At 70.0% G+C, this 55,828-nt stretch carries 54 protein-coding genes and 5 pseudogenes; 39 read left to right on the top strand and 20 right to left on the bottom strand.

Going from position 1 to position 55,828, the window contains the following annotated elements; all coding sequences use genetic code 11:
- Positions 1–51 precede the first annotated feature (51 nt).
- From DIZ27_RS34975 to DIZ27_RS34945, 7 genes and pseudogenes are all read left to right on the top strand, one after another.
- Positions 52–951, top strand: coding sequence for a LysR substrate-binding domain-containing protein (locus DIZ27_RS34975; RefSeq protein ID WP_109382429.1), 900 nt, complete (start codon positions 52–54; stop codon positions 949–951).
- The gene (locus tag DIZ27_RS34970) at positions 948–2,051 is read left to right on the top strand and encodes a mandelate racemase/muconate lactonizing enzyme family protein (protein ID WP_109382428.1); all 1,104 of its coding nucleotides are present in this window, start codon (positions 948–950) and stop codon (positions 2,049–2,051) included. The genes DIZ27_RS34975 and DIZ27_RS34970 overlap by 4 nt, the downstream gene beginning before the upstream one ends.
- A gap of 55 nt (positions 2,052–2,106) precedes the next feature.
- A complete protein-coding gene (gene catA, locus DIZ27_RS34965; protein WP_109382427.1) occupies positions 2,107–2,994 on the top strand; it encodes a catechol 1,2-dioxygenase in 888 nt (295 codons plus the stop codon).
- Between the two features lie 6 nt (positions 2,995–3,000).
- Complete coding sequence (gene catC, locus DIZ27_RS34960; protein ID WP_258308682.1) at positions 3,001–3,297, top strand: muconolactone Delta-isomerase; 297 nt, start codon at positions 3,001–3,003, stop codon at positions 3,295–3,297.
- Positions 3,294–3,680 (top strand): annotated as a pseudogene (locus tag DIZ27_RS34955) (CoA transferase subunit A); the annotation flags it as partial. The gene catC and the pseudogene DIZ27_RS34955, both read left to right, overlap by 4 nt.
- 41 nt (positions 3,681–3,721) lie before the next feature.
- Positions 3,722–4,519, top strand: a complete 798-nt coding sequence (locus DIZ27_RS34950) for an alpha/beta fold hydrolase (protein ID WP_258308681.1) — start codon at positions 3,722–3,724, stop codon at positions 4,517–4,519.
- Entirely contained in the window at positions 4,516–4,719 is a 204-nt protein-coding gene (locus DIZ27_RS34945; protein ID WP_109382426.1) for a hypothetical protein, read from the top strand. Before DIZ27_RS34950 ends, DIZ27_RS34945 begins: the two co-directional genes overlap by 4 nt.
- Before the next feature lie 47 nt (positions 4,720–4,766).
- Here the strand turns inward: DIZ27_RS34945 and DIZ27_RS34940 are convergent, their stop codons facing one another.
- Complete coding sequence (locus tag DIZ27_RS34940; RefSeq protein WP_109382425.1) at positions 4,767–5,777, bottom strand: Lrp/AsnC family transcriptional regulator; 1,011 nt, start codon at positions 5,775–5,777, stop codon at positions 4,767–4,769.
- Between the two features lie 159 nt (positions 5,778–5,936).
- On the opposite strand from DIZ27_RS34940, the gene DIZ27_RS34935 reads away from it, so the two are divergent.
- From DIZ27_RS34935 to DIZ27_RS34925, 3 genes and pseudogenes are all read left to right on the top strand, one after another.
- A complete protein-coding gene (locus DIZ27_RS34935) occupies positions 5,937–7,151 on the top strand; it encodes a M20 family metallopeptidase (RefSeq protein ID WP_109382435.1) in 1,215 nt (404 codons plus the stop codon).
- A gap of 25 nt (positions 7,152–7,176) precedes the next feature.
- Positions 7,177–8,481, top strand: coding sequence for an MFS transporter (locus DIZ27_RS34930; RefSeq protein ID WP_109382424.1), 1,305 nt, complete (start codon positions 7,177–7,179; stop codon positions 8,479–8,481).
- A gap of 92 nt (positions 8,482–8,573) precedes the next feature.
- Positions 8,574–8,756, top strand: a pseudogene (locus DIZ27_RS34925) (transposase); the annotation flags it as partial.
- Positions 8,757–9,550: 794 nt separating this feature from the next.
- On the opposite strand, the pseudogene DIZ27_RS47750 reads toward DIZ27_RS34925, so the two are convergent.
- Together DIZ27_RS47750 and DIZ27_RS34905 are read right to left on the bottom strand one after the other, a co-directional pair.
- A pseudogene (locus tag DIZ27_RS47750) lies at positions 9,551–9,769 on the bottom strand (extradiol ring-cleavage dioxygenase); the annotation flags it as partial.
- A 287-nt stretch (positions 9,770–10,056) separates the two neighbouring features.
- On the bottom strand, positions 10,057–11,691 hold the full coding sequence (locus DIZ27_RS34905; RefSeq protein ID WP_109382423.1) for a bifunctional 3-(3-hydroxy-phenyl)propionate/3-hydroxycinnamic acid hydroxylase: 1,635 nt from the start codon (positions 11,689–11,691) through the stop codon (positions 10,057–10,059).
- Positions 11,692–11,924: 233 nt separating this feature from the next.
- Here DIZ27_RS34905 and DIZ27_RS34895 point away from each other — a divergent pair, with 233 nt between their 5' ends.
- Positions 11,925–12,107 (top strand): hypothetical protein, encoded by a 183-nt coding sequence (locus DIZ27_RS34895; RefSeq protein ID WP_109382422.1) that lies wholly within the window; start codon positions 11,925–11,927, stop codon positions 12,105–12,107.
- On the opposite strand, the gene DIZ27_RS34890 is transcribed toward DIZ27_RS34895, so the two are convergent.
- Entirely contained in the window at positions 12,104–12,454 is a 351-nt protein-coding gene (locus tag DIZ27_RS34890; RefSeq protein WP_109382421.1) for a trypco2 family protein, read from the bottom strand. The two genes, DIZ27_RS34895 and DIZ27_RS34890, sit on opposite strands and share 4 nt — an antisense overlap.
- A 91-nt stretch (positions 12,455–12,545) precedes the next feature.
- On the opposite strand from DIZ27_RS34890, the gene DIZ27_RS34885 reads away from it, so the two are divergent.
- From DIZ27_RS34885 to DIZ27_RS47745, 6 genes and pseudogenes are all read left to right on the top strand, one after another.
- On the top strand, positions 12,546–13,868 hold the full coding sequence (locus DIZ27_RS34885) for a serine protease (protein ID WP_109382420.1): 1,323 nt from the start codon (positions 12,546–12,548) through the stop codon (positions 13,866–13,868).
- 46 nt (positions 13,869–13,914) lie between these two features.
- Positions 13,915–16,221 carry a tetratricopeptide repeat protein gene (locus tag DIZ27_RS34880; RefSeq protein WP_109382434.1) on the top strand — a complete coding sequence of 769 codons (2,307 nt, stop codon included), beginning with the start codon at positions 13,915–13,917 and terminating at the stop codon, positions 16,219–16,221.
- Positions 16,222–16,295: 74 nt separating this feature from the next.
- A complete protein-coding gene (locus DIZ27_RS34875; protein ID WP_109382433.1) occupies positions 16,296–17,684 on the top strand; it encodes a VWA domain-containing protein in 1,389 nt (462 codons plus the stop codon).
- The gene (locus tag DIZ27_RS34870; RefSeq protein ID WP_109382419.1) at positions 17,681–18,703 is read left to right on the top strand and encodes a hypothetical protein; all 1,023 of its coding nucleotides are present in this window, start codon (positions 17,681–17,683) and stop codon (positions 18,701–18,703) included. The genes DIZ27_RS34875 and DIZ27_RS34870 overlap by 4 nt, the downstream gene beginning before the upstream one ends.
- Positions 18,700–19,977, top strand: coding sequence for an ABC transporter substrate-binding protein (locus tag DIZ27_RS34865; RefSeq protein ID WP_109382418.1), 1,278 nt, complete (start codon positions 18,700–18,702; stop codon positions 19,975–19,977). The genes DIZ27_RS34870 and DIZ27_RS34865 overlap by 4 nt, the downstream gene beginning before the upstream one ends.
- Before the next feature lie 228 nt (positions 19,978–20,205).
- A pseudogene (locus DIZ27_RS47745) lies at positions 20,206–20,472 on the top strand (potassium-transporting ATPase subunit KdpA); the annotation flags it as partial.
- Between the two features lie 36 nt (positions 20,473–20,508).
- Here the strand turns inward: DIZ27_RS47745 and DIZ27_RS34855 are convergent.
- From DIZ27_RS34855 to DIZ27_RS34835, 5 genes are all read right to left on the bottom strand, one after another.
- On the bottom strand, positions 20,509–21,150 hold the full coding sequence (locus tag DIZ27_RS34855; RefSeq protein WP_258308680.1) for a TrkA family potassium uptake protein: 642 nt from the start codon (positions 21,148–21,150) through the stop codon (positions 20,509–20,511).
- Positions 21,151–21,220: 70 nt separating this feature from the next.
- Complete coding sequence (locus tag DIZ27_RS34850) at positions 21,221–22,591, bottom strand: potassium transporter TrkG (RefSeq protein WP_309074940.1); 1,371 nt, start codon at positions 22,589–22,591, stop codon at positions 21,221–21,223.
- A gap of 189 nt (positions 22,592–22,780) precedes the next feature.
- A complete protein-coding gene (locus tag DIZ27_RS34845) occupies positions 22,781–23,161 on the bottom strand; it encodes a hypothetical protein (protein ID WP_109382414.1) in 381 nt (126 codons plus the stop codon).
- Between the two features lie 104 nt (positions 23,162–23,265).
- Positions 23,266–23,457 carry a DUF397 domain-containing protein gene (locus DIZ27_RS34840; protein ID WP_109382413.1) on the bottom strand — a complete coding sequence of 64 codons (192 nt, stop codon included), beginning with the start codon at positions 23,455–23,457 and terminating at the stop codon, positions 23,266–23,268.
- Complete coding sequence (locus DIZ27_RS34835; RefSeq protein WP_109382412.1) at positions 23,454–24,341, bottom strand: helix-turn-helix transcriptional regulator; 888 nt, start codon at positions 24,339–24,341, stop codon at positions 23,454–23,456. Before DIZ27_RS34835 ends, DIZ27_RS34840 begins: the two co-directional genes overlap by 4 nt.
- Before the next feature lie 319 nt (positions 24,342–24,660).
- On the opposite strand from DIZ27_RS34835, the gene DIZ27_RS34830 reads away from it, so the two are divergent.
- The 4 genes from DIZ27_RS34830 to DIZ27_RS34815 all read left to right on the top strand — a co-directional run bounded on the left by DIZ27_RS34830 (position 24,661) and on the right by DIZ27_RS34815 (position 27,209).
- Positions 24,661–24,885 carry a DUF397 domain-containing protein gene (locus DIZ27_RS34830; RefSeq protein ID WP_109382411.1) on the top strand — a complete coding sequence of 75 codons (225 nt, stop codon included), beginning with the start codon at positions 24,661–24,663 and terminating at the stop codon, positions 24,883–24,885.
- Positions 24,886–24,970: 85 nt separating this feature from the next.
- Entirely contained in the window at positions 24,971–25,438 is a 468-nt protein-coding gene (locus DIZ27_RS34825; protein ID WP_109382410.1) for a hypothetical protein, read from the top strand.
- A 126-nt stretch (positions 25,439–25,564) separates the two neighbouring features.
- Entirely contained in the window at positions 25,565–26,572 is a 1,008-nt protein-coding gene (locus DIZ27_RS34820) for a hypothetical protein (RefSeq protein ID WP_109382409.1), read from the top strand.
- A 187-nt stretch (positions 26,573–26,759) separates the two neighbouring features.
- On the top strand, positions 26,760–27,209 hold the full coding sequence (locus DIZ27_RS34815; protein ID WP_109382408.1) for an ATP-binding protein: 450 nt from the start codon (positions 26,760–26,762) through the stop codon (positions 27,207–27,209).
- Between the two features lie 34 nt (positions 27,210–27,243).
- Here the strand turns inward: DIZ27_RS34815 and DIZ27_RS34810 are convergent, their stop codons facing one another.
- The 5 genes from DIZ27_RS34810 to DIZ27_RS34790 all read right to left on the bottom strand — a co-directional run bounded on the left by DIZ27_RS34810 (position 27,244) and on the right by DIZ27_RS34790 (position 32,103).
- Positions 27,244–28,563 (bottom strand): hypothetical protein, encoded by a 1,320-nt coding sequence (locus tag DIZ27_RS34810; RefSeq protein WP_109382407.1) that lies wholly within the window; start codon positions 28,561–28,563, stop codon positions 27,244–27,246.
- A gap of 260 nt (positions 28,564–28,823) precedes the next feature.
- Positions 28,824–29,036 carry a hypothetical protein gene (locus DIZ27_RS34805; protein ID WP_109382406.1) on the bottom strand — a complete coding sequence of 71 codons (213 nt, stop codon included), beginning with the start codon at positions 29,034–29,036 and terminating at the stop codon, positions 28,824–28,826.
- Positions 29,037–29,416: 380 nt separating this feature from the next.
- Entirely contained in the window at positions 29,417–29,773 is a 357-nt protein-coding gene (locus DIZ27_RS34800; RefSeq protein ID WP_109382405.1) for a DoxX family protein, read from the bottom strand.
- Between the two features lie 187 nt (positions 29,774–29,960).
- The gene (locus DIZ27_RS34795) at positions 29,961–30,902 is read right to left on the bottom strand and encodes a sigma-70 family RNA polymerase sigma factor (protein WP_109382404.1); all 942 of its coding nucleotides are present in this window, start codon (positions 30,900–30,902) and stop codon (positions 29,961–29,963) included.
- A 10-nt stretch (positions 30,903–30,912) separates the two neighbouring features.
- Positions 30,913–32,103, bottom strand: a complete 1,191-nt coding sequence (locus DIZ27_RS34790) for an NAD(P)/FAD-dependent oxidoreductase (RefSeq protein WP_109382403.1) — start codon at positions 32,101–32,103, stop codon at positions 30,913–30,915.
- Positions 32,104–32,426: 323 nt separating this feature from the next.
- Between DIZ27_RS34790 and DIZ27_RS48940 the strand changes: the two are divergent.
- Positions 32,427–32,609, top strand: a pseudogene (locus DIZ27_RS48940) (ATP-binding protein); the annotation flags it as partial.
- 414 nt (positions 32,610–33,023) lie between these two features.
- Here the strand turns inward: DIZ27_RS48940 and DIZ27_RS34775 are convergent.
- Complete coding sequence (locus tag DIZ27_RS34775) at positions 33,024–33,401, bottom strand: DUF4267 domain-containing protein (RefSeq protein ID WP_109382402.1); 378 nt, start codon at positions 33,399–33,401, stop codon at positions 33,024–33,026.
- Positions 33,402–33,514: 113 nt separating this feature from the next.
- Between DIZ27_RS34775 and DIZ27_RS34770 the strand changes: the two genes are divergently transcribed.
- Entirely contained in the window at positions 33,515–34,096 is a 582-nt protein-coding gene (locus DIZ27_RS34770) for a TetR/AcrR family transcriptional regulator (protein ID WP_109382401.1), read from the top strand.
- An 83-nt stretch (positions 34,097–34,179) separates the two neighbouring features.
- Here the strand turns inward: DIZ27_RS34770 and DIZ27_RS34765 are convergent, their stop codons facing one another.
- Entirely contained in the window at positions 34,180–35,271 is a 1,092-nt protein-coding gene (locus DIZ27_RS34765; protein WP_109382400.1) for an IS630 family transposase, read from the bottom strand.
- 20 nt (positions 35,272–35,291) lie between these two features.
- Here DIZ27_RS34765 and DIZ27_RS34760 point away from each other — a divergent pair, with 20 nt between their 5' ends.
- Positions 35,292–35,942, top strand: a complete 651-nt coding sequence (locus DIZ27_RS34760) for a phosphotransferase (RefSeq protein ID WP_109382399.1) — start codon at positions 35,292–35,294, stop codon at positions 35,940–35,942.
- Positions 35,939–36,394, top strand: coding sequence for a hypothetical protein (locus DIZ27_RS34755; RefSeq protein ID WP_109382398.1), 456 nt, complete (start codon positions 35,939–35,941; stop codon positions 36,392–36,394). The genes DIZ27_RS34760 and DIZ27_RS34755 overlap by 4 nt, the downstream gene beginning before the upstream one ends.
- Position 36,395: 1 nt before the next feature.
- On the opposite strand, the gene DIZ27_RS34750 is transcribed toward DIZ27_RS34755, so the two are convergent.
- The 3 genes from DIZ27_RS34750 to DIZ27_RS34740 are packed head-to-tail and all read right to left on the bottom strand — an operon-like array spanning position 36,396 to position 39,923.
- A complete protein-coding gene (locus DIZ27_RS34750) occupies positions 36,396–37,490 on the bottom strand; it encodes a hypothetical protein (RefSeq protein WP_109382397.1) in 1,095 nt (364 codons plus the stop codon).
- The gene (locus DIZ27_RS34745; RefSeq protein WP_181383833.1) at positions 37,484–38,749 is read right to left on the bottom strand and encodes a phosphotransferase family protein; all 1,266 of its coding nucleotides are present in this window, start codon (positions 38,747–38,749) and stop codon (positions 37,484–37,486) included. Before DIZ27_RS34745 ends, DIZ27_RS34750 begins: the two co-directional genes overlap by 7 nt.
- A 58-nt stretch (positions 38,750–38,807) precedes the next feature.
- Positions 38,808–39,923 carry a hypothetical protein gene (locus DIZ27_RS34740; RefSeq protein ID WP_219933685.1) on the bottom strand — a complete coding sequence of 372 codons (1,116 nt, stop codon included), beginning with the start codon at positions 39,921–39,923 and terminating at the stop codon, positions 38,808–38,810.
- A 1,099-nt stretch (positions 39,924–41,022) separates the two neighbouring features.
- Here DIZ27_RS34740 and DIZ27_RS34735 point away from each other — a divergent pair.
- From DIZ27_RS34735 to DIZ27_RS34675, 13 genes are all read left to right on the top strand, one after another.
- A complete protein-coding gene (locus tag DIZ27_RS34735; RefSeq protein ID WP_109382394.1) occupies positions 41,023–42,450 on the top strand; it encodes an FAD-dependent oxidoreductase in 1,428 nt (475 codons plus the stop codon).
- Between the two features lie 26 nt (positions 42,451–42,476).
- On the top strand, positions 42,477–43,100 hold the full coding sequence (locus DIZ27_RS34730) for a nuclear transport factor 2 family protein (protein ID WP_181383832.1): 624 nt from the start codon (positions 42,477–42,479) through the stop codon (positions 43,098–43,100).
- Between the two features lie 11 nt (positions 43,101–43,111).
- The gene (locus DIZ27_RS34725) at positions 43,112–44,119 is read left to right on the top strand and encodes a thiamine pyrophosphate-dependent dehydrogenase E1 component subunit alpha (protein WP_109382432.1); all 1,008 of its coding nucleotides are present in this window, start codon (positions 43,112–43,114) and stop codon (positions 44,117–44,119) included.
- Positions 44,112–45,089 (top strand): alpha-ketoacid dehydrogenase subunit beta, encoded by a 978-nt coding sequence (locus tag DIZ27_RS34720; protein WP_219933684.1) that lies wholly within the window; start codon positions 44,112–44,114, stop codon positions 45,087–45,089. The genes DIZ27_RS34725 and DIZ27_RS34720 overlap by 8 nt, the downstream gene beginning before the upstream one ends.
- The gene (locus DIZ27_RS34715) at positions 45,083–45,853 is read left to right on the top strand and encodes a tyrosine-protein phosphatase (protein WP_109382392.1); all 771 of its coding nucleotides are present in this window, start codon (positions 45,083–45,085) and stop codon (positions 45,851–45,853) included. Before DIZ27_RS34720 ends, DIZ27_RS34715 begins: the two co-directional genes overlap by 7 nt.
- A 520-nt stretch (positions 45,854–46,373) precedes the next feature.
- The gene (locus tag DIZ27_RS34710) at positions 46,374–47,546 is read left to right on the top strand and encodes a CaiB/BaiF CoA-transferase family protein (protein ID WP_109382391.1); all 1,173 of its coding nucleotides are present in this window, start codon (positions 46,374–46,376) and stop codon (positions 47,544–47,546) included.
- A gap of 39 nt (positions 47,547–47,585) precedes the next feature.
- Positions 47,586–48,455, top strand: a complete 870-nt coding sequence (locus DIZ27_RS34705; protein WP_109382390.1) for a MaoC/PaaZ C-terminal domain-containing protein — start codon at positions 47,586–47,588, stop codon at positions 48,453–48,455.
- A gap of 188 nt (positions 48,456–48,643) precedes the next feature.
- Positions 48,644–48,892 carry a hypothetical protein gene (locus DIZ27_RS34700; RefSeq protein WP_109382389.1) on the top strand — a complete coding sequence of 83 codons (249 nt, stop codon included), beginning with the start codon at positions 48,644–48,646 and terminating at the stop codon, positions 48,890–48,892.
- Between the two features lie 73 nt (positions 48,893–48,965).
- Positions 48,966–50,822, top strand: a complete 1,857-nt coding sequence (locus DIZ27_RS34695) for a 2-oxoacid:acceptor oxidoreductase subunit alpha (RefSeq protein WP_109382388.1) — start codon at positions 48,966–48,968, stop codon at positions 50,820–50,822.
- A complete protein-coding gene (locus tag DIZ27_RS34690; RefSeq protein WP_109382387.1) occupies positions 50,815–51,867 on the top strand; it encodes a thiamine pyrophosphate-dependent enzyme in 1,053 nt (350 codons plus the stop codon). The genes DIZ27_RS34695 and DIZ27_RS34690 overlap by 8 nt, the downstream gene beginning before the upstream one ends.
- A 168-nt stretch (positions 51,868–52,035) precedes the next feature.
- Complete coding sequence (locus DIZ27_RS34685; protein WP_109382386.1) at positions 52,036–52,647, top strand: hypothetical protein; 612 nt, start codon at positions 52,036–52,038, stop codon at positions 52,645–52,647.
- 37 nt (positions 52,648–52,684) lie between these two features.
- A complete protein-coding gene (locus DIZ27_RS34680; protein ID WP_109382385.1) occupies positions 52,685–54,187 on the top strand; it encodes a pyruvate, phosphate dikinase in 1,503 nt (500 codons plus the stop codon).
- A gap of 30 nt (positions 54,188–54,217) precedes the next feature.
- Positions 54,218–54,874, top strand: a complete 657-nt coding sequence (locus DIZ27_RS34675) for a histidine phosphatase family protein (protein ID WP_109382384.1) — start codon at positions 54,218–54,220, stop codon at positions 54,872–54,874.
- Positions 54,875–55,258: 384 nt separating this feature from the next.
- On the opposite strand, the gene DIZ27_RS34670 is transcribed toward DIZ27_RS34675, so the two are convergent.
- Positions 55,259–55,459 (bottom strand): hypothetical protein, encoded by a 201-nt coding sequence (locus DIZ27_RS34670; RefSeq protein ID WP_109382383.1) that lies wholly within the window; start codon positions 55,457–55,459, stop codon positions 55,259–55,261.
- A 224-nt stretch (positions 55,460–55,683) separates the two neighbouring features.
- Here DIZ27_RS34670 and DIZ27_RS34665 point away from each other — a divergent pair.
- Positions 55,684–55,828, top strand: a 145-nt coding sequence (locus DIZ27_RS34665; RefSeq protein ID WP_375232037.1) for a transposase domain-containing protein, incomplete at its 3' end; no start/stop codon positions are given.

The raw sequence follows: 55,828 nt of genomic DNA, 5'->3' as shown, positions 1-55,828 counted from the left end.
CTCTCTACGCTGAAGCGCATTCGAGGGCCCCGAAAGGAAAGGGGCAGCCCGATGGAACTCAGGCACCTTCGGTATTTCGCGGCCGTCGCCGACACACGTCACTTCGGAAAGGCCGCGGAACGCCTGCACATGGCTCAGCCCCCGCTCTCCCAGGCCATCCGCCGCCTGGAGACGGAACTGGGCGTGGACCTGTTCACCCGCACGACCCGGCAGGTCGCCCTGACCGCCGCCGGCGAAGTGTTCCGCACCGATGTGGAGCGCATCCTCAAGGCCGTCGACGAGGCGGTGGTGAGGGTCGGGCGCTTCGCCTCGGGGCTGGAAGGGGTGCTGCGGGTCGGCCTGACGGGCTCCGCCTCGTACCGGCAACTGCCCGCACTCGCCCGGCTGCTCAAGCGCGAGATGCCGCACGTGATGATGGAGGTGCACACCGAGATGCTCACGCCCGCCCAGGAGCTCGGGCTGATCGAGCGGCACCTCGACGTCGGCGTCCTGCGCCCGCCGATCCGTCAGGAGGGCATCACCCACCGCCCGCTGGCCGACGAACGGCTGGTCGTCGCCGTGCCCGAGGAGCACTGGCTCGCCGAGGCCGACACGGTCCGCGTCGAGCAGCTGCGCCACGAGGACTTCATCATGTACGGCGCCACGCTCGGCTCCGTCGTCAACGACGCCGTCGTCCGCAGCTGCCTCGCCTCCGGCTTCTACCCGCACCGCGCCTACGAGGTCACCGAGACCTCGGCCGCCCTGGCACTGGTCGCCGCCGGGCTCGGCGTCGCCGTCCTGCCCGACTCGATCCGCTCCGCGCCCCGCGAGGGCGTGGTGGGCAAGGACATCGAGGACGCGCTGTCCGTCCCGTTGGTCCTGGCCTGGCGCGCGGAGGACGACTCGCCGTTGGTGCGGAATCTCCTCGAGGTGCTGGAGCGCCATGACGTATTTATCGAAGGAGTGGCATGAAAATCGCACGGATGGAGGCAATTCCCTTTGCCATTCCTTATGCGAAACCGCTGAGATTCGCCAGCGGTGAGGTGCACACCGCCGACCACGTCCTGGTCCGGGTGCACACCGACGAAGGACTGGTGGGCACCGCGGAGGCGCCGCCCCGCCCGTACACCTACGGCGAGACCCAGGAGTCGATCGTCGCGGTGATCGACAAGATCCTCGCGCCGCAGATCCTGGGACTGACGGCGCTGGAGCGGGAGGCCGTGCACGCCCGGCTGGACCGCACCGTGGGGAATCCCACCGCCAAGGCGGCGATCGACATGGCCCTGTGGGACATCCTCGGCCAGGCCGCCGGGATGCCGGTGTCCGGACTGCTCGGCGGCTACACCGACCGCATGCAGGTGAGTCACATGGTCGGCTTCGCCCCCGCCGACGAGATGGTGGCGGAGGCCGAGCGGATCCGCGACACCTACGGCATCACCACCTTCAAGGTGAAGGTCGGCCGGCAGCCCTACACCGAGGACGTCGCCGCCTGCCGCGCACTGCGCGAGGCCCTCGGCCCGGACGTCGAGCTGTACATCGACGGCAACCGCGGCTGGACGGCGGCCGAGTCCGCCCGCGCCCTGCGGGAGATGGCCGACCTCGGTCTGACCTTCGCCGAGGAACTCTGCCCCGCCGACGACGTGCTCGGCCGCCGCTGGCTGGTCGCGCAGAGCCCGGTCCCCTTCATCGCCGACGAGAGCGCCACCCGCACCGGCGAGGTGACGCGCGAACTCCTCGGCGGCTCCGCCACCGCCATCAGCATCAAGACCGCCCGCACCGGGTTCACCGCCTCCCAGCGAGTGCTGCACGAGTGCGAGGGGCTGGGCGTCGAAGTAGTGATGGGCAATCAGATCGACGGCCAGATCGGCACCTTGTGCTCGGTCGCCTTCGGCGCCGCCCACCGCTCCACCGCACGGCACGCCGGCGAGCTGTCCAACTTCCTCGACATGACCGACGACCTCCTCATCGAGCCGCTGACCATCGAGAACGGCCACCTGCGCATCCGCGAGGGCGCCGGACTCGGCATCGACATCGACCCCGACAAGCTGGCCCGCTACCGCCAGGACCGCTGACCCCTTCCGATCCCTTCCGACGCCTTCTGAGGCCTTCCAGAAAGACGGGACGATCATGACCGACATCATCACCGAGCAGGCCACCGCCGCCGCGTCCGGAGCCGCCGCCACCGAGCAGTTCCGCGCCAAGCAGCGCACGGAGGCCGCGGACGTCGACACCAAGCGCGTCGACACCCTGGTCACCGAACTCCTCACCGCCGCCCATGACATCGTCCGCCGTCACAAGGTCACCTACGCCGAGTACGACGCGCTGAAGTCCTGGCTGATCCAGGTCGGCGAGGACGGCGAGTGGCCGCTCTTCCTCGACGTGTGGCTGGAGCACGTCGTCGAGGAGGTCGCAGGCGAGAACCGGCAGGGCAGCAAGGGCACCATCGAAGGCCCGTACTACATCCCCGACTCGCCCCGACTGCCCGCCGAGGCGACCCTGCCCATGCGCGAGGACGAGGCGGGCACCCCGTTGCTCTTCCAGGGACAGGTGACCGGCGTGGACGGCACGCCGCTGTCCGGCGCCACCGTGGAGATCTGGCACGCCGACGCCGACGGCTACTACTCGCAGTTCGCCCCCAACCTGCCCGAGTGGAACCTGCGCGGCACCGTCATCGCTGACGAGCAGGGCCATTTCAAGATCCACACCGTGGAGCCGGCTCCGTACCAGATCCCGACGGACGGCTCCTGCGGCAGGCTCATCGCCGCCGCGGGCTGGCACGCGTGGCGTCCCGCCCACCTCCACCTGAAGGTGTCGGCACCGGGTCACCAGCTCATCACCACCCAGCTGTACTTCAAGGGCGGCAGCCACGTCTCCGACGACATCGCCTCCGCCGTCAAGCCCGAGCTCATCCTGGACCCGGCCCCGGTTGGGGGTACCTCCCAGGCCCTTAAGGCACTGGGGGAGGACGGCTCCGGCCGGGAGGTCACCTATGACTTCGTGCTCGACAAGGCGTGATGCACGGTGCTGTTCGCGGTACGAATGGACGTCGACATCCCGCGCGACCTCGACCCCGAGGTCCGCGGGGACCTGGTGGCACGTGAGAAGGCGTACTGCCAGGAGCTGCAGAAGTCAGGTGAGTGGATGCACATCTGGCGGTGCGTCGGGCAGTACGCCAACCTCAGCGTCTTCGACGTCGCCGACAACGAGGCGCTGCACCGCATCCTGTGGAACCTGCCCCTCTTTCCCTACATGAAGATCGAGGTCACCCCGCTGGCGCAGCACCCGTCCGACCTGGCAGCCGGTGAGGTCGGGGCGTGAGGAGCAAGGTAGTGGCCACCGCCCTGGAGGCGGTGGCCGACGTGCCGGAGGGCGCGTCGCCGGCAGTGGGCGGTTTCGGGCTCAGCGGTGTGCCGAACGTGCTGATCCGGGCGCTGTACGAGCGCGGGGTGGGCAGGCTGTCGGTGGTCTCCGACAACTGCGGTGCGAGGGAGTCCGGCCTGGCGGTGCTGCTCGCGGCCGGACGGATCGCGCGGGTGACCGGCTCCTACACCGGCGCGAACAGGGAGTTCCCCCGGCAGTACCTGGCCGGCGAGCTGGAGGTGGAGCTGATCCCCCAGGGCACGCTGACCGAGCGGCTGCGCGCCGGCGGCGCCGGCATCCCCGCCTTCTGTACCCCGACCGGCGTGAGCCAAGGCCTCGCCCTCCTCCTCGAACGCTGAGGGATACACCCACAGGAGCCGCCGTGTCCGCCCCTTCCCTATTGCATCACCACGTAGTCGGCCCGGCCGACGCACCACCACTGGTCCTCGGCCCGTCCCTCGGCACCTCCAAGGCGGTCTGGGAACCTCAGTTGTCCTCCTTGAGCCGCCGTTTCCGGGTGCTGCGCTTCGACCTGCCCGGACACGGCGGCTCCAGGGCCGATCTGCTGCGCGATGCCCAGCCCGGCCGTACAACGGTCGAGGACCTCGTGTCGCTCGTTCTCGATCTCGCCGACCACCACGGCTGGGACCGCTTCCACTACGCGGGCATCTCGCTGGGCGGAGCCGTCGGGGCCCACCTCGCGGCCCACCGCCCCGAGCGTGTGGCGTCCCTGGCCCTGATCTGCTCCTCCGCGCACTTCGGGCCGGCAGAACCCTGGTACGAGCGTGCCGACCTGGTACGGCTCAAGGGCACCGCTCCCCTGCGGGAGACCAGCCCGGGGCGCTGGTTCGCCGACGCGTCCTTCGCCGACTCTCCCTTCGGCCGCAGGCTGCTCGGCGCTCTCGCCGAGGCCGACCCGGTCGGCTACGCCGCCTGCTGCGACGCCCTCGCCGCGTACGATCTGCGATCCGACCTGGCCGGGATCACCGCCCCCACACTCGTCGTCGGGGGCGCCCACGACGCGGCCACCCCGGTGGAGCACGCCCAGGAACTGGCCGAGGGTATCCCGAACGCCGTACTGAAGGTCATCGCCTGCGGTCATCTCGCCGTGGAACAGCCGCGGCCCCTGCAGACCGCGCTCACCACCCATCTGCCCGAGGTCCGCCACGCACTCCGGTGACCCGCCGTCCGGAGGGCGTCCTCGGCAACGCCTGCCTCGTCGGCAACGGCTCTCCCTTGCCCGTCCCGCTCATCGCGCGGGTCGCATGCGACGTCGGGGAACGGCTGCTGCGAGCAGCACGCCGCGCCGAGCAGTGGCTGCCGGCGACCTTCCAGGTGGCGGCGGCCGACCGGCCCGCACGACGTGACCTCAGCCGGTAATTGCGTCTACGCCTGCTACCACGGCGTACCCGCCCACCGACACATCGCTACGGTTTCAGAGCACTTGGCGCCACGACCTCACCCGTGCTGCGCCCGTCCGCGTCCAGCAGCCAGCCCATCCGCTTGGCCATGCGCAGCGTCACCGCGCTCTCGACGAGGTTGAGCCAGGGCATCCGGTCGCCCAGCAGCCGCTCGATGCGCAGCACCTCGGTCAGGGAGCGTGTCCACACCGTGAACATCATGTTGGTGTCCCCGGTCGTGGAGACGCACACCCGCAGCTCCGGCAGCGTCCGCAGTGCCGCCACCGTGCGCTCGTGCTCGAGGGCTGGCACGCGTGCCAGCCAGGTGCATGCGATCGGCCAGTGCGACTGGACCTGTGCCACCTCGCAGCGGAAGGCCAGCACCTGTGAGGCGAGCAGCCGTGCCAACTGCCTGCGCACGGTCGCCGGATTGCGTCCCGTGATGCGGGCCAGATCGGCCGCGGTGCGCCGTCCGTCCACCGCGAGCGCCTCGATGAGCGGCCAGGCTCCGGACGGGGGCTCCACGCGCTGCTCGGGGCGGTCGCGGCGGGCCGCCGACTCCAGCGCGGCGACCTGCTTGCGATCGAGCGCGCCCAGCCGCCAGTCGCTGCCTTGCCGATGGACGTCCTTGCCCAGGTAGGTGCGGTAGCCCTGTACGCCGCGCACCTTCGGCAGGTCGTCCAGCACGAACGCCGTCAGTGCCGGCAGGTCCGGCGTCATGACGGTCAGCAGCAGATCGCGGCCGCGGGCGGATTCCTCGACGGTGACGGCGCGTGCGTCCCGGCACAGGGCTCGTACGACGTCTGCGCGCGCGCCCGGGGCGCAGTCCACCTCGACGAACGAGGTCACCACGTCCCGGGTTCCGGCCGGATGCGCGGTCACCCAGGCCAGCCCCTCCTCCCGCAGCCGCCGCCAGCGCGCGGCGAGCGTGGCCGGCTTCGAGCCGAGCACGCGCGCGGCCTCCGCCCAGCTGACGCGTGGCGCGACCTGCAGGGCGTTGATGAGCGCCAGGTCCTCCTCGACGAGGGTGTCCGTCACAGAAACCACCTTCTGAGCCGTTCTGGTGCACGAATCGGCCGATGCACGGCGTGCAGGCAATCACAATCCCCACACTGTCAACCACCTGTCAGCGGTATGACCTGAACCACACCCGGAGGTGCCGTCGAGGTGACCGTGGTACTCGAAGATGCTCAGGCGATGGCCGGCGAACTCACCGAGCTGCGGCACGCCCTGCACGCCGATCCCGAGATCGGCCTGGAGCTGCCCCGCACCCAGGAGAAGGTGCTCGCCGCGCTGGACGGCCTGCCGCTGGAGATCAGCACCGGCAAGCGCACGACCTCGGTCACCGCGGTCCTGCGGGGCACCGCCGCGGCCCCCGACGGTCCCGGTGAGCCGCCCGTGGTGCTGCTGCGCGGCGACATGGACGCGCTGCCCGTGCAGGAGGCCGCCGACGTGCCGTACGCGTCGCGGACCGCGGGTGCCATGCACGCCTGCGGTCATGATCTGCACACCGCGATGCTCGTCGGCGCCGCCCGGCTGCTGTCCCGGCACCGCGACAGGCTCCGCGGCGACGTCGTGCTGATGTTCCAGCCGGGCGAGGAGGGCTGGGACGGAGCCGGCGTCATGCTGGACGAGGGGGTCCTCGAGGCGGCCGGCCGGCCCGTCGACGCCGCGTATGCCCTGCACGTCTTCTCCGGTCTGGTGCCGCGGGGGCGGTTCGTCTCCCGGCCCGGCACGATCATGTCGGCCTCGGACGCCCTCCACGTCACGGTGCGCGGCGCCGGCGGCCACGGCTCGACACCGCACCTGGCCGCCGACCCGGTGCCGGCCGTCAGCGCCATGGTGACGGGGCTGCAGACGATGGTGACCCGCGAATTCGACATCTTCGACCCGGTCGTGGTGACCGTCGGCTCCCTGCACGCGGGCACTCGGCGCAACGTCATCCCCGAGACGGCCGCGTTCGAGGCGACCGTGCGCACCTTCTCGGCGGCCTCCCGCGAACGGGTCATGGAGGCCGCGCCGCGCGTGCTGCGCGGCATCGCCGCCGCCCACGGCGTGGAAGTGGACGTGGAGTACGCGGGGGAGTATCCCCTCACCACCACCGACGCCGACGAGACCGCGCATGTCGCCCGCACCGTCGGCGAGGTCTTCGGCGAGGACCGCTACCGCACCCTGGAGCATCCGCTCGGCGGCTCCGAGGACTTCTCCCGCATCCTCGGCGCGGTGCCCGGAGCCTTCGTCGGCCTCGGCGCCGTCCCCGTCGGCGCCGACCCGGCCCGCGCACCGTTCAACCACTCCCCGTACGCCCGGTACGACGACGCCGTACTCCCCGACGGCGCCGCCCTCTACGCCGAGCTGGCGCTGCGCCGGCTCGGGGAGTTCCCCCGCACGGCCCCGTCGCACCACCGCTGACCGCTCCGCCGAAAGGGAGCCGCACATGACCGACACCGTCACACCTCAGGCGCAAGAGGCGAAGACCCGCGCCGGCCGGCTGAAGACCCTCACCGGCACGGGCCTCGGCAACGCCCTCGAATGGTTCGACTGGAACATCTACGCGATCTTCGCGCCGTATCTCGCGGCGCAGTTCTTCAGCAGCTCCGACCAGCTGTCCGCCGTGCTGTCCACCCTCGCCGTCTTCGCCGTGGGCTTCGCCGCCCGCCCCGTCGGCGGCTTCGTCTTCGGCTGGATCGCCGACCGCAAGGGCCGCCGCTTCGCGATGAGCCTGTCCGTCGGCGGCGCGGCCGCGGGCAGCCTGCTCATCGGCCTCGCACCGACCTACGGCGCGGTGGGCGCCCTCGCGTCGCTGCTGCTGCTTCTCGCCCGGCTCGTGCAGGGTCTGGCACACGGCGGTGAACTGCCCTCGGCGCAGACCTACATCGCCGAGGCCGCCCCGGACCGCCACCGCGGGCTGTGGGCCAGCCTGATCTACGTCTCCGGCACCGTGGGCATCATGGCCGGCACCGCGCTCGGCGCCGTCATGGCAACCGTGCTCAGCTCCAGCCAGATGGGGGCGTGGGGCTGGCGCGTGCCGTTCGTGCTCGGCGGACTCTTCGGCCTGTACGCCCTGGCCATGCGACGTCGGATGCCCGAGACCGAGGCCTTCGAGGAGGAGTCCGGTAAGGACGGCGGCGACCGGGACCGGCCGTCGATGTGGCGGACGCTCGCCGAGCACCGCAAGCAGGCCCTACAGGTCGTCGGCATGACCGTCGGGCTCACCGTCGCCTACTACGCCTGGGCGGTCTCCGCACCGCAGTACGCCATCAGCTCCCACGGCCTCGACCCGGCGGGTGCCCTGTGGGCCGGGCTCGCCGCCAACGTCGTCTTCCTGGTGGCCCTGCCGCTGTGGGGCGCGCTGTCCGACCGCATCGGCCGCAAGCCCGTACTGCTCGTCTGCAGCCTCGGCACGGTCGCGGTCATCTTCCCGCTGAACTCCCTCATCGGGCGCGAGCCCTGGCAGCTCGGCCTCGCCATGGCCATCGCGATGATCTTCATCGCGGCCGGCGCCGCGATCGTCCCGGCCGTGTACGCCGAGCTCTTCCCGACCCGGATCCGCACGATCGGCGTCGCCGTTCCGTACGCGTTGTGCGTCGCCGCGTTCGGGGGCACGGCCCCGTATCTGCAGACCTGGATGGGGGCCGAGCTCGGCGGCGCGTACTTCACCGGCTATACGGCCGTACTGCTGCTGATCTCGTCCGCGGCCATCGTCACCCTCCCGGAGACCCGGAACCGCAGCATGCGCTGACGGCGGGTCGGATCACGGACGGCGACGCGATCCTGCCTGCACAGCGATGCCGACCACTCTCTCCCTCGACGTCACCCAGTTTTCGAAACCCCCGGGTCAGCGCGATGGCCCGGCACCTGGACGAGCAGGTCGCGGCCTTCCGCAACCGGCTCCTGGACGCCGGGCCGGATGCGTTCGTCCGGGTGGACGCACTCACCCAGAAGGTCCGCGAAGGCGGCCGGATCATCAACGTCCACGCCCTGATCGCGGTCGGCGTCAACGCCGACGGCCACCGCGGTCCTGGCCGAACTTCACGACGAGTGGATCGCCTTCCCAGCCGCCACCTGTCCGAGGGAAGCATGGACAGCCTCTGCACCGGCGTACCGCCCACCACCCCGAACGAGCCCGACACCTGATCAGCTGCACCACGACAGGGGGCATGACCCCTCGGTGGCTCAAGGCATACGCCAAGCACCATTCACCCGGTTCCCACACGCTACACAGAGCCGAAAGAGTGACCGCAGGCGGTGGGAGTCTCCTGGGACTTCTCTGGGACTTCCAGCTGTATCAACGGGCACGAATGTGAAACAGCCGAAAGGCCATTCCTGCGGGTCAGCAGACCGCAACCGGCCATCGCCGCAGGTCACGGCGCCACCTAGTCCCTTCCGGGACATCTGAAAGCCTTCAGCAACAACGCCGCCGGATTCCCTCCTGGCTCGCATTTATGCGAGCCAGGAGGGGAATCCGGCGGCGCCTGTGGGACTTCTCCGGGACTTCGGGAGGGGGCCGAGAGGCCATCGGCCTCCGGGGGCCGGGCGGCGGATTGCCCGGCACTTCACGTACAACCGTTGCACCGCGTAGGCGGCCTCGACGTCGCGCTCGGGCAGGAGTGAACGCACCGGCGGACAGGGCACTCCCGTGCGGGCGGCCTCGTCCAGGACGGCGGTCGCCTTCGTCACGGCGTCGAAGGACTCGGGGGCGCTCCCCCGGGCCCACTCGGCGCGGTGGTGCGGCAGTGCGGAGGAGACATGCGGGGTACCTCCGGGAGGGAGTGATGCGTGCGGTTCGTACGGCGGCATACGGTCCGTCGGTCGTCAGCGATGCCGGTACCGCTGAGTGCGGGCACCGTGTTCTCCGGGTGGGTCAGGGAGCGGGCGCCGGCACGGAACCGGGCGGGCTTGTCCACGATGGTCCGGCCGACGGGAAGATGGCCCCAGATGCTGCTGCCCTGGTGGGTGGTGGGTTCCCGGGTCGTCTCGTCGATGACGAGGGGGTTCCGGCCGACTTCCCACTCGAAACCCGAGGGGGTGATGCCGTCGGCCAGGTATCCGAAGGGGGTCGGTGCCGTCGACGCCCTTGGTGCTGCGTCCGTAGCCGGGCAGGTCGGGGACGACGACCCGGTCTCCCTTGGCCGGCTGCGCGATGTTGCGGGCGTAGTCGGAGACGTCTGAGGCTCCGGGGCCGCCGCCGTGCAGCAGCAGGACCGGCGGGCCGTCGCCGGTCTCCGCGGCGAAGATCTTCCTTCCGCCGATGTCGTACGTCGTCTCCTGCATCGTCGGCAGGCCGGTCGGTGTCGTCGTCATGATGCCGGTGTCCTCACCGGGCGGTGGACGCGGTCGGGCGGGAGGTCGTGGACGGCGTGAAGCCGCGGGGCGGCGGCGGGAGCGGGGCGCCCTCGGGAGCCGCCGCGTAGACGTAGGCGTCGGGGCGCAGGGCGAGCGTGGACGCGCCGTGCTCGGTCATCCAGGGCAGCAGGACGCCGTCGCTGTCGACGAGGGTGCCCTCGGCCGGCCGGGAGCCGACGGGTGTGGCGGTCAGGGAAGGGACGCCCGGAAGGTTCCAGGCGGGCTGGGGCGTGGCCGTGCGCGCGTGCAGGAGGAGCCATCGGCCGCCGAGCGCGTCGTCGAGGCGGACGCGGGTGCCGTCGGGGCCGGTGACCCACGGCTGGGGGACCTGGCGGCCGGTCGCCCTGGTGCGGGAAGGGGCCTGCAGGCCGGCGTGGTAGCGGGCGACGGGGATCCAGTTCGAGTCCTGCATCCAGTCACCAAAGCCCGGTATGCGATCCAGGGCGCGCAGAGCGCCGTTGCGGACGCACGCGACCGGCAGGCGGCGTTCGGTGATGATCCGGCCGACGAACACCGCCCGCTTCGTGACCTCCTTGACGTGCGGTTTACGCTCGGCCTCGTAGCTGTCGAGCACCGTCTCGGGCAGTTCGCCGCGCAGGACGGCGTCGAGTTTCCAGCAGAGGTTGGCCACATCGCGCACGCCGGCGGCCATGCCCTGTCCGATCCACGGCGGCATGGCGTGGGCAGCGTCGCCGGCGAGGAAGACCCGGTCCATGCGGAAGCGGGTGGCGAAGCGCACGTGGTGGCTGTAGACGGTGGCGCGCAGGACCTCGACGCTGTCGCGGGAGATGCCGTACCGGGCCACCAGCCGGTACACGGCCTCCTCGGTGGTCAGCTGTTCCTCGTCGTCGCCGGGCAGGATCGGGAACTCCCACCGGTGGTGGCCGAGCGGGGTCGGGCAGTCCACGGCCGGACGGGCCGGGTCGCAGTGGAAGCGCAGCTTGTCGTGGTCCGGCCAGGGCTTGAGCATCTTCGTGTCGATGACCACCCAGCGGTCCTCGTACGTCTTGCCCTCGTAGCCGATGTTCAGCTGGGCTCGGATGAGGCTGGAGCCGCCGTCGGCCGCGATCGCATAGGAAGCGCGCAGCCGGTGGACGGAGTCGTCGGCCGTGCCGACCACCGTCAGGTCCACCCCGTCGGCGTCCTGGCGCAGGCGCAGACACTCGTGACGCAGGAGGACCTTCACGTTCGGATAGCGGTCGACACCGCCGCGCAGGACCTGCTCCAGCGCCGGCTGGTAGATGAACATCTGCGGTGGATGGCCGTGGCCGCGCGGCGTGGGGTGCGCGCTGAGGAAGGGGCGGCCGTGCGCGTCGACGAAGTCGACGGGGCGCTCGGTCAGCATGTCCTGCTTGAGTCGTTCGGCCAGGCCCGCGCGCTGCCAGATCCGCATGACCTCCTCGTCGGTGGAGACGGCCCTGGCGCGCGAGAAGATCTCGGCGTCGCGGTCCACGACGACGGTCCTCAAGCCCATCGCGCCCAGCAGGTTCGCCGCTGTCACCCCCGTGGGCCCGTAGCCGATGACCGCCACGTCGTACGTGTCGCCCCCGGCTCGGATCTCTTCCACCAGGCCCACCTCGCTGTCACCGGGTCGCGACTCACGCATTGATGGAGCGTTCACTCCAGTTGGAATGAGCGCTACGGCAAGCATGGCACCGGATACGGTCAGGGGCCGGTGCGACGGGAGGGAAGACCCCATGACCAGGCCCCGGACGACGCGCAAGAAGCGCGCGAACGGCGTGGAGTCGCGGCAGCGCATCCTCGACGCCGCCCGCTTCGTCTTCAAGCTCGTCCGACCCGGCACCGACTGCAACAGGCCACCAGCCCGCCCCGGGCCCCATGACCAGTCACGCCCCCGAGGCCGGGAACGCCGTCGCGACGGGCCGCGCCGGTCACCAGGGCGGGCTGTTCGCCCTGTGCGTCTCTCCGGCTCCTGGCCGGCGCGTCCGTCCGGCGGAAGCGGTCGGCGCCTCCCCGGCCGGCAAGGAACTCAAGCTCCGGTTCTCCGGCGCGTCACCCTAGCCCCGCAAGAGGGAGCCGTCGTGCGGTCCTGGCCGGTGGGGGGCGGCGGCGTCCTCGCGGCTCACCTCATGGTGACGGCCGTCGGGGCGGGGAAGGGGCTTGAGGGCGACCTCGATGCGGTGCGTGGAGTCATGGCTCACCGAGCCGCCCAGACGTGCCTCGACCACGCCCAGGCGCAGACCCGCCCCGCCCTCACCGGCCCGGTGGAACTGCACCGAGAACTCCAGGCTGACCTGCTCCACGGTGAACCGCCAGTCGCTCTCCGCTCCTTCTGCCTGGGCCCGCGCCAGCTCCGCACGGACCGAGCCGATGGCCTCCGCAAGACCGATCGGTTCCATATCCCTCATGTCAACACACCCCCGTCTTCCGTTGGTTGACCGATCCACTCTGCTCACAAGTCTAGGGACGCACCATGCTTTGCACGTAGTGTGAGGCGGTATGGGGGAACTGCGTGCGGACTGGAGGCTCAGGCTGCGGCGCGAGGACGCGCACGGCCCCATCTGTGGTGCCGGCGTGCTCGTCGACCAGTACACGGCGCTGACCTGCGCACACGTCGTGCGCCATCCGGACGCCGTCATGTGGCTGGAGTTCGCCGAGAACAGCGGGCTCGAGCCGGTCTCCGCACGCGTCCTGCCCGGCGGCTGGCTGCCGGAGGGCGAGAGCGGCGAGGACGTCGCCGTGCTGCGCCTGGACAGCCCTCGCCCGCAGGCGCGTCGCGCCCTGCTGGAACCCAGGCTGTGGGGCGGAATGGAGGTGTACGCGACCGGTTACGCGGCGGGCTTCGACGACGGCATGAGCCTGTGGGGGCGCATCGGCGGTGCCAGCGGTGAGCGGGTGCAGCTCGACGCCGTCACCAAGACGGAGGTGGTGCGCGCCGGCTTCAGCGGCGCAGCCGTGTGCACCCGGCCTCAGGAAGGTCGTCCCACCCGGGTGGTCGGCCTCGTCGTCAGCTGGCGCGGCGACCTGGGCGAACTGCTGCCCGAAGACAACCGGATCTCCTTCTCGTACCTGATCCCCATTGAACGCATCGCCGAACTCTCGCCGGTCATTATGGAATTGAGCAGCCCGCACGCCTGGGACCACGGCTTCGAGGAGCGGTTGGCCCAGTGGTTCGACGACCCGGACGAGGACCCGGTGAAGATCACCGTGGTGCCTCCGGGCAGCGGAAAGGACCGCTCGCTGCGCCATCTGCTGCACCGCGCCCACGTCGTCCATCGCGGCGGCGCCAGCAGGCCGGACCTCATCGACCACGCCTTGGACCAGGTCACCTTCCCGGCCGGCGAGTACCTGACGTACTGGGACTGGCTGCGCGGCGCCAAGCCCCCACCCGCGCAGGCGGCCGACCGTGCCCCCGTCCGGCCGGTCACGGTCCTCGTCGACGGTCTCGACGAGGAGCCCCAGCCCGGTCCCCTGATCGAACTTCTGGCCCGGTTACGGGTGTTCGACTTCCGGCTGCTGCTCGTCTTCCGCCACGAGGGCGGCCCCGGCTGGACCGCGTCCCGCGACCGGCTCCTGCGGCCCGCGCTCCTCCGCCACGCGAACACACTGCTCGACCGTCTGCAGCGCGTGGAGTTCAGCCGGGCGATCCGCCGCGACATCGTCGACAGCGCCTCCCTCGGCTCCGTGACCGAGACGGCCGACCGGCACCGGGCCACACGCCGCCTGATCGACGAGGTGCGGGACCCGCAGCAGCAACTCACCCGGCTGCGCGCACTGCTCAGGACCCTGCGCGCCGACCTGAGCCGCCATGGAGACCGGTGATGCGGTGCTCCGCCCGACCCGGGCAAGGGAGGAGGACCACGCGAAGATGACGATCTGCCCGCACCGGCGCTTCACCGGAGCCCCCTGCGGCGGCACCGTGCTGCCCACCGGCCACTGCGCCGCATGCGGCCGCGCGGAGAACGGCCCCGGGCTGCCCGCCCTTCCCGAGGACCCCCGGGAACGCGGCCCCCGCGAGCTCCTCTCACTCCCCGAGCGAGAGCCACGCCCCGCCGAGGAACGCCTCGTCCGGCCCGAGGCGCCGCTGCGCATCCGCATGGACTGCTCGTCCACCGGCTGCGGCATCACCTTCGCCCCGCCCTACACCGAGGGCCCGGTGCCGATCAAGGGATTCTGCCCGGTCTGCGGCGAGCGCTACTCGTACCAGCCCGAACTCGCCAAGGGCGACATGCTGCGCGACCAGTACAGGATCATGGGACCCATCGCGCACGGCGGGCAGGGCTGGGTCTACCTCGCCGAGGACACCCATCTCGGTGACGTCGTCGCCGTCAAGGGACTGCTCAACCGGTACGAGCACGACGGCGCCCGGCTCGCCGACGTCGAACGCCGCAACCTCGTCGCCATCCGCCACCCCCGCATCGTGCAGATCCGCGACTTCGTCGCCCGGAGCGACGACACCGGCCAGGTCACCGGCGGCTACATCGTCATGGACGACGTCGGTGACGGCACCCTCGCGAAAGTCGTCGAGGACGTCCGGCTCGGTGAATCCGTCCTCGACATCGAGCACGTCGCGGCGTACGGCTGCCAGATCCTCGAAGCCTTCGTCCACCTGCACGCCGACGGCGAACGGGTCTTCGTGTACGGGGACATGAAGCCCTCCAACGTCGTGCACCACAGGGACGGCATCAAGGTCATCGATCTCGGCGGCATGCGCGAACAGGGCCAGAGCCAGCCGCCCGCCCATGTCACGGCCGACTACACGGCACCCGAGACCGAGACGTCGGCCATGCCCACCGTCGCCCACGACCTGCACACCGTCGGCGCCACCTTGCGGGAACTCGCCCGCTGGGCCGTCGCCGAGGTGCCCGGCCTCGGTACCGCCTCCTTCCAGCGGGTCGTCGATCGTGCCGTCCGGCCCTCCCCGTACCGGCGCTTCGTCGACGCCCGTGAGATGGTCGGCCAACTGCGCGGCGCCCTGCGGGAGATCCGCGCGCTGCGCGGCAAGAGCGACCCGCCCGAGCCCTCCGACTACTTCCGGCCGTCCACCCGGTTGCTCGGCGCCCGGCTCGGCACGGTGCCGGACATCGAACACTGGCTGGACCGCCCCCGCCGCGACCGGTACGAGCCGCCCGTGGCGCCGGCCCTCGACCTCGGCGCCCCCACACCCACCGAGATCGCCGCCTGTCTGCCGGTGCCGAGGCCGTATCCGGGCGATCCGCAGACCGCGCGGTTCGAGGTGAGCAGCGGCTACGCCCCGGGCCAGCTCCTCGAGCAGGAGGACGAGAAGCCGCGCTCGGTGGAGATCTGTCTGCACAACGTGCGCGTTCTGCTGGACCGGAACACCGGGGAGGACCTGGAGCGGGCCCAGGAGGAGCTCGACACGGCCGACTCCATTCCCGGGCCGCCCGCCGTGCGCCGGTGGCGGCTGGAGTGGCATCGCGCCCTGCTCGCGCTGCGCAGCGCCGGCCTCGACGACGATCCGCGGCAGGTCGTCGAGGCCAGGAGACACTTCACGCAGGTCCACCTCGAACTGCCCGGCGAGTACGCGCCCAAACTGGCCCTCGCCTACTGCGCGGAGCGGCTCGACGACGACACGTCCGAGCCCACGGCCAAGGAACTGTACGAGGTGGTGTTCGCCCGCAACCCCGCGCACGGCGGCGCCGCCCTCGGCCTGGCCAGGATCGCGCTCCGCGCGCGCGACCGCCGGGCGGCCATCGATGTGCTCGGCCGGGTCCGGCAGGGCACTCTGGACCACACCGTCGCCCGGATCGCCTCCCTGCGCATCCGCGCGGCCCGGCTGCCCGGAGACGGTGATCCGCTGCCCGCGCCCGCCGAGGTCGACGCGGCGCTGGCCGAACTGCGCGGTCTCGAGGGCGGGAGTCCGGGCGCCGGGGAGCCTCGCCTGTCGGAGGACGAGGCGCTGCGCCTGGGCACCGAACTCCACGAATGGAAACTGGACGCGGTGCACAGCCTCAGCGACCGGCCCGGTTCGCCGGGACGGGATGCCGGACGGCTCGACGCCCGCAGTCTGAGACGCCTGAGCACGCCGGAGCGCGAGTCGCGCAAGCAGCTGGAGGCGCACTACCGGCGACTGGCGGCCCGTCACCATGAGCCGGCCACCCATGAACACCTCGTGGATCTCATGCACGCGGTACGGCCCCAGACCGTGTTCTGACCGCACGGCACGACAGAGCGAACCGGCACCCGGTGTGCCGCGGCGACGAAGGCGAAGGAGCGGTGACGTACGACATGAGCAGCCACACCCGGCCACCGCAGCCGGGCATCCGACTGCACGTCGACCTCGGCGGCGACCTGCGCCCGCACCGGAGCGCGAAGATCGAGGCCCGCCTGCGGGTCGACGTGGCCGCCGACGGTGCGCCCACCGACCTGCCCGCGGTCCAACTCGCCGTGATCATCGCGGTGGACGTCGCCGAACGCAACCGGGCAGCCGTCCGGCACGCCCTGCCGTCGGCGCTGCGCGCCCTGCCCGACCGCATCTCCTTCGCCGTGCTCGGCAGCGGTCCCGAGCCGGTCCGCTGCTATCCGCGGGGGGACGACGAGTGGGCCGTCGCCGACCGGGAGGAGAGGCGCCGGGCCGCCTTCGTCACGGGATCGCTCCCGCTGCACCGGGAGGGGCCGCGCCCTGCCGGGTACGCCCCGTGGGTGGCCCGATCGCGTGCCCTGCTCGCCGGCCGGCCGGTGTCCGTACGCCACCTGGTGCTGATCACCGATGGCAGCAGCGCCTTCGGGGAGACCCGTCTGGAAGAGGAACTGGAAGCGTGCGCAGGGCAGTTCACCTGTGATGTGTTCGCCGTGGGCGCGGACTGGGCTCCCGACCCCCTGCTGACCCTCGCCGAACGGCTGCACGGCACGGCCGAGTTCGTGGACGACGGACTCGGCCATGCGGTCACTGCCGCCATCCACCGGCTGCGCCGGGTGCACACCCCCCAACTGCCGATCGAAGTGACCGTGCGGCCCTCCGTGCGCCAGGTATCGCTCAGCGAGAAGGCGCCCCGGCCGCACCGCCTCGGCAGGCTGCCCCAGCCCGGCCGGCCGCACCGCTGGAAATTCCCGACCTACCAGTGGCAGCAGGGCAGACGCGACTACCTGCTCACTCTGGTCGCCGACTCCGACGCCGACCCGCTGGAGACCGAGCTGCAGTTCGCCATGGTCTCCATCGGTGATGTCCACGCGCCCGTCATCGCCCGCTGGCACCTCCCCGAGCAGTCCCCGCCCCACGCCCCGACGGGCACCGACAGCGTGCGTGATCTCAACGCCACCGCCAGGATGCGGAGGGCTCTCCGCCAGGGCCTCACCGCTCTTCAGGAACACCGACCGGACACCGCCGAGGACCACCTGGGCCAGGCCGCCCGGCTGGCGGCGCGATTCGGCACGGACTGGGTGCTGGAGGAGATCCGCACGGTCGCCGACATCGAGGACGCGGCCGCGGGGCTGGTCCGGCCGCGCGCCGTCGACGCCGGCGCCCTCGGCCCGCTGATCCTGCGCGCCGGGTCCCGGCCCGGCGGGCCCCTGGCCGACGCCGTCGGTACGCGGCCGGGCCCGCGCTGCGGCGGCTGCGGCACCCCGGCCGGGAGCGAGGCCCGTTACTGCATCGCATGCGGGGAGAAGCTGCTGTGACGACCGGACGCGCCGCCTCCTGGCACCGGTTCTCCCCCGCCGCTTTCTGGCGCCGGAGGCTGAGCCCCTGGCGGACCCGCCGGCTGCTGGAGGTGCATCTGCTGGTTCTGTTCCTGCTCACGGCCGTGGCGTCGACCGCCCTGTTCCTCTCCTGTCGTCAGGTCCAGCACAGCGCCGAAGCGCTCGCGTCCCGCGAGGCGCCGGCCGTGCAGGGGCTCGCCGCCACCCGGCTCGCGGCCCTGCGGGCCGAGCAGGAGGCCCGCATCCTGGTGGAAATGGACCTCATCGACGTCACGGGCTCGGGCGAGGCCTACCGGTCCCAGCTCTCGGCCGCCGACCAGGGCCTGTCCCGGATCGCCGACCGCACGGACCAGGACCTCGGCACGGTCAAGGGCCTGCTCGCCACCTACAGCGACTCGCTCGGCCTCGGCACGTCCCCTTACCCTGGCCCGTCCCTCATGCGGGAGCAGAAACTCAAGGAAGCGCACTCGCTGCTCACCCGCGATTCGGTGGGACTCGTACCCCGTCTGGACGCACTGCAGCAAGTCCAGCTGAGGCACGCCGAAGCCACAGCCACCATGGGGCAGTGGCAGCGCGGCGGGTGGTGGCTCGCCGAACTCGCCCTGGCCCTGGTGGGGTTGACCCTGCTCTCGGCGTTGTTCGTGCTGCGCGACCGCTGCGGCCGTGACTGGAATCCGTACCTGCTCGCGGCCTTCGTGCTCACCGTACTGCTCGCGGTGGTCCCGCTGACGGCGATGTCCTCCACCCAGGACGACCTCGACGGGGCGATCAAGGATCTGCGGCAGATCACCCACGTGTCCCGGGAAAGCGACACGGAGCCGGCCGACGCACAGCAGGACGTCACGAAGACGTCGGAGGAGGTCCGGGAGAAGACGGCCGATGACGCCTGGACCACCCCGGTGTACCAGGGCACCTTCGTCGGCAGCCTGCTGGCCGTCGTCCTGCCCGCGCTGGGGCTCGGTCTCCGGCTCGACAACGACTACTGGAGGCGACGGTGACCCGGCGGTTCAAGATGCTGATCCTCATCATGGTCATGCTGCTGATCACCGCCGGCGGCATGGTGGTGGTCTGGTCGCAGCACGACGACGAGGAGCCGGTGACCATCCTCGGAACGTGGACGGCCAAGCAGGCGGAGCACTTCGAAGCCCTGCTGCACGGCTTCGGCATCCCCTTCCGCTACCAGGGCACCGCGGCCCAACGGGATGTGCTGCTCTCCAAGGTGCAGTCGGGGGAGCCCCCGGACATCGTGATCATGCCGGGCCTCGGCGAACTCGCCGAATACGCCGATCAGGAGCTCCTCAAACCACTGAACCGGCTCTACGAGCCGCAGGAGTACGGTGCCCCCTGGAAGCCGACCGGCTCGCCCTCCGAACACGTCTACTGGGTCCCGGTCAAGGCGGACCTGAAGAGCATCGTCTGGTACCGCCAGGGTCACAAGCCTGCCCATAAGCCTGCTCAACTGAGGAGTTGGTGCATCGGCATGGGGGACGACGGTGCCTCCGGCTGGCCCGGCACCGACTGGATCGAGGACCTCGTGCTGCAACGCGAGGGCCCGGACGTCTACGAGAAGTGGGCGCTGGGCACGGGCGAGGTGGAGTGGTGGCGGAGTGATCCGGTGCGCACGGCCTGGAAGGCGTGGGCCGAGCTGCTCCAGCAGGACGAGGACGCGGCCGAGGACGCTCTGCTCACCGACCACCGCGGCGCCCCGGACGACAACGGGCTGCTGTTCGCCGACCGGGGCAGGTGCGCCCTGGAGCACCAGGGCTCCTTCGCGCTCTCCTTCTACAAGGACGACGCGGAGCACGCAGACCTGATGGACTCCGCTCCGCTCCTGCCCGGAGGCGGCAGCCGGGTCCGGGCCCACGAGGTGACCGGCGACTTCGCGGCGCTGTTCAGCGACCGCCCCCAGGCCCGTGAACTGATCCGCCGACTGGCCTCCAGGGAGGGTCAGCAGAGGTGGGCCGGCCTTGCGGACGTCTTCTCGGCGAATCGTCGGGTGAAGTTGGAAAAGTCACAGGACGACGCGGTCGAAGGCAAGATCGCACAACGGCTCGGTGAAGGCCCCCGCTGCCTGGACGCCTCGGACGTCATGGCACCCGCCGTGCGGGACGCCTTCTACGAGGCCGTCCTGCTGACCATCGCAAGGGTCGCCACCGGCCAGGACCCCGACATCGAGGGTGTCCTCCACGATGTGCAGAGGATGCAGGACGCTCAGCCCGCCCGAGGCGCCGCCAGCAGAGCGGCTCCGAAGACGGTGTGCAGTAAGCGGTGAGCGATGGGGCGGCGCCTGCCGCAGGTGGCGCGACGGCGGCATCGCCATCGTCGTCGGTGCGACTCACGGCTCACCGGGCCGGTGCAGAGGCGTTCCCAGCCGCGGCGGGGCCGGCGAAGCCGTTGGCGGTGGCCTTGTCGGGGGGCCCGCGGGCGAGTTCGTCTACGGCGATACGGCGGCAGCGCGCCGGTGCCGGCCGAGCGCAGCCCAACGTCAAAACTCCCTGGCGCGCACGGCGGTGCGGGCTCCGGCCTCTACGACATGCTGATCATTGCGGTCATCGTCATGTTCATCGCGGGACTCATGGTCGGCCGCACTTCCGAGTATTCGGGCAAGAAGATCGGCACCCGCGGGATCAAGCCGGCCGCCTGCTACCTCCTCGTCACCCCGGCCACGGTGCTCATCTTCACGGCCGCGACCAAGGCACTGTCGACCCCGGTCAACTCGGTGATCACCTCCGGCGCGCACGGATTCTCCGAGATCCGGTACGCCTGGTGTCTGAGGCCGTAGTGCCTGCGTTGACGGTGCGTCTCACCGGTCCAGCTCCGCGAACATCTCCACCTCCCGGGTCCTGCCCGTGACGATGATGACGTCGCCGGGGTGGACGACCGTCTCGGCGGTGGCGTGAGTGAAGTCGGCGCCGGGGCGTTTGATGCCGACGACGGTGACGCCGTACGTACTGCGCACCCGGCTCTCGCCCAGCGGGATCCCACCGACGACCTTCGGGGCGAGCGTCTTGATCAGCGCGTAATCGCTGTCGAAGGCGATGAAGTCCAGCATCCGGCCGGTGACCAGGTGGGCCACGCGCTCGCCCATGTCGTGCTCGGGCAGGACGATGTGGTGGGCACCGATGCGTTCCAGGATCTGGCCGTGCTGCCGGGTGGTGGCCCGGACCCAGATGGCGGCCACGCCGGCGTCGACGAGGTTGGAGGTGGTCAGGATGCTGGCCTCCAGGTCGGTGCCGATACCGACCACCACGCGGGAGAACCCGCCGACGCCGAGCTGCGCCAGCGCAGCGGGGTCGGTGCAGTCCGCGGCGGCGACCTGGGTCAGCTCTTCGCCGACCTTCTGGACGACGCCGACGTCGGCGTCGATGCCGAGCACGTCCCAGCCACGCCGCATCAGCTCCGCCGCCACGGACTGCCCGAAACGGCCGAGACCGATCACCGCCACTCTGGAATCGCGGGCCGGGCGACGGTCGGCGGAACGCCGATGTCGGTGTGGACGCAGTGACTTGAAGTGGTCAGCCAATGACGGGTCGCTCCTCGGGCAGGGTGTACCGGCGGTCGCGCTGCCGCAGTGCGAGCGCGCTGGCGAGAGTGATCGGGCCGACGCGCCCGACGAACATCATGACGATGAGGGTGAGTTGGCCCGCTGCGGGAAGGCTCCCGGTGATGCCGGTACTCAGGCCGACCGTGCCGAAGGCAGAGACGGCCTCGAACAGGATCGCCAGGACCGCGTCAGCTCTTTCCTTGGTGGCGGCGAGCAGCACCAACGTGCCCGCCATGACGAGACCCACACCCAGCAGCGCCACGGTGAGGGCCTGGCGCAGCGTGGCCGGGGAGAGCCGGCGGCCCATGATGTCCGCGTCGGTGCGCCCGCGGACCTCGGCCAGGATCGCCGCTCCCAGAACCGCGAACGTGGTGACCTTGATGCCGCCCGCGGTACCCGCGCTGCCGCCGCCGATGAACATCAGCACGCAGATGCCCAGGAGGGTGGCCGGTTCCATGGCACCGGTGTCGACGGTGTTGAAGCCGGCGGTACGCGAGCTGGCAGCGGTGAAGAACCCGTCCAGCAGCTTGTCCCCCCATTCCAGGGGTCCGAGGGTCCTCGGGTTGCTCCACTCCAGCGCGCAGGTCAGGACGGTGCCGACGGTGAGCAGGACCGCGGAGGTGAGGAGGGTGAGCCGGGTGTGCAGGGACCAGCGGTGCCGGGTGCCGCCGCGGGCGCCCGGGCGGCTGCGCAGCAGTTCGAACAGTACGGGGAAGCCGAGGGCACCGAGCACACAGGCGACGGCGATCGGCAGGACGATCCAGGGATCGTGCGCATAGCCGACGAGGTTGTCGTCGCGCAGCCCGAACCCGGCGTTGCTGAAGGCGGAGATCCCGTAGAAGATCCCGTGGTAGACGGCGTTTCCGGCCGTCAGGCCATAGCCGATGTGGAAACGGACCGTGAGCACGGCGGCCGTGGCCAGTTCGATGGCCAGCGTGATGCCCGCGACTCCCAGGACCACCCGACGGACGTCACCGACGCTGAGGCTCCTCTCCGCCTGTGTGGCGAGCTGTGTCCGCAGTCGCAGCCGACCGGAGACGAGCAGGGCCAGCAGCGACGCGAGCGTCATGATGCCGAACCCGCCGATCTGGATCAGAGCCAGGACCACGCCCTCGCCGAACGCGCTCCAGTGGCTGCCGGTCCCCACGAGGGGAAACCCGCCGCTGACCGCTCCCGTGGAGGTGAACAGGGCAGTCAGTACGCTGGTCTCCCTGCCGGGCTCGGTGGCGGCCGGCAGCATCAGCAGGGCCGCACCCAGCACGACGGCGAACGCGAAGGCCAGGACGACGCCACGGGCGGGATAGAGGGCCAGCCGGGACCACCGGGCCCAAGTCGTACCCACGGCCACCAGCAACCTCCGATGCCCCTCCGCCACATTTCCTGTCGTGCCCCGTCGCACGAGGAGGCCGGTGAACGCGGCCACCTGCCCACAGCATCCCTCCCAGAGCGGGCGTACGGAACGCGCCACGACGTCGAGAAGGCGTGGGAACCGGCTGATGGCGGTGCGCCGTGTGCGGGTCACCGTGTGGCGTCACGGGTTCCGCGGGCGCCCGTGCGCCGGCGCGGGAACCGGCCGTGCGCGGTTCGGTCCAGGGCGTCGCCGTCGCTCCGGGCCAGGGTCCGGCGGACCCTCGTTTCCGCAGGCGGGCGCCGCTGTGGAAACAGTGGCGGCGTCCGTTCCGGCGTCGGCTCGTTCCAGGAGCCGACGGAACTCCTGCGGCAGGGTTTCCGTGCCGTCGGCGCAGAGACCGGCGACGTGGTCGAGCAGCGCGGTCACAGTGACGAGCGGGCACACCCGGTCCGCCATGACGGTCGCACGCATGGTCCGGATGAAACGCCGCAGCGCGTCGTCGAGGTACGGCGTTCCCCGGGAGTCCCGCACCGCGGCGGCGATGTTCAGGACCCTCTTCATCGGACCGTCAATGAAGAGACGTGTGGTGTGCGGGACCAAGGGCTCCCGAACGCGGCGAGGGCGTGCCGTCCGCTGCTCCAGCGGACGGCACGCCCGCCAATCTCTCAGCGCTCTGACGCGAACCGGACGAACTGCCCCCAGCCTTCGCGGCCGACGGCGAAGGCCGGGCGGGCCACGTCCTTGGAGTCCCGGACGTGGACGGCCTGTTCGGCGATCGCGATCTCCACACAGCTGTCGCCCTGGCTGCCGCTGTAGCTGGACTTGAACCAGGCGAGTTCCGACGTACCGCTGTTCATAGCTCTCCTCGCAGTCGCTCCAGCAGGTCCCGGGATTCTGTCGGGTTCAGGGCCTGCGAGCGCAGTGTGTCATAGCGTTGGCAGAGCAGAATCATCTCTTTCGGGTCGGAGATCAGCCGACCGTTCTGCTGCCCCTCGGAGTACCCGAGCCGTCGCCCCTCCGAGGTCTCCAGGATCTGCAGGGGGCCATCCAGGCACGCGTGCAACCGAGCCTCCACCGGCACCACCTGAAGCGTCACGTTACGCGGGGCGGTGAGTTCAAGGACATGGTCCACCAGCCCGCACATCGCCTCCGCGTCCCCGAACCCCCGCCGGAACACGTGCTCCTCGACGATGAAGCTGAACGGCACCGTCGGCCGCTCCCGCATCATCGCCTGCCGCTCCATACGTGCGGCAAGCTGCACTTCCAACTCCTCGTCGGTCCGCAGCGGAATCGTGCCCTCGAACACCGCCCGCGCATACGCCTCCGACTGCAACAACCCCGGCACCAACCGGCACTCATACGTGCACAGGCTCACCGCCTCCCGCTCCAGCCGAGCCCACCGCCGGAACCACGCCGCCAGCCCCGCCTCCCCCCGCGTCAGATGCCGCGCGGCCTTCCGCAGCGCGCCCGTGTTGCCCAGGGCCTCCTCCGCCCGCTCCACGAACGCCTCGTCCGGCATCCGCCGCCCCAACTCCACCGACTCCACGGTGTGCTTGGAGTACTGGACCCGGGCGCCGAGGTCGACCCGGCTGAGCCCCGCGTGCTCGCGCAGCGCCTGGACGACGGCGCCGAACGTCCGCAGGCTGTCCGACGGATGCGGCTCCCGCTCCCACTCCCCCACCGGAACCACCCGCGCACCGGCGCTCCCGGCCGCCTCCCCCTCAACTCCGACCACGTCCATCCGCCGCCCCTTTCCTCTCCTCCGTACCGCACCGCGACGGCTCCTCACGCCGCCCGCATTCGCCTCCAGCCTGACGGACAATCAGACGTACCGTCCACTCTTCGTGTCCGTACGCTGACTCAGCGTACGGGGTGCCACACTCGTCCCCGCCCCGTCCGCCCGCCACTCTGAGGTCACGGAAAGCGAGGAGAAACCGCCCGTGCCCGCCGGTCACCTGCGGAAACCCCGGGCGACCTGTCTCCCCTCCCGTGAACTCCCGCCCGCCACGGGCGGCGGCGGCCGGTCCTGGCCGCGTTCAGACGAGCTGGAAGGTGCAGAGATGCAGAACGGAACCAACCTGTACGCGCTCGACATCAGCGGGGCCTCGTTCACGAAGGCGTGCGGCGGCCCCTGCACCGAGGGGTGCGTGACCCTGGCCCGGATCGGCGAGGACGCCTGGGCCCTGGGCGACAGCAAGCAGCCGGACGCGCAGCCGCTGCGGTTCACCACGGAGGAACTGGACGCCGCCGGTATCGACCCGGCGCGCTTCGGCCTCGGCGCCTGACCCTCCTTCCCCTCCCCTCCCTGCCGCCGGCCGGACCGGGTCCCTCCCCGCGTCCGGCCGGCGCTTCTCGAAACGGGAACAGCTCGTGCACCACCACGCTTATCTGTGGACCGGCCCGAAGGAACGCTTCGACGACGAGGCCCTGCGGCGGCCCCCGCACCCCGATCCGCCCCCGGCCGGAGGCAGGCCGGAACTGATCGAGCGCTACCGCCAGGTGGCCGCGGAGTTCCGAACGTCGGACCTCCCGCCCCTGGAGACGGCGTACTGGCTCGTCAAGCCCCGCTCACTGGTGCGGGGCACCTGGGACGAGGCGAAGGAGGCGGCGGCCTGGCTCGGTGAGCGGCTGGCCGAGTACACCCCGCGGTTCGCGTCGGAGAGCGACCGGGACACCGCGCGCCTGGCCCGGCTGGTGGACGCCGCCGCCGAACGACTGCGCTCGGGCGCCGACGTGTCGTACGGCCACTACCTCGAACGCCCCTCGTACCTCTCCCTGGCCGTGGTCACGTGCTCCCCCAACCGCGCGGTCCCCGGACTGTCCTGCCCGTGCGCGTAGAGCAGACTCGGCACTCGCCCCCGCCCTGACCGCACGCCTCGGCGCCGACCCCGGAGACTTCCACCAAACGGGTGATCACACCTCAAAAGCCAACGAATGTTCTTGCTTCGCGCATAGTTTCACGTCATGCCCAACGTCAGTCACGACACCCTGCACGGCTTCCTGCCGGGACGTCCGAAAGCGCTGAACCGTGCGCTGGACCTCCTGGACCTCGGAATCCCGCCCGGTGTCACCACCGAGACCCTTGCGACGGACGCATCCAGCGCCCCGAAGATGTTCACCCGGCAGATGGACTCCGTGCTGCGGGTGGTCCGTCCCGACGGGCGCGATCCGTTCATCCTGCTGGTCGAGGCACAGAGCGGCATCGAAACGAAGAAAGAGACCTCGTGGCCGTACTACGTCGCGCACTTGCGTGACCGGTACAAACTCGAGGTCGTCCTGCTGGTCCTGTGCGTGGACACGGCAACAGCAGCATGGGCGGCCAGACCTCTGCGCACCGGCCTGGGGCGCCCCACCCAGATGACAGTGCCTCACGTGCTGGGCCCGGCCAACGTTCCGCGTGTCAGCCGGATCCAGGATGCCTCAGCCGACCTGGACTTCGCCGCCTTCTGTCTGTGGATCCACAGCAACGACCCGGACATCGAGGGCATACTGACGGTAATGGGCGAGGCGTTGGCCCAGGACACGGACCGCGAAGCGCGGGACGACCTGGCGGGACTGATCGAGGACGGCTTGGGCAGCGAACACGCCCGGAAAATCTGGAGGAACCTGATGGAAACCCTCTTCACCCCCAGGCAAGGCACCATCGTGGGCGACGCCCGCCTCGCAGGACAGGAAGAAGGACTCAAGGAAGGACGCGAGGAAGGACGCGTGGCCGGAAAGGCCGAGCAACTACTGCGCCTGATGGAGCGCCGCGGCTTCTCGATGACGGAAGAGACCCGACAGCGCGTCATCACCTGCACGGACATGCCGCTCCTGGATCTCTGGTTCGACCGCGCCATCGACGCCACCACCCTCGACGAGATCTTCGCCAGGCCCTCCGCCACGGACCGCGTCCCCGCCCCCGCCCAGAGCCCGGAGCACACCGCAGTCCCCAGCCAAGAGCCGAGGAACCCCGGGCCCTCGGCCACCTGACACCAAAAGCGCACACCCGGCCGCACCCCACTCCGGGGTGCGGCCCGCTCGGTTCATGGCCCGGTCCCCAACGCCTCGTACATGCCCGTTCCGCAAGCGCACCGACTCCTCTCCGCCGCCGTACGGTCACCCCGCGTACGGGGCGCGGCACTCGCCCCTGCCCGCACCCGAGCGCCAGTCTGACGGCATGAACCACGCGACATCCCCAGTGGGCGCCCCCGTCGGCACCTTCACCCAGCTGCTGTCGTCCACGCGGCGCGGCGCCCGTCTCGCCCGGCTCCTCGCCGTGACCGAACTGCGCTCCCGGGGCGCCTCGCGGGAGCTCACGGAGCGTGCCGAACTCGTCGTCGCGGAACTCGCCGCCAACGCCGTCCTGCACGGCCGCGTGCCCGGCCGCTGCTTCCGGCTGACCCTCGCCCTCGACCCCGCCGCGGACCGTCTGCGCGTCAAAGTCACTGACGCCCGCGGGGACTTGTGGCCGTGGCCGGCCCCGGCGGAGGACGGGCCCGACACGCTCCCCCTCGGCGGGCGCGGCCTGGCGCTCGTCACCGCCCTCGCCGACCACTGGGACTGCGTCCCCCACCCGCCCGGCGGCAAGACCGTCCGGGCGGTGCTGACGACACCGGCCGACGGGTGAGGGCGTCGCCCGAGGAGAACGGAAGCCCGCGCGCCTACGCCTCCGCGGACAAGGCGGGGAACACGACCACCGAGCCGTCCCTTTCGCGGGCGATCTCGATCGCCACATCCGTCGGGCGGCCGTTGACCGCGACGCCGTCGCCCAGCCCACGGATCTGGTACGCCGTGCGCATCAGCCGGTCGACCTCACCGGTCGTCAAGACGGGACGCACACTCTTCGGGCGGGCCAGCTCCAACGCCGACAGGCGCAGCAGGACACCGGCAAGGCCCTTCTCCAGCTCGTCGAGGCGCTGCTCGTCGCTCCTCAGCGCGCGGGTGAAGTTCTCGAACAGGTTGTCGGGCTCGTTCTGGGCCTGCTCGACCGCCTGGAGGACGTTGACACGCCGCTTCAACGCGATGGCCAGGGCCGCCAGTTCGAGGTGGGTGCGGAACGTGCCACCCTGATCGTCCACGCCGGGGAACGACTCGGTCAGCGTGCCGATCTCGACGGGCTCACCGTCGGGAAGCCGGTCGAGCGCGCTCGTCCACCGGGCCAGGCGGATGTCAGCCTTGCTCAGTGCCGTGTCGATGGCGTGCACCGCCGAGTCGAGTCCCAGCGAGACACCGAGCTTGCCCTGGTCGAGCAGGATGGCCGTGGCCTTGTCGATGGCGGGACGGCAGCCGTTGAGCGCGCTGTGCTCGTCGTCGAGCTTGTCCGCCTGAAGCTGCTCCAGCAGTTCCGTGATGTGCGCGATGGCCTCCTGCCGCTTGGCGTCGGCATGCGCGCTCACCCCGACCGCCACGGCCATGAGCACGAGCGGAGCGGCCACGGTGAGCAGCGTGCCCCCGGCGGCCGCGGCACCGGCGGTCGCACCGGCCCCGCCGACCGTGCCCGCCGCTGCCGCTCCTTCGACCCGCACGAACGTCGAGTTGGCGACGATCTTGCCCGTCGTCGAATCCACGATGGGGCCGCGGATACCACCGGCCACCGCCTTCGATGGCATCGAGCGGACGATGCCCTGCCCCAACTGTTTGGCGACCTTCGCCGGAACCACCATGACGTACAGCCCCTCGCCGGCAGCCGTCGTCTTGGCTGCCGCGGCGGAACCGCGCGCCGACTGCGTGATCAGCTGCGACAGGTGCTGTGCCAGCGGACTCGCGGCATCGAGCGAGATGCCCCGGCCGCGGTCGAGCTTGTCCGGCAGCGGATGCACCTCGAGCGTGGCGATCGGCCGGTCGGCCAACGCTGCCAGCACACCGCGCAGTTCGGCCAGACGCTCAGCTGTCATCGGCTTGCCCCCGGCCACCGCGGGCACCTGCACATCACCCGTCGCCAGCGTCCACACCGGAACGGTCGCCTTGCGGTAGTCGATCATCTTCCCCCCTGAGTTTTTCCACGACAGCCTACGGCTGACGTCCGACGAGAACAGTTCATTCTCGTCCTTCCGCATCACAGCACCCGGACGTCACTCGTCACACTTCGGACCGTCCCGGAACCGGGCCGGCTTCCTCGCACTCCCGCAACCCCCGTCGCGCCGCCACCCCATCCGCACCCACCCGTGCACCCCCCTCCAGCCGACGCGTGACACGCACGGCTTCGCCCCCACCCGTCGCGGACGTCGGCACCGCGACCCGCTCACCGCCGGTAACGCCATATCTGCCGCAGAGCGAACTCCGAGGCCGGCTCGGCGGCCCCGAGTCCGCTCAGCACCTGGTCCAGGTAATGAAGGGGCCTGCCCAAGTGGGTGACGACCAGGACGCTCAGCAGCGGGCGGTCGGGAACCCGCGGCTTGTCCACCGCGACCGGCAGCTCCCGGCGCTTGGAGTTCGGCAGGTCATACAGTGGCATTCCGGTACGCACGGTCAGCTCGCTCCACGTGAGCGTGGCACCCTTCGCCGCGACATGCGTGCGCCGAACGGGGCGACCAGGACACCCTGCCTGTTGAGGAAGTCCGGTAGCGGGCAAGTGCCGGATTCCACAGACCGGTTGAGGTTGTTCATGCCGTTGGGGTTTCGGGGCGTCCGACGCACCGGGGGTGGCGAGCCGGCAACGGTGCGGTTGATCTTCTGCACCCGGGAGAAGACCGCCATCTCATCGAACCGGTTCAACGGCTGCGCAGAGAAGTCCCGTTCGCCGTGGTCGGGCTCCTCACCCCGCCGGGCCCCACGGCGAAGGGGCGCCGGGGGGGGAGAAGTCGCACGACAAGATGACGCATGCTCTCCGATCCGTCACCAGGGGCCGTGGTGGAGCAGGCCCAGGACGAGGGCGGCCACCACGGTGGCCAGGAACACTATCCCGCCCACGATGTCGCGGGAGCCCACCCGCAGGTGGGCGATGATCGCGCCGATGAAGTACAGCACGAGGCCGGAGGCGGCGAGGGTTCCCAGAACCGGCACGGCGAGCCCGGCCAGCAGCCCCACGGTGCCCGCTGCCAGTAACGCGCCCAGTACCGGTACGTACTTCCGGGGAATGCCCTTCATGTCCGCCTGGCTCTTGGGGTATTCATGGCCGATCAGGTACGTGACGGCGGCGGCGCCGTTGAAGACCGCGCCGAGGATGCTGACCGTGGCGAAGGCAACGAACACGTTCTCTCCGCTCTGCAGGGACTGTGTTGCCGGGCGCTCCGTTGTAAGAGCCGTTCTCCGGATGACGAACCGGCGGCCCGATAAGTGACATCGCCGGGCGAGAGCCACGCACGCGCCCGGCACGGCATCGCGTCCGCGGCCGTGCCCGCGGTGGTCCGGACGCGCCACCGGATTCCGGTGGCTCCGGTCACCATGCGCTGATGACCGGCGCGTCGGGCTCGTGCTGCTGCCAGGCCTCGTTGAGGCGCCCGAGCCGGTCCGCGGCGGCGATGCCGCGCAGGGACGCGACCTTGCCGTCGCCGACTTCGAACGCCACGGCGCCCACGACCCGGCCGTCGACCACGGCGAGGACGGCCGGGGAGCCGTTGACCAGCGCGATGTGGATCGCGGGCGAGCCGCCGGCCAGCCGCCGCTTCGCCGGTGTGGGCTTGAAGCCGGCCCGCACGAAGGAGGCGACCCGCTCGCGCGTCGTGTACCGCAGCAGCCGCTTGCCCAGTCCGGCACCGTCCGAGACCGCCGTCACGTCGTCGGTGAGCAGCTCCACCAACCGTTCGGTGCGCCCCGACATGGCGGCGGCGAGGAACTCCTCGACGACCCGGCGCGCGGACGCCGGGTCCACCTCGCCGTCGCCGCGGCGGCGCTCGGTGGTGACCCGACGTCGGGCCCGGTGGACATGCTGCTGGCTCGCGGACTCGGTGATGTCGAGGATCTGGGCGATCTCGGCGTGGGGGTACGAGAAGGCCTCACGCAGGACGTAGACGGCCCGCTCGACCGGCGAGAGGCGCTCCATGAGGATCAGTACGGCCAAGGACACCGATTCGCGCTGCTCGAAGGTGTCGGCCGGGCCGAGCATCGGGTCGCCCTCGAGGAGCGGCTCGGGCAGCCAGGCACCGGCCGTTCGCTCGTGGCGCGCCTGCGCCGAGCGGAGCCGGTCGAGGCAGAGATGGGTGACGACCTTGGTCAGCCACGCCTCCGGCACCTCGATGCGTTCGCGGTCCGCGGCCTGCCAGCGCAGGAACGCGTCCTGCACGGCGTCCTCGGCGTCGGCCGCCGAGCCGAGCAGACGGTACGCGAGCGAGGCCAGCCGACCCCGGCTGGCCTCGAACCGATCGATGGCTGCGCTGTCCATGCGGAACAGGCTATGCGGCGGCCCTCACACCGGCCCGGTCCGGTGCGGGGGCCAGGCGGCGCTTGCGCTTCGGCATGCCGAAGGTCGGGTAGGCGATGCTCCACCCGGACCCCTTGAGCACGGCCGCCTTGAACCGCGCGGCGGTCCGGCCGCCCAGGTACCAGGACTTCGACCGGGCGTCCCCGTCCACCATCTGGACGACCGCGTCCCGCCGCCCGAGGCTGATGTGGTTGCCGTAGTACTTCAGCCCGGTGGTCGGAACCTCGCTGCCGGTCAGGCGCGCGATGATCGCGGCGGTCGCCTGCATGTTGGTGAAGCCGGCCGAGGCGCAGGACATCGGCAGCGGCCGGCCGTTCTCGCCGATCGCGTAGGCGCAGTCACCGGCGGCGTACACGTCCGGGTGCGAGACCGAGCGCATGGTGCGGTCGACGACGATCTGGCCGGTCTCGGCGACCTCCAGGCCGGCGGCGGCCGCGATGGGGTGCACGGCGAACCCGGCCGACCACACGGTCACGTCGGCCGGGATGGACCTGCCGTCGGCGGCGATCGCCCGTGTCGGCTCGACGGCTTCGATGCCGGTGTGCTCGTGGACGGTGATGCCGAGCCGGTCGAAGGCCTGGCGCAGGTGGCGGCGGGCCTTCGGGGAGAGCCAGGCGCCCAGCTCGCCGCGGGCGGCGAGCGCGACCGAGAGGTCGGGCCGGGACTCGGCGATCTCGGTGGCGGTCTCGATGCCGGTCAGCCCCTCACCGACGACCAGCACGGTGCCGCCCTCGCCCAGGCCGGCCAGGCGCTCGCGCAGACGCAGCGCCGAGGACCGGCCGGTCACGTCGAAGGCGTACTCGGCCACACCGGGGACACCATGGTCGGCGACGGAGCTGCCGAGGGCGTAGAGAAGCGTGTCGTACGCGAGCTCGCCGTCGCCGTCCTCGCCGGTCACGGCGACGGTCCTGCGCTCGGGGTCGACGCCGGTGACGCGTGCCAGGCGCAGCCGCACCCCGGTGTCCGCGAACACGTCGGCGAGCTTGCGGACCGCGAAGTCCTGGCCGGTCGCGAGCTGGTGGAGCCGCATCCGCTCGACGAAGTCGGGCACGGCGTTGACGACGGTGATCTCGGTGTCGGCGCGGGAGAGCCGGCGGGCCAGGTTTCCGGCGGCGAAGGCCCCGGCGTATCCGGAGCCGAGGACGACGATGCGGTGCTTCATGGCGATGCTCCTGTCTCGTTCGCGTGCCCCTTGAACGAGACGACGCCCCGATTGCTGACAGGAGCCGGGTGTGACGTGGGTCACCAGAAAGAGGTGAGCAGCTGAGCCTCCGACAGGCGCCTGGGCCTGCCCTGGGCAGTCGAAACGGGACGACGGCCGACCACGGCTCGAGACGGCCCGCCATCGGTCGACGTCACACCCGTGCTCACCGCACAACGCGACGGAAGACCCGACGCACCGTCCGCTCTCTGCGCCCGTACGCTGACTCGGTGTACGGGGTGCCGTACTCGTCCCCGCCCGTGCCCGACCGTCACTCTGGCGTCATGAAGCACGCAACGCCCCAAGTCGGCTCCCCCACCGGCACCTTCACGCAACTGCTGTCGTCCACGCGGCGCGGCGCCCGGCTCGCCCGGCTCCTCGCCATGACCGAACTGCGGTCCTGGAGCGCCCCGCCGGACCTCACGGAGCGTGCCGAACTGGTCGTCGCGGAGCCGGCCGCCAACGCCGCCACCCCTGTCTGTCACCGCGTCCGCACATCCCGCTTCGCATCCGAGTTCGGTGGAATCCGGAACCAGCATGCCTCCGGCGACCACACACGGCCATCAACAGGGTTGTTTCCATGGCGAATTGGCGACAGTTGAATACCCGGCCCCACCAGTACCAAGGTCGGATCTGCACTTCCGCCTCGTCGAAGACACCGACCTCGCCATTCTCGTTCGTCTGCGTGACGACGCTGCCCGCCGGATGCTCGCCCAGGGCATCACCGGCCGGTGGCAGCCCGGCCAGCCGGACGAGGACCACTTCCGCAGGACCATGGTGAGCGGTGAGGTCCGGCTCGCCGAAAAACCACACCGGGCACGGAATGAGCCAGCAGGATCGTCAGTGGACGCAAGACCCGGCCCAAGCGGCGTGACAGGCGGTTACGCGACGAGCAGGAGCACGCTGATCGCCAGCATCACCACGGCGGTGGTCCCGTGGATGCCGTAGACGGCCGCCTTGGGCCCGTTGCTGCGCAGCACGATCAGCGCGTCCCCGACGGGTATGCCGGTGGCGGCCAGCATGAACCAGCCCAGCAAGTGGGGTGTCGCTCCAGCCAGCAGGATGAAGATGAAGAGCCCCGAAGCCATGTCGCGCACGGCCTTGACGGACAGCCAGGCCTGGAAGTTCCGGTCCTCGGTCGGCGTGCCGGGGATGCCGAAGCCGGCCGCGGCCTGCGGCGCCCAAAAGGCGCGTGCGCCGACGAAGATGATGCCTGCGCCGATCAGTCCGGCGAGCACGGTGGCGACGTTGGTGAGCATGGGTTGCCTTCCCTCTCGGTGGCAGCGCCCGCAGCGATTCCTAGCGGCGCTAGCAGTGATAGCGACGATAGACCTAGCCTCGGCAGGATGTCTAGCGTTGCTAGAATGTCGTCATGTCCGCCATCAACGAGCGCCGTGAACGTGAACGCGCCCACCGTCATCAGCTGATCATCACAGCCGCGCGCGAACTCGCGGAGGCCGAAGGCTGGGAGGCGGTGACGACACGACGGCTGGCTGAACGCGTCGAGTACAGCCAGCCGGTGCTGTACAGCCACTTCAACGGCAAGGACGCCATCGTGCGCGCCGTCGCCATCGACGGCTTCAGCGAACTCGCCGCCCACCTGCGCCGCGCGCGGCAGGCCGCCCCGGAGCCGGAGCAGGCCCTGCGCGCCGTCTGCCGCGCCTATCTGGAGTTCGCGACCGAGCGGCCTGCCCTGTACCAGGCCATGTTCGTCCTGCCCACCGACGTGAAGTTCGCGAGCGCCGAGACACCGCCCCCGCTACGGGCCGCCTTCGACGAGTTCGTCAGCTGCTTCCGCCCGGACAACGAGCGACGCGAACTGTTCGCCGAAGTCACCTGGAGCGCGTTGCACGGCATGGCCGTCCTGTCCGACAGCGGCCGCATCCCCCCGGACGGCCAGGAGGAACGGCTCGATTTCCTCGTCACTCAGATCGCCGGTCCCCCAACGGGCTGACCACGCGACAAAGGGAAATGGACAGGCCAAGGCCCCGAGCCGAGCCACTGGCTGAGCTTCCCCCGCTGTGCGGGAGTGGCTGACTAGTGTCTTGAGTCTTTGATTCGCTGAAGATATCCGGCGAGGCGTTCGAGGATCTCGTCCGCGGTCTTCACCCAGGCGAACGGCCGCGGATCTTCGTTCCACAGTTTGATCCAGGCGCGGATGTCGCGTTCCAGAGCCTGGACGTTCTTGTGGACGCCGCGGCGTATCTGCCGCTCGGTCAGCAGTCCGAACCACCGCTCGACCTGGTTGAGCCAGGAGGAGTAGGTGGGGGTGAAGTGCATGTGGAAGCGCGGGTGCTCCGCGAGCCAACGCTGTATCGCCGGTGTCTTGTGCGTAGCGTAGTTATCGCAGATCAGGTGTACCTCCAGCCCCTCGGGCACCTCCTTGTCGATGCGGGCGAGGAACTTCTTGAACTCCGTGGCCCGGTGGCGGCGGTGCAGCTGGCCGATCACCTCCCCGGTGGCCACGTTCAACGCGGCGAAGAGKGTGGTGGTGCCGTTGCGVAGGTAGTCGTGGGTGCGGCGCTCGGGCATGCCCGGCATCAYGGGCAGCACCGGTGCCGAGCGGTCCAGCGCCTGGATCTGGGACTTCTCGTCCACGCACARCACCAGGGCGTGCTCGGGCGGGGCGAGGTAGAGGCCCACGATGTCGCGGACCTTGTCGATGAACTGCGGGTCGGTGGACAGCTTGAAGGTGTCGACCATGTGMGGTTTGAGGCCGAAYGTGCGCCAGATGCGCGAGACGGTCGACTGCGACAGGCCGGTGGCCTGGGCCATCGACCGGGTCGACCAGTGGGTGGCGCCGGCCGGGGTGGACTCCAGGGTCTGGACGATCACGTCCTCGACCCGCGCGTCGGTCACGGTGCGCGGCGCGCCGGGACGCGGCTCGTCGACCAGCCCCTCCAGGCGATCGGCTGCGAACCGCTTGCGCCACTTGGCCACCGTGACCGGGTGAACCCCAAGATCCTTGCCGATCCGAGTGTTTGATGCCCCGTCTCCGCAAGCCAGCACGATGCGGCAGCGCAGCGCGAGAGCCTGGGAAGAGGTGCGGCGCCTCGCCCAGCGCTGCAGCGTCTCGCGTTCGTCGTCGGTGAGAACCACCTCGACCGTGGGCCGTCCCATTCGCGCCATGACCCCAGCATACTTATGCAATGAATCAAAGACTCAAGACACTAGACAAGCTGGCCCTGGTCCACGCCGTCGACTGGGAGGCACGGGGCTTCGGTGAGTTGCTGCCGGTGCCGGACTCTCCGGCGGACTGTGCCCTGCACCTGATCGATCAGTGCGTGGAGCAGATCAGCGGCTACGGGGTCGAACCGAGTCCGGTACTCGCCGAGGCCGTGGCATCCCTCCGGGCCCGCGCTCCGCGGGACTGTGACCGAGTGGTGCTGTGCAAGGGCACCAACGGGCTGGGCGAGGAGGTCTGGCGGGACGGCCGTATCGTGGCCATGAGCGACTGGGAGATGGCGGTCCTCGGCGACCCCGCCTACGACTTCGCCCAGTGCCAGGAGCTTGTTCCGGAGATCATCCGTGACGGCCGCCAGGTCTGGGGCATGCCGGAAGCCCTGGCGTACTACGCCGAGCGCACCGGCACGGAGGTCAGTTCTGAGCGGGTCGCCTACTACCGCGAGCTCTACGGTCTGCTGCAGTTCACCTACACCCAGCACGTGGCCGCCATGGTCCGCGGGGTGGACCGGGCGCCGCTACGTTTCGTCTGGACCGCTACCGAGGTCGGCTTCCGCAGCGAGCTCCGCCTCGCTCGGCACTTCGCCGGTGACCTGATGAGGGAGGGGTTCGCATGATAGATCCTGACCACGATGCCGTGCTCGGCTCGGTGATCGGAGCGATCGAGGAAGAGATCGCGCCCGGGTGCGAGGAGTACGCTGCGAGCGTCTGCCGTACCGCCGCACAGATGCTGCGGCATGTCCGCGCCCGTATGCAGGAGGAGATGCCCGCGCTGGCCGTCGGCAACGCGGAACTCCGCGGGATCCTCCGCGGGATCGACACCACGGCCCTGCCTGACGAGATCGGGGCGGCGGTGCGGAGCGCGGTGCGTGCCGAGCCGGCTCCGGTACATCCCGGCCTTGCGGACCTGCGGGACGACGCACGTCGACTTCGTGGTGCGCTGGTCGCGGTCATCGAGCGCGTGCCGGAAGACCACCCGGCACGCGTGGCGGGACGCGAGCACATGGCCGCCCAGCTGCGCCGCGAGTTGAGCTGGCAACAGGACGCCTACACGGGACCGCGGCGGTGATTCAGGCACCCTGCGCGGTCATGTCTCCACTGCGGGGCATGATCGGCAGGTGTGCCCAGCCAGGGGCTCCGTCCACGGTGATCCGCGCGAGTTGCTCCCGGTGCCCCGGGTCGATCTCGACGCCGTCGAGGAACACCCGCCTCGCGTCCGGCAGCTCGTAGACGTCGTACTCGGTGACTTCTCCCCGCCGGGCTCCGAAGCCCAGGCCGTCCGAGAAGCCGCGGTTGTAGCCGCCGCCGCGGCTCGCCCACGGGCGCACGGTGTGCGGTTGCGCCTCGACCCGCACGGACCGGCCGTCGCTCAGGGAGAGGTCGAACTCTGTCCGGGCCCAGGTCCGGGTGCCCTCGACGTAGGTGATCTCATAGGCGAGGTCGACGACTCGCGCGTGTGTGTCGGCTCGGCTGTGGATCGTGCCGTCGAGATACCGGGGCGTCCCGTCCGCGTATTCGCGGCTCTGGAACAGTCCCCAGCCCTCGTCGGTGGAGAAGTTGCACCAAATGGTGAAGCTCGGGGTGCGCCGGAACAGTTCGCGGGGCTCCAGGCCGCCGACATCGACGCGGGTGCCCCAGGAGTGGTCTCGGTCGCCCCACCAGTCGCACACGTCGATCCGCTCGCCATCGACCTCGAGCCAGCCGTTCCAGCGTCCGACCTGGTCGTAGCGATGCTGTTCCTGAATCACGCGCGTGCCCGACATCTCGCGGTGCCTGGCCTCGAGGTGGGGTGTGGCGTCGGTGGTGAACTCCAGCTCCGTGCTCAACGGCCCTCGGCTGTTGCGGAGCACGAGGCGGCGGAACGGTTCCACGACGGTGACCGTGAAAGGGCCGACGCACGCGGTCCGCACGTCGACCGAGCCGGGATCCTCCAGCGGGGCAGCGACGCGCAGGTTGTGCTGGCGGTCGTCGCGCAGCACGTTGAAGAAGGCGTCGCGTGTGCCCATGTTGGGGTAGCGGCCGGTGCCGGCGAAGAAGGCCGTGCGGCCGTCGGGCGACAGTCCGGAGAACCAGTACCGGTCGAAGAACCGGTGGTCACTGGTGGCGACCACGGCGAAGGGGTCCGGGGTCTGGTGGTAGAGGGTCTCGTCCAGCCCGATCAGCATCCGGCAGGTCTCCGATCCGAGGTGGTGTGGGTACCCTGCGGCAGGCCGCGGGCGGCACGCGCAAGGAACCGTGGGCTCATCAGGAGGCCGGCGATCGCATCGGACAGCTGAGTGGGTTCGGCGACGAACTTGGCTCGGATCCGGTAGGAGGAGACGCCCCGCCACAGGTCCTGCCACACCGTGAAGTACGCCAGGTCACGGGTATTGACCGGCGGACCTCCGGCCTTGCGGTACTCCTCGACGAAGTCGTCCCAGGCGTCGGCCTGGTCGATCGACGGCTTGAGATACGCGAGATCCTCCGACGGGTTGCCGATGTGCGACCGCTCCCAGTCCAGCAGCCCGGTCAGCCGGTCGTCGGCCACCAGTGCGTTGTGCAGGGCGAAGTCACCATGGATCAGGACCCTGGCCGCGCCGTCCTGCGGAGCGTTCTTGCGCAGCCAGTCCAGGACGCGTGCGAAGACCGGACGGTACGCGTCGCCGGTGAGCCAGATGGTCTGGAGCACCTCTTCGCGCTCGTCGATGGCCGCGAGATGGTCGTCCTGGCTGCTCAGAGGCGGAAGCGGAGCGTCGGCAAGACCCCCGGGATCGAGTGAGTGCAGGGTGCCCATCGCCCGAGCCAAGTCCCGGACCAAACGGAGTGAGGGTGACTGTGTCCACCCCCAGACGTTGCCCACCGTGCGACCCGGAAGGGCGGTCGTCGCGAAGGCGGGGCTTCCCAGGCCGTCTTCGTCGAACCACAGGGGGTGTGGGACGGGTATACCGGAGCCCGCCACGAACGACACGACGTCGTACTCGGGCCGGAGCCCGTCCGCGCGGCGGCCCGGCGCGATCTTGCGGATGACGACGTCGGTTCCGTTGCCCTCCTCGTCGATCACGCGGGCGCGTGCCGTCTCCTTGGAGAAGCCACCCGAGAGGCGACGCACGTCCTGGACCGCTCGGGGACGTGTGTGGGGGGCGTGCCTGCGGAAGGCTGTCAGGAGGTCCGCCTCGCTGACGCTGGGCGGCTGGGCGGACTCGAAGCTGGTGGTGGGATCCTCCTGGGGGTGGCCGGAGTCGTCCGTGTGCACTTCTCCCAGTTCCTGGGCCACCAGCGCGGTCAGGTCGGCTGCCGGGCCGGTGGCGCGGCGGACGGGAAGTTCGTCGTCGGTCGCGGCCCGCGACAGCAACTGGTCTGCGATCTTCAGTAGTTGGTCCATGCGCGCGGTGTCGCCGAGCAGTGCGAGCTCATGGCGGAGGACGCGCACCACTTGAGCGGCCACCAGGGGCCGGCTCCCTCTCGGGGGGACTGTCGGTTCGGTCATCATCGTCGCCCGGTTGTCACCCTTCTTCGGTCAGTCCGTACTTCGGCAGGGCGCCGCGGGTCATGACGGGGCAGTATCCGGTGATCGATCTGCCGTTGACCACCATCTTGGCGAACTGCTCGCGGTGACCGGTCGGCGTGGGCCTGCCGTCCATCAAGACGCCGTCCGGGGCCACGAACTGGTAGACGTCGTGTTCCACCACGGTGCCGCGCCACGCACCGAGCCCGCGGCCGTCGCGGTAGCCACCGTCGTATCCGGTGCCCGCGTAGGCCCATGGGTGCAGGAACGGCGTTGCCTCGACGTCGAACTCCGATCCGTCGTCGGCGACGATGCGGGCGGACACCTTGCGGTGAGCACGGGTGCCGGGATGGAACTCGACCTCGAACTCCATGGAACGCACCCCCGTGTGACGGCCGTCCCTGGTGATGACCTCACCGTCGACGTAGGTCGGGTTGCCGGCCGCGTCCTCGCGGCACATGGCGGTCACGAAGCGGTCGCCGAGTTCGAAGGTCATCATGACGTGCAGCATGGAAAGGCTCGGAGTCGCCGGCGTGGCCGACAGTTTGGTCCTGGGGTCGGCAACCGAGCGGTCGAAGCCGCCGACGCCGGGCCGGACGCCCCACGAGTGGTCACGAAACCCCCACCAGTCCTGCACGTCGAGTCGACCGGATCCGAGGTCGATCCAACCGGACCAGCGGCCGCTCTGGTCGTACCGTGTGATCTCCTGCCCGATGCGCCCGCCGCGGGAGTCCACGTAGTGCGACTCGCAGTAAGGGTCGAAGTTCGCCTCGAAGGCCAGTTCGGCCGACAGGGGAGACGTGTCCCCGGTCAGCGAGATCTCAAGGCGTTTGAAGGGTTCGGCGATCCGGATCTCGAAGTCCGAGATGCGGAGGTTCTGCATGTCCTCGTTGAGGGGCCGGGAGAAGCGCGTGTTGTGCTGCTGGTCGCCCTGCTGGACGCAGAAGTAGCCATCGGCGACTCCCATGTTCTTGTAGAAGGCGATGCCGGAGATGAACGCACCACGGCCCTCCGCGTCGACACACGCGAGCCAGTGCCGGTCGTAGAAGCGGTGATCGGACGTGCCCGCGTACGCGAAGGTCCAGGGGATCTGGTGCATGAGCGTCTCGTCCAAGGGGTGGAGCGTGCGCTCGGTGACAAGGGGAGCCATGTGTGTCGCAATCGGGTCTTGTGCTGACTGTGTCGCTGGTTGACGGCCGTTGCCGTGAGGGATCGTGATCTTCGTTCACCCCTCGCCTGAGAAGGTCTAGCAATCGATCATTCTGCGTCAGAGTAACTCGGGTGCAAGGTGGTGTCCATGCCCGAGGTTCGAGCCTCGCCTTGAGTGGTGCCGCCCTCGGTGTTGTTGAGAGTTGTCCAAGGGTGGACTGTCGATGCCTGGCCTGATTCGCGGGAGCGTCTCTCGTGGTCACGGTGTCAGGGAGGGGTGCCTGTGCTCCGCGCGATGGCGTGCCGGGGTGATGCGATGAGAGGGAGCGGGTGCGGCGCCGGCTATTGCCCCAATCCGCGGGGCGGGGGAAAGTGGGGCGGTCTCGGCGTCCGGCACCGAGCCGGGGCGTGTCAGCCGGCTGTGACCTTCGGGCGGCGCGCTCTGCGGGCCGGTGTGTCGACGGGTGGGCCGTCCCCCTCGCCGCCGGGGTGAGCGCTCGGCGCTGTCGGGGCATCGACGGTGACGCCATCCGCTGAGGAAATCTCCACCACAATAGTCGGGTAGTAGAGTATTCTTCGTTGCGTCAACGCCGGACAAGGAGGTGAGCATCGTGGAGTTCGCTCTTGGCGGGCAAGCTCGGCCGAATCGTCCTGAAGGTGGACAGTCACGCCGGAAGGCGAGCCGCCCGGACGTCCACCGCGATCGCCTCCGCCGTCCCAGGGGGCACCTCGTGAAGTCGGGCAACCAGGTGTTGACCGCCTTCCGGGGCCGGGACGTCTTCGCCGACGGCAACGACGCCGCGACCATCTGGCAGGCTGCCGCCACCGTCGTGCACGGCGCCCTCGCCGCCCGCTCTGGACGGTGGGCGTCGTGCCGCACGGAACGGTTCGTACCAATTTCCCGGGCGCTTCCCTCGGCGCCGAGGGGGATGTGTTCCACCGCCCGACTCGTCTTGGTACCGGCCAGGCGACGGCGAGCCACTGGAACGACCGGGAATCCACGTGTCTGAACGACTCAAGTCACCCGTGCCTACCCTGGCCGGCGCTGATCGACAGGAGCTGACATGCCCAAACCTGACTTCGAAGTCATCGTCATCGGATCTGGCCTGGGGGGTCTCGCGTCTGCTCTCACCGCCGTTGAGCACGGCTGCACGGACGTGCTCGTGGTCGAGGCAGAGGGCGTGCTCGGTGGCTCGACGCGGCTGTGCGGTGGTGTCGTCATGGGCAGCCGGAGCCGGCTGCAGCGTGCCGCTGAGGTTGAGGACGCCGAGGACGACATGTTCAACGAGTACATGGCGATCAACGGCTGGGACGTCTCTGCCGGTCCGGTGGAGCGCTGGGCGGCTCGTAGCGGCGAGACCATCGACTGGCTTCAGGACCGGGGTGTTCCGTTCTATGAGCGGCTGATCTTCAGCGGGGACGACCGGCGGCCCCGGGGGCACTGCGTCGAGGGTGGGGGGCAGGCGATCATCGACGCTCTGGTCTCACGGTGCCGCAAGGCGGGCATCGAGTTCGTGCTCGGTAATCGGGTCGACGAGCTGATCCACACCGACGGCCGGGTCACCGGGGTCCGCGCCGGGGGAGAGGATCTCACCGCTGCCGCGGTGATCGTGGCAACGGGAGGCTTCGGCGCCAATCCGGAGTATCTCGCCGAGCACTACCCGATCGCCTGGGTACCGGGGGAGACCTTCTACATCGGTGCCGACGGTGCCCGCGGCGACCACCTCAAGTTCGCCGCCCACGTGGGAGCCCAGGTCACCGGGGAGAATCGTGGCCTGCGCATGCTCAACCCCGGTGTGGACACCCTGCACGAAGCCTTCCTGCCCGGATGGACCGTGCTGCTCGACACGCGTGGACACCGGTTCTGCGACGAGACGGCACCGTACGGGATCCTCGACAGCCTGCTGAGAACCAGGGACAACGTCGGATACGTCGTCTTCGACGATGCGGCACTGCGACCACCGGCCGAGCTGGCAGAGCGGTACGCGGACGCCTACAAGCAGGTCTGGCCCAACCACGCCAAGTTCAAGCCCAAGCACTACACCGCTGACGTGATGAAGCAGTACGAGCACCACGAGCGGGTCCACAAAGCCGGATCGCTCGAGGAGTTGGCGAAGTCGACCGGCATCCCGGCGGCCGACTTCTGCGGCACCATCGCCCGATACAACCAGCTCGTCGAGGCCGGCCGGGACACGGACTTCGGGAAGGCGTCACGGTTCCTCAACCTCATTTCGACCGCGCCCTTCTATGCCGTCGAGGTCCGGCCCACGGCGATCGCGCACACTGGTTACGGCATGCGCATCGACGACTGCGGTCAGGTCATCGGTGTGGACGGGAACCTGATCGAGGGTCTGTACGCCGCTGGCGAGTGCACTGGGGGCATCGTCGGACCCACGTACTCGGGCTCGGGAAGCTCCCTGGCGAGCGCGGCCGGTGTCGGTCGGATGGCGGGCGAAGCGGCCGCCCAGTACGTGTCCGGGGCCCGGGTATGAACGCGCAGAGCGAAGGAGGACGCCAAGTGCTGTTCGCGCCCCGCGCGGAGCCCGCCGATCGTGAGGCGATGCTCCAACTGGTCTATGACCGTCAGCAGATCATCGAGGTACTGCACCGATATGCCCGGGCGATCGACCGATGCGACGTCGAGCTTCTCAAATCGGTCTATCACGACGACGCCACAGACGCCCACGGATCCTTCGACGGCAACGCCCACGAGTTCGCGGAGTTCATGGTGCCGCGGCTGAAGGAACAGACCAGCTACGGGATCCACCATGTCACCAACGAACTGGTCGAGATCGATGGCGACCGGGCGATCGCGGAGTCCTGCCTGTTCGGCTACCACCGAGTTCCCGGCGGGCGGGAGTCGGTCGAGAAGTTCTTCGGAGAGGCATACGCGGACCGGGCCGAGGCGCAGGGCCGGATCGACGAGGAGCAGGAGTATTTCACTGGCGGCCGCTATCTCGACAAGTTGCTGAAACGGGACGGCATCTGGCGGATCTGGCGACGCAAGATCACCGTGGAATGGAACCAGTGCCAGCCTTCGACCATGGTGGTGGACGGTGGTCGCGCGCACTACGACATTCCCGGGGCGAGGGACACCAGCGACCCCAGCTACCTACTGGACCTCGATTCTTTCGACGAGTGAACGGGAACGACATGAGCACCCAGACGCCGGGGCCTTCGCACGAGGCGCTGAAGCGGATGTACCGCCTGATGCTGACGACTGCCGTCGCCGACCAGAAGTCCAGTGCCGAGGCCAAGGCCGGCCGGCTCGCTGCGGCCTTCTATCCCGTCCGTGGGATGGAGGCGGTGTGCGCAGCCCTCGGTGAGGTCCTGCGCAGCGAGGACCGGATGGTCTCCACGTACCGCAACCTCGGTGACGCACTGGCCAAGGGGGTGCCGCTACGATCGATCATGGCGGAGCTCTACGGCCGCGTCGACGGGACCTCGCGGGGCAAGGGCGGTCCGATGCACCTGCAGGACCAGTCTGTCGGATTCACCGCCACCACCGGCGTCGTCGGCTCAGGCATGCCGATCGCTGTCGGGCTCGCCATGGCCGCGCAGTTGGACGGAGGCGGGTCGGCCACAGTGGTGACCTTCGGCGACGGGGCGACCTCGATCGGTGCCTACCACGAGTCCATGAACTTCGCCGCCCTGTGGAACCTGCCCGTGGTGTTCGTGTGCCAGAACAACCAATGGGGCGAGCACACCCCGATCGCGCAGTACGCACCCTCGACGGAGCTGGCCCAACGGGCGGCGTCGTACAACATGCCCACCGTGAAGGTCGACGGCTTCGACCCGTTGGCCTGCCTCGCCGCGCTCCAGTCGGCGGTGGACCGGGCCAGGCGTGACGAAGGCCCCACGTTCCTGGAGTTCGTGCACTACCGGCTCACCGGGCACACGGGCACAGCGGACTACAGCTACGTGCCCAAGGAGGAACTGGCCAAGGCGATGGAGCGGGACCCGGCCCCAACCTTCCGGAAGTGGCTGCTGGAGCAGTCGATCTTCTCCGAGCCTGAGGTCGAGGCGATCGAGTCCGAAGTCCGGACATACGTCGAGGACGCCTTCAGCTACGCGGAAAGCTGTCCCTTCCCGGCACCTGAGGAGCTGTACACCGACGTGTTCGCCGACCCCACCTTCGTGAGGAGCCTGAGTGATGCCTGAGACCACGATGACGATGGCGGCCGCCATCAACTCCGGGTTCCACTGTGCGATGGAGGCCGACGACAAGATCGTCGTACTCGGTGAGGACATAGCGGAGCCGATCGGTGGGGTGTTCAAGACCAGCAAGGGGCTTTCCACCAGGTTCGGTGAACGCCGCGTACGGTCCACGCCCATCGCCGAGGGAACCATCGCCGGCGCCGCGGTGGGGTTGGCGCTGGGCGGCTACCGGCCCGTCGCGGAGATCATGTTCTTCGACTTCGTGACGCTGACCCTGGACCAGGTCCTGAACCATGCGGCGAAGTTCCGTTACATGAGCGGCGGTGCGACTCCTGCGCCGATCACGATGACCACCACCATCGGAACCAGCCACTTCGGTGCCCAGCACGCGCAGTCGCTGGAGGCGTGGTTCATGCACACCCCCGGCATCAACGTCGTGATGCCGTCCAACCCGGTGGACGCCAAGGGTCTGCTGCTGACCTGTCTGACGTCTCCCGACCCCAGCCTGTACATCCAGCACTCGGCTCTGCTCTACAGCCGGAAGGGCCCCGTGCCCGAGGAGTACTACACGACGCCGCTGGGCAAGGCCGCGACGGTGCGTTCCGGGAGGGACATCACCGTCGTGACCTATGGCACGGGGGTGGGACTGTCGCTGGAGGCGGCTGAGGAGCTCACCGGTTCGGGGATCGAGGCCGAGGTGATCGACCTGCGTAGTCTCATGCCCCTGGACTTCGGCACCGTGTTCGAGTCGGTCGAGCGCACCAGGCGCTGCGTCGTGGTCCACGAGGCCACCCAGTTCCTCGGCCCGGGGTCGGAGATCAGCTCCCGGATTCACGAGAACCTGTGGGGCGAGCTGCTGGCCCCCGTGGGCCGGGTCGGGGCGGAGTTCACACCGGTTCCCTTCTCGAAGGCTCTGACGAACCATCCGACCGTCGATCGCGTGGTCAAGAAGGTTCAGGAGCTGGTGTGCTGAGCGCCGAAGGGGTCGGGACGGGGAGGACTGCCCCGTCGTTGGTGTCGGTACCCAACTTCCGCGATGTCGCAGGTCCGGGCTACTCGACTCCGTATGGTCCGATGCGACCCGGCCGCTTGTTCCGGTCCAACGCCTTCCTGGTTTCCCCCGAGGAGATGGCGGCGCTGACGCCCTTGGGCATCGTGGCCATCTACGACCTGCGAACAGCGCAGGAAGTGGAACTGCGCCCCGACTCCGAGCTTCCCGGGGCAACCTGGCGTCACACATGGGTGCCAGGTCTGCCGAGGGAGGTGATGAAGGCCCTGAGGACCGCGGCAGACCTGCGGGAGGCGATGCTCGACCACTACCGAGGCTTCGTGACCGACCCCGACAAGCGGGCCGGCTTCGCGGCAGTTCTCTCGTCGATCGCGAACCAGGAGGGGCCGCAGCTCTTCCACTGTTCGGAGGGCAAGGACCGGACCGGCTGGGTGACGATGCTGCTGCAGCGGCTCGTCGGGGTGGCAGAGGAAGACGTGGCCGCCGACTTCCTCCTGACCAACGATCTGATGCGCGGCTCGAACGCGAGCCTGGAGATCGCCCGGCAGTTCTTCGGCGATCGGCCCGACGACTTCTTCGTTCCCGGGATGATCGCCGACATGGCCTATCTCGAGGCGGGCACAGCCCGCATGGAGACGGATTACGGCGACGTCGAAGGCTACCTGCGGCGTGGCCTGGGCCTCTCCGACGAGCAGGTGGAACGACTGCGCCGCCTGCTGCTGGACTGAGTGGCCGGGGCGGTCGCGAGGACAGCCGAGGTGGAAGAGAGCGGGTCGGTGCGGTCTGCCGGCCCCGCGGTGAACCGCACTCTGAAGCCGAGAATCACGGTACCGCCGGCTCCCACGAGTGCACGTGGCGGGGGAGCGCCTGGCTGATGCTGTTGACCGGCTGCGACGACCAGGGTTCCAAGGCCTCTGAGGAGTCCGCAGAGCGGTCGGGTGCGTGCCGGGTCAGCCCTGGACGACCGAGGTGCGGGACGGTCCAGGGTGCTGGAGCCGGAATCCGTCCTCGCCGATGCTCCGGTGGATCTGCGGGACCGCACACAGCGGATCCGGGCTGCGCACACGCCCTTCGACGAGTTCGCCCGTGACATCAACAGGACAGCCGGGCCGTCCCGCTCCTGCCGGACTCGACCGGGCGAAAACATTCGATTGACAAATAGTCTATAGGTAGAGCACCGTGAAGTCGTGCTCCGCGCCGTGCTGCGTGCAGTCGGCAGCAGTGACTGATTCGGAAGGTTGATGGTGCATGGCTGATCAGCAGGGGCAGGGGAGCGACCGCGCCGCGACAGGGCCGTTGAACGGCCTGCGGGTGATTGAAATGGGCGGAATCGGGCCGGGCCCTTTCGCGGCGATGCTGCTCGCTGACATGGGGGCGGAAGTCGTGCGAATCGACCGGCCCGGGCCGGTGACGGACGAGCGCACGGCGGTGGCCGACGTCCTGCACCGCGGGCGCCGCTCGGTCGTTCTGGACCTCAGGCGCGAGGAGGCGGTCACCGCCCTGATGGAGCTGGTCGAGAGGGCCGACGTGCTCATCGAGGGGTTCCGCCCGGGGGTGATGGAGCGACTCGGTGCGGGACCGGAGACGTGTCTGCGGCGCAATCCCTCGCTGGTGTACGGGCGGATGACCGGCTGGGGCCAGGACGGCCCCTGGGCCTCCATGGCAGGCCACGACATCAACTACATCGCGCTGGCCGGCGCCCTCCACCCGCTCGGCCGGGAGGGGGAGCCGCCCGCGGTGCCGCTCAACCTGCTCGGCGACTTCGGAGGAGGCTCCCTCTACCTGGTTTCCGGCGTGCTGGCGGCTTTGTGGGAAGCGGGCCGCTCAGGCCGCGGCCAAGTGGTCGACGCCGCGGTGGTGGACGGCGCGGCCTCACTCACCACCATGCTGCACGGCATGCTCGCGGCCGGCGCGTGGACCGATGAGCGCGGCGTCAATCTCCTGGACACCGGCCGCCCCTGGTACGACGTCTACCAGACCGAGGATGGTGGCTGGATGTCCGTCGGCCCCCTCGAGATCAAGTTCTACGCCGAGTTCGCGGCCCGACTGGGCCTGCCGGAACATCTGGCTCGCCGCCCCGGGCCGGAGGCCTGGCCACAGTTGCGGTCCGCGATCGCGTCCGCTTTCGCCGGCCGCACACGCAAGGAGTGGGAGGAGGTGTTCGCCGGCAGTGATGCCTGTGTCGCGCCCGTGCTCAGCCTCAAGGAGGCCACCGAACACCCGCACCTGGCGGCCCGGCAGACCTTCGTCGAAGTGGCAGGAGTACGGCAGCCGGCACCGGCCCCGAGGTTCGACCGCACCCCGGCCTCCATTCAGATCCCGCCGGTCCGACGCGGCCAGCACACCCGTGAGGTGTTCGACCGCTGGGGCGTGGACGGGGTCGAGGAACTCCTTGCCTCCGGCGCAGCCACCCAGATCTGACACCAGGTGTCCCACTCGTTTCCCTGAACAGGAGCCCTGATGACCATCGACGCGGACAGCCTCGGAGCCACCTCCGGCCCCAAGCACGTCACGTGGACCGATCGCGACACCCTGCTCTACGCCCTCGGCCTGGGCGCTGGAGTGGAGGACCTGTCCCTGACCACAGAGAACTCGCACGACGTGCCGCAGCAGGTGCTGCCGACCTTCGCGGTCATCGTCGCTGCGGGGTTCGACGTGCTGCCCAAGGTCGGGCAGGTGAACTGGGGCAAGCTGCTGCACGGCGCCCAAGAGGTCCGGGTGCACCGGCCGCTGCCGCCCTCCGGCGCGCTCTCCGTGGTGTCCGAGATCACCGGTCTACAGGACAAGGGCGAGGGAAAAAACGCCGTCGTCGTCCTGACGGGTCGTGGGAGCGACCCGGAAACCGGCGAGTTGGTCGCCGAGACCGTCACGACGCTCGTGCTGCGCGGCCAAGGAGGCTTCGGGGGGCAGCCGGGAGAGAAGGCCGCCCACCCGGGTATTCCGGACCGGGACCCGGACATCCAGATCATCGAGACGACCGACGAACGGCTCCCCCTGATCTACCGCCTCTCCGGCGACCGCAACCCCCTGCACAGCGACCCGTGGTTCGCCCGGGAGAAGGCCGGGTTCCCCAAGCCGATCATGCATGGCCTGTGCACGTACGGCATCGCGGGTCGGGCGCTGGTGCGGGGCCTGTGCGACGGTGACACCGGGAAGCTCTCGGTGATCGCGGCCCGGTTCACCTCTCCGGTCTTCCCCGGTGAGCGGCTGAACACCCGGATCTGGCGCACGGGTGCGAGGACGGCGGTGTTCCGCGTTGAGGCGAGCGGCCCGGACGGTGCGGACCACCGTGTCGTCCTGGACGAGGGCAGGGCCGAGCTGCACTCCTGAGCAGCGCGAGTGGCCGGTGCCTCGGCATCGGACGAGCAGATGAACGGAAAGGCACCCACCGGTGCACATCCTCATCGTCGGCGCCTTTCTGAGCGGCCGGTACACAGCGCAGGCACTCCGGGTCAGGGGCTTGAGCCGGACGACGGCGTGGTGTGCGACGAGCAGGTGAAGACTGTTGGCCGCAGGAGGTGTATGCCGTCGGCGATGTCGCCCGGTGGCACAACCCCCGCTACGGCGAGCGGATCCGGACCGAGCACTGGACCAACGCGGCCGACCGGGCCGCCGCTGCCAAGACGCTGACCGGTGCGCCGACCGTCTGCGACGCGCTGCCCCGTGTCCGGTCGGACCAGTTCGACACGCGGCCGCAGGCGGTGATCGGCCGGGGCGTCGTCAATCCGGTGCCGCCTTTCCGGTGCCGCCTTTCCGGTCGGTGCTGATGGAGGGCGCCTCATGGAGCGAGGCTTCGGCACCGGCCAAGGTGACAAGTGACAAGAAGCAGGTGGTACAGCGATGAACTCCGAGACCAAGGTCCTGGACCGGGTTGTCATCCGCATCGCGGGCGACTCCGGCGACGGCATGCAGCTGACCGGTGACCGGTTCACCCAAGAGAGCGCGGCGTTCGGCAACGACCTGGCGACGCTGCCGAACTTCCCAGCCGAGATCCGGGCGCCCGCCGGAACGGCGGCGGGGGTCTCCTCCTTTCAGGTGCACTTCGCCGACCACGACATCCTCACCCCGGGTGACCGCCCCGACGTGCTGGTGGCGATGAACCCGGCGGCACTCATGGCCAACCTGGCAGACCTGCCTGCAGGCGGTACGCTCATCGTCGACACCCACGAGTTCACCGACCGGACCCTGGCCAAGGTGGGCCAGGCGACCAACCCCCTGACCGACGGTCGGTTGGAGCACTTCACCGTGCACGCGGTGAACCTCACCCAGTTGACCCTCGACGCCCTCGCGGCCGGCGAGCTGTCCTCCCGGCTCGGGCGCAAGGAGGCGAGCCGGAGCAAGAACATGTTCGCGCTCGGCCTTCTGTCGTGGATGTACTCCCGCCCCACCCAGGGGACGCTGGACTTCCTCGCCGAGCGGTTCGCCGGCAAGCCGGAGATCGCCGAGGCGAACATCGCCGCCTTCAGGGCCGGCTGGAACTACGGCGAGACCACCGAGGCGTTCGGCGTCGCCTACGAGGTCAAGCCGGCAGCGCTGCCGCCCGGCACGTACCGCAACATCACCGGCAACGCCGCCCTCGCCCGCGGACTGGTTGCCGGAGCGTGGCGGGCCCGGCTGCCCCTGTTCCTCGGGGCCTATCCGATCACCCCCGCCTCCGACGTGCTGCACGAGCTGTCCAAGCAGCAGCGGCTCGGAGTGAAGACCTTCCAGGCCGAGGACGAGATCGCAGCCGTCGGTGCAGCCCTGGGAGCCGCCTTCGGCGGGGCGCTGGGGGTGACGGTCTCTTCCGGGCCGGGCATCGCGCTGAAATCCGAGACCATCGGCCTGGCCGTCTCCCTGGAGCTGCCCCTGGTGATCGTCGACGTGCAGCGCGGCGGCCCTTCGACAGGGCTGCCGACCAAGACCGAGCAGTCCGACCTGCTGCAGGCTCTGTACGGCCGCAACGGCGAGGCGCCGGTGCCGGTCGTGGCGCCCCGCTCTCCGGCGGATTGCTTCGACGCCGCGATCGAGGCCGTTCGGATCGCCACCCGGTACCGGACGCCGGTGTTCCTGCTGTCCGACGGCTACCTGGCCAACGGGTCCGAGCCCTGGCGCGTCCCCGACTTGGCGGAACTGCCCGACCTGGCCGTCGAGTTCGCCACCACACCCAACGGGCCGGACGGATCGTTTCTGCCCTATCTGCGCGACCCCGAGACCCTGGCGCGACCGTGGGCGGTGCCGGGAACCCCGGGCCTGGAGCACCGCATCGGGGGCATCGAGAAGGCTGACCGGACCGGTGAGATCTCCTACGACCCCGACAACCACGACCACATGGTCCGCACCCGGCAGGCCAAGGTTGACGGCGTCGCCGTCGGCCCGACCGACCTGGACGACCCCACCGGCGACGCGTCGCTCCTCGTCCTGGGCTGGGGGTCGACCTACGGGCCCATCGGCGCCGCCGTGCGCCGCCTGCGACGCGCCGGCCACGCCGTGGCGCAGGCACACCTGCGGCACCTCAATCCGTTTCCGGCCGACCTCGGCGAAGTCCTCGCCCGTTATCAGCGGGTCGTCGTCCCCGAGATGAACCTCGGCCAGCTGGCCGGCCTGATCCGATCCCGCTACCTGGTCGACGCCCTGAGCATCACACAGGTGCGGGGCCTGCCGTTCCGCGCCGCCGACCTCGCCGAGGCACTGCAAGGAGTGATCACCGATGACTGACATGGTCGTACCGGCGAACCGCACGCGGCTCACCCTGACCCCCAAGGACTTCAAGACGGACCAGGAGGTCCGCTGGTGCCCCGGCTGCGGTGACTACGCCATCCTGGCCGCCGTGCAGTCCTTCATGCCCGAACTCGGGGTCGCCCGAGAGAACATCGTCTTCGTCTCCGGCATCGGCTGCTCCTCCCGGTTCCCGTACTACATGAACACCTACGGGATGCACTCCATCCACGGCCGCGCCCCGGCCATCGCCACGGGCCTGGCCGCCGGCCGCCCCGACCTGTCGGTGTGGGTGGTCACCGGCGACGGCGACGCGCTGTCCATCGGCGGCAATCACCTGATCCACGCGCTGCGCCGGAACGTCAATCTGAAGATCCTGCTGTTCAACAACCGGATCTACGGGCTGACCAAGGGTCAGTACTCGCCCACCAGCGAGCAAGGGAAGATCACCAAGTCGACCCCTCAGGGATCGCTGGAGCACCCCTTCAATCCCGTCTCCGTGGCGATCGGCGCCGAGGCGTCCTTCGTGGCCCGCACCATCGACTCCGACCGGAAGCACCTGCAGTCGGTGCTGCGGGCGGCGGCCGCGCACCGGGGCACTGCGCTGGTGGAGATCTACCAGAACTGCAACATCTTCAACGACGGCGCCTTCGACACCCTCAAGGATCGCGAGACCCGCAGCGACGCCATGGTGATGCTCGAACACGGGCAGCCACTGCGCTTCGGACACGACGGATCGCGGGCCGTGGTCCGCGACCCCGCCACCGGAACCCTGCGTGTCGAGACGGACGTCGCCCCCGGGGATCCCCGAGTGGTCGTCCACGACGCCCACAGCGACGACCCCGCCTACGCCTTCGCGCTCTCCCGGCTCAGCTCCGGTGAGCCCGGCTGTACGCCCATGGGCGTGTACCGCTCCGTTGCCCGGCCGACTTACGAGCAGCAGCTCAGCGACCAGATCGAGCAGCAACAGCACGGCAACCCGCCCACCGATGCGGACATCACGGCCCTGATGCGGGGCAATGACACCTGGACCGTGTCCGCGTGAGACGGGTACAGCCTCAGCGGGGCCGTCCCTGGACCTCCATCACGGGGAGGGCGCCTCCGCCCGGGCCCTGTGCGTCTCGGGACTGTTCAGACGGTGGACATCCAGCAGCAACAACAATACTCTAATCATCAAACATTGCGACCTAGAGTAAAGGCGGGAGGCAGGCGCATGGCTGAACTGCTCGTGCTTCAGGCGGCGCGGCTCAAGGGGCGGATCAACGCCGATGTGGTGGCCGCGTACGGAGCCATCCCCGTTGTGGAAGCCCAGACCCGGATCGACGCCCTGCTGGACGCCGACTGGGTCAAGCAGGCCGGCGCATCGGTCCGGATCACCCCTGAGGGCCGGGAGCGGCTTGCCGAACTCCTCTCCGAGGAGAGGAGCACCATCGCCCAAACCGCCCTGCAGCAGGCCTATCACGAATTCGACGACTTCAACAGTGAGCTGAAGGCGATCGTCACGGCCTGGCAGATGAAAGACGGCGAGACGCCGAACGACCACACCGACAGTGCGTACGACCAGGGCGTCATCACTCGGCTCGCCGCACTGCACGAGAGGTTCGCGCCGCTGCTCGCACGCATTGCGGCAGCAGCTCCCCGGCTGGCGTCCTACCCGGGTCGCTTCGGGCATGCCATTGACCAGGTGCAGCAGGGTGATCACTCGTTTGTCGCACGACCGATCACCGACAGCTACCACACCGTGTGGTTCGAGCTGCACGAGGAACTCATCGGGCTGCTCGGACTGAGCCGCGCCGACGAGGCCGCGGCCGGACGCGCGGTCTGAGGCGCAGAACGGAGTGTCGACGTTGAGTCTGTTGTGGATGGGCGAGCACGAAGACCTCGACCGTGAACTGGTCGGCGGCAAGGCCCACAGTTTGAACCGGATGCACACGTTCGGGCTGCCGGTGCCCCCCGCGTTCGTCCTGACGACGGAAGTCTGCAGGCGCTTCTATGCTGCGGATGGCGAGCTGGATGCGGAGACCACAGCCATGGTCCGCGATGCCGTGCGGTCCATGGAGGAGCGCACCGGACGCCGGTTCGGTGGAACGGAGCGGCCGCTGCTCGTCTCGGTCCGGTCCGGTGCGGCGCGGAGCATGCCGGGCATGATGGACACGGTCCTCAACCTGGGCGTCAACGCCGAGGTGGAGCGGGCGCTGTGTGCGCTCACGGGCGACGCGGACTACGCGGCAGACACCCACCGCAGGTTCGGTGAGCAGTTCGAACGCGTCGTCGGGACGGGCGCCCCGACCGACCCGTGGGAGCAGCTCATCGCTGCGATCGGAGCCGTGTTCCGGTCCTGGATGTCACCGCGAGCGGTCACCTACCGCAAGCACCACGGCATCTCCGACGACGGTGGCACCTCGGTGACCGTGCAGGCGATGGTGTTCGGAAATCTCGATGAGACCTCCGGTACCGGGGTCCTGTTCAGCCGCAACCCGCTGACCGGAGAGCCGGTTCCCTACGGTGAGTGGTTGCCCCGCGGCCAGGGCGAGGACGTGGTGTCGGGCCGGTACGACCCGCTGCCGCTCGCCGCGCTCGCCGAGCAACTGCCGGATGTCCACCGCGCCCTGCTGGACGCGGCCGTTCGCCTCGAAGCGACCGGCAAGGACGTACAGGACATCGAGTTCACCGTCGAGTCGGGAAGCTTGTGGCTGCTGCAGAGCCGGGCGGCCAAGCGTTCGCCCGACGCAGCCCTCCGACTCGCCGTCGCCCTGCACGCCGACGGCGTGCTGACCACCGACGAGGCGCTGTGCACGGTGACCCCGGAGCAGGTGAAAGCGGTGGGCAAGCCTCGCGTCTCCCCGGAGGCGAAGGCATCCGCACCCCTCCTGGTGCGTGGTGAGCCGGCGTGTCCGGGAGTGGGGGTCGGACGGGTCGTGCACGACGTCGAAGAGGCGGAGGATCTGGCGGATTCGGGTGTGGACGTTGTCCTGGCCCGACCCACGACCGACCCTGACGACGTCTCCGGCATGATCGTTTCCTCCGCCGTCCTCACCGAGATCGGCGGCTCCACCTCGCACGCGGCGGTGGTGAGCCGGGAGCTCGGCGTACCGTGCGTCGTCGGCTGCGGGAGCGGAACCCTGAAGGACCTGGCCGGCCGCGAGGTCACCGTCGACGGCTCCACGGGCGAGGTGTTCGAGGGCGCCCTCGCGCTCGCACCGTGCTCGGAGTCGGACAATCCCGCGCTCGCCACCGTCGCAGGCTGGGCACGCGCACGAGTGCCGCACGCCCAGGGGACGCCCGCAGAGATCGTCGCTGCCGCCCGCCAGGCGATCGCCGAGGAAGCCGCTGCCCAGCCGGACGCGGTGCTGCTGACCTCATGACGACCGACGATCACTCGAGGAGGACCTGAGGTGGAGCTGACCATCGTGCGTCACGGGGAGCCCCAGCGGGGTCTGGAAGGTACCGACCGGGCGGACCCTTGGCTGAGCGACCGTGGGCACGAGCAGGCCATCCGGGCCGGCCGCTATCTGCAGGAAGAGGCCCCGTACCAGGCGCTGTACTGCTCTCCGCTGCTGCGGGCCAGGCAGACCGCCGACCACATCGGCGAGGCGCTGGGGCTCACACCGGTGGTCGACGAGGGCCTGTCGGAGTTCGACCGGCACGCCCCGGAGTATCTGCACTTCGAGGACATGAAGGCAGCCGGTGATCCCCGCTATCACGCATTCCTACGGGGTGACCTGAGCGCTTGGGGCACTGACGCGGCCACCTTTCGCGCCGAGGCCGTCGGAGCCATGGACCGGATCATCGAGCGGCATCGCGGTCAGCGTGTCGGGGTTGTCTCCCACGGAGGTGTCGCCAACGTATTCCTGGGAACGATCATCGGACTGGACCGGCTTGCGTTCCACGCCCCCGAGTACACCGGGATCAGCCGGGTCATCGCGGGAGGCCCGGGCAAGCGTGGGCTCGTCAGCATCAACGAGACGGCGCATCTGCGCGGCCTCCCGGCGGCCGCCCACACGGTGCGCACCGCCTCGACCCATGGAGACAAGGCTCCGACAAGCGCGTGATCACGTATGCGCACCGCTGCTGCGGCTCCGCGAACTGCGTTGGCACCGCAGCCGAGGTGTGTCCCGCGTTGGTGATCGAGATCGAGAACTGAGCCCGAGCCCGGTCGGCGGCAGTCGGCAAGGCTGGAACTCTCGAGTGGACAGTGCCTCAGGGGACGGCCTCGCCGGCTGCACGCGCAGCCGGCGAGGCCGCAGTATTTCCCCTCCGGCCGCAGGGCGGCGGGGAAATACGGCGCATCCCGTCCCTCTCGGGAAAGGGCCCGGAAGGAATGAGGCGCCGCCGCGGTGCATGCGCGCGACGATTGACCGGCCGTCAGCGGCAGGGCGAGGCACCCATCTGGTTCTTTCGGGCGCAAGGAGGCCGCAGAGCACCGCTCGGCGTGGTCACGCACACATGTACAGCACACCTGTCCCGTCCCCGGCGTGCTTCCGGGCGAGTCGGCCGCGCTCGACCAGCAGGGCCAGGTGGGCAAGGGTCTCGGCCAGTGCCGCACGGCGCATCATGCCGTGGACGGCTTCCCAGCCGCGGGACCAGGTGAGCCGCTCCGCCACCTGCCAGGTGGTCGCAGCGCCGAGCGCTCCCACAACGGTGAGGATCTCCGTGCAGCGGTCCTCATGATGGGAGTGCAGGGCTTTGGCCCAAGGCCGTGAAGTTACGGCTTGAGTGCGGGTGTCCAGGCGGCTGTGATCTGTGGGTTTGCCGGACGTGGGAAGCGGAGCCCCGGTAGGACTGGCAGTCGACCAAGACAACCGTCCACTCACCGGAGGCTCCGCTGGCCGGACAGTCTGCCATCACGCGTGTCGTCACGGTGGCCGAAGGGCTTTATGCACCGGGTCACTTGGGCGAGTTGACACGGATCGTTCCGTTCGAGCTGGTCGATGCCGGGCTTGCCGAGTGCGGAGGGGTCCAGCAGCGGCTGCGGAAGCTGCCCGCGCGGGTCGTGGTCTACCTGC

It is taken from the genome of Streptomyces sp. NWU339 (assembly GCF_003143855.1).
GTDB lineage: Bacteria > Actinomycetota > Actinomycetes > Streptomycetales > Streptomycetaceae > Streptomyces.
This window is presented reverse-complemented; position numbering and strand designations above follow the sequence as displayed.

Excerpts from the sequence above, each read along its gene's own strand:
- DIZ27_RS34725 (WP_109382432.1), top strand. The coding sequence starts at position 43,112 with ATGAGCACCCAGACGCCGGGGCCTTCGCACGAGGCGCTGAAGCGGATG.
- DIZ27_RS34770 (WP_109382401.1), top strand. The coding sequence starts at position 33,515 with ATGTCCGCCATCAACGAGCGCCGTGAACGTGAACGCGCCCACCGTCAT.
- DIZ27_RS34820 (WP_109382409.1), top strand. The coding sequence starts at position 25,565 with ATGCCCAACGTCAGTCACGACACCCTGCACGGCTTCCTGCCGGGACGT.
- DIZ27_RS34815 (WP_109382408.1), top strand. The coding sequence starts at position 26,760 with ATGAACCACGCGACATCCCCAGTGGGCGCCCCCGTCGGCACCTTCACC.
- DIZ27_RS34810 (WP_109382407.1), bottom strand. The coding sequence starts at position 28,563 with ATGATCGACTACCGCAAGGCGACCGTTCCGGTGTGGACGCTGGCGACG.
- DIZ27_RS34840 (WP_109382413.1), bottom strand. The coding sequence starts at position 23,457 with ATGAACAGCGGTACGTCGGAACTCGCCTGGTTCAAGTCCAGCTACAGC.
- DIZ27_RS34685 (WP_109382386.1), top strand. The coding sequence starts at position 52,036 with ATGGCTGAACTGCTCGTGCTTCAGGCGGCGCGGCTCAAGGGGCGGATC.
- DIZ27_RS34690 (WP_109382387.1), top strand. The coding sequence starts at position 50,815 with ATGACTGACATGGTCGTACCGGCGAACCGCACGCGGCTCACCCTGACC.
- DIZ27_RS34775 (WP_109382402.1), bottom strand. The coding sequence starts at position 33,401 with ATGCTCACCAACGTCGCCACCGTGCTCGCCGGACTGATCGGCGCAGGC.
- DIZ27_RS34790 (WP_109382403.1), bottom strand. The coding sequence starts at position 32,103 with ATGAAGCACCGCATCGTCGTCCTCGGCTCCGGATACGCCGGGGCCTTC.
- DIZ27_RS34735 (WP_109382394.1), top strand. The coding sequence starts at position 41,023 with ATGCCCAAACCTGACTTCGAAGTCATCGTCATCGGATCTGGCCTGGGG.
- DIZ27_RS34750 (WP_109382397.1), bottom strand. The coding sequence starts at position 37,490 with ATGCTGATCGGGCTGGACGAGACCCTCTACCACCAGACCCCGGACCCC.
- DIZ27_RS34905 (WP_109382423.1), bottom strand. The coding sequence starts at position 11,691 with ATGCGTGAGTCGCGACCCGGTGACAGCGAGGTGGGCCTGGTGGAAGAG.
- DIZ27_RS34705 (WP_109382390.1), top strand. The coding sequence starts at position 47,586 with ATGACCATCGACGCGGACAGCCTCGGAGCCACCTCCGGCCCCAAGCAC.
- DIZ27_RS34835 (WP_109382412.1), bottom strand. The coding sequence starts at position 24,341 with ATGGACGTGGTCGGAGTTGAGGGGGAGGCGGCCGGGAGCGCCGGTGCG.
- DIZ27_RS34845 (WP_109382414.1), bottom strand. The coding sequence starts at position 23,161 with ATGAAGAGGGTCCTGAACATCGCCGCCGCGGTGCGGGACTCCCGGGGA.
- DIZ27_RS34895 (WP_109382422.1), top strand. The coding sequence starts at position 11,925 with ATGACCAGTCACGCCCCCGAGGCCGGGAACGCCGTCGCGACGGGCCGC.
- DIZ27_RS34890 (WP_109382421.1), bottom strand. The coding sequence starts at position 12,454 with ATGAGGGATATGGAACCGATCGGTCTTGCGGAGGCCATCGGCTCGGTC.
- DIZ27_RS34875 (WP_109382433.1), top strand. The coding sequence starts at position 16,296 with ATGAGCAGCCACACCCGGCCACCGCAGCCGGGCATCCGACTGCACGTC.
- DIZ27_RS34710 (WP_109382391.1), top strand. The coding sequence starts at position 46,374 with ATGGCTGATCAGCAGGGGCAGGGGAGCGACCGCGCCGCGACAGGGCCG.
- DIZ27_RS34830 (WP_109382411.1), top strand. The coding sequence starts at position 24,661 with ATGCAGAACGGAACCAACCTGTACGCGCTCGACATCAGCGGGGCCTCG.
- DIZ27_RS34885 (WP_109382420.1), top strand. The coding sequence starts at position 12,546 with ATGGGGGAACTGCGTGCGGACTGGAGGCTCAGGCTGCGGCGCGAGGAC.
- DIZ27_RS34795 (WP_109382404.1), bottom strand. The coding sequence starts at position 30,902 with ATGGACAGCGCAGCCATCGATCGGTTCGAGGCCAGCCGGGGTCGGCTG.
- DIZ27_RS34680 (WP_109382385.1), top strand. The coding sequence starts at position 52,685 with ATGGGCGAGCACGAAGACCTCGACCGTGAACTGGTCGGCGGCAAGGCC.
- DIZ27_RS34755 (WP_109382398.1), top strand. The coding sequence starts at position 35,939 with ATGATAGATCCTGACCACGATGCCGTGCTCGGCTCGGTGATCGGAGCG.
- DIZ27_RS34975 (WP_109382429.1), top strand. The coding sequence starts at position 52 with ATGGAACTCAGGCACCTTCGGTATTTCGCGGCCGTCGCCGACACACGT.
- DIZ27_RS34760 (WP_109382399.1), top strand. The coding sequence starts at position 35,292 with ATGAATCAAAGACTCAAGACACTAGACAAGCTGGCCCTGGTCCACGCC.
- DIZ27_RS34720 (WP_219933684.1), top strand. The coding sequence starts at position 44,112 with ATGCCTGAGACCACGATGACGATGGCGGCCGCCATCAACTCCGGGTTC.
- DIZ27_RS34695 (WP_109382388.1), top strand. The coding sequence starts at position 48,966 with ATGAACTCCGAGACCAAGGTCCTGGACCGGGTTGTCATCCGCATCGCG.
- catA (WP_109382427.1), top strand. The coding sequence starts at position 2,107 with ATGACCGACATCATCACCGAGCAGGCCACCGCCGCCGCGTCCGGAGCC.
- DIZ27_RS34935 (WP_109382435.1), top strand. The coding sequence starts at position 5,937 with ATGGCCGGCGAACTCACCGAGCTGCGGCACGCCCTGCACGCCGATCCC.
- DIZ27_RS34930 (WP_109382424.1), top strand. The coding sequence starts at position 7,177 with ATGACCGACACCGTCACACCTCAGGCGCAAGAGGCGAAGACCCGCGCC.
- DIZ27_RS34970 (WP_109382428.1), top strand. The coding sequence starts at position 948 with ATGAAAATCGCACGGATGGAGGCAATTCCCTTTGCCATTCCTTATGCG.
- DIZ27_RS34880 (WP_109382434.1), top strand. The coding sequence starts at position 13,915 with ATGACGATCTGCCCGCACCGGCGCTTCACCGGAGCCCCCTGCGGCGGC.
- DIZ27_RS34805 (WP_109382406.1), bottom strand. The coding sequence starts at position 29,036 with ATGCCACTGTATGACCTGCCGAACTCCAAGCGCCGGGAGCTGCCGGTC.